54 protein-coding genes (2 of these 54 running past the window's edge) are annotated in these 57,671 nt (G+C 42.2%); 20 read left to right on the top strand and 34 right to left on the bottom strand.

Going from position 1 to position 57,671, the window contains the following annotated elements; genetic code table 11:
* The 6 genes from IYN84_RS13790 to glmU form a co-directional block, all read right to left on the bottom strand.
* Positions 1–452: the start of a lysophospholipid acyltransferase family protein gene (locus IYN84_RS13790; protein ID WP_196139822.1), read on the bottom strand. The gene continues 454 nt to the left of window position 1, outside the view; 452 of the gene's 906 nt are visible here — the first part of the coding sequence; it begins with the start codon at positions 450–452; its stop codon lies beyond the left edge, outside the window.
* A 22-nt stretch (positions 453–474) separates the two neighbouring features.
* On the bottom strand, positions 475–1,302 hold the full coding sequence (locus tag IYN84_RS13785) for an ion transporter (RefSeq protein ID WP_196139821.1): 828 nt from the start codon (positions 1,300–1,302) through the stop codon (positions 475–477).
* Positions 1,303–1,421: 119 nt separating this feature from the next.
* Positions 1,422–2,213 (bottom strand): DUF2884 family protein, encoded by a 792-nt coding sequence (locus IYN84_RS13780; protein WP_196139820.1) that lies wholly within the window; start codon positions 2,211–2,213, stop codon positions 1,422–1,424.
* A 248-nt stretch (positions 2,214–2,461) separates the two neighbouring features.
* Positions 2,462–3,076: a thiol:disulfide interchange protein DsbA/DsbL gene (locus IYN84_RS13775; protein WP_196139819.1), complete on the bottom strand. Its 615-nt coding sequence runs from the start codon at positions 3,074–3,076 to the stop codon at positions 2,462–2,464.
* A gap of 30 nt (positions 3,077–3,106) precedes the next feature.
* Positions 3,107–4,939: a glutamine--fructose-6-phosphate transaminase (isomerizing) gene (glmS, locus tag IYN84_RS13770; RefSeq protein ID WP_196139818.1), complete on the bottom strand. Its 1,833-nt coding sequence runs from the start codon at positions 4,937–4,939 to the stop codon at positions 3,107–3,109.
* A 20-nt stretch (positions 4,940–4,959) separates the two neighbouring features.
* Entirely contained in the window at positions 4,960–6,336 is a 1,377-nt protein-coding gene (gene glmU / locus IYN84_RS13765; protein WP_196139817.1) for a bifunctional UDP-N-acetylglucosamine diphosphorylase/glucosamine-1-phosphate N-acetyltransferase GlmU, read from the bottom strand.
* Positions 6,337–6,541: 205 nt separating this feature from the next.
* On the opposite strand from glmU, the gene IYN84_RS13760 reads away from it, so the two are divergent.
* Together IYN84_RS13760 and IYN84_RS13755 are read left to right on the top strand one after the other, a co-directional pair.
* A complete protein-coding gene (locus IYN84_RS13760) occupies positions 6,542–7,636 on the top strand; it encodes a sensor histidine kinase (RefSeq protein WP_196139816.1) in 1,095 nt (364 codons plus the stop codon).
* Positions 7,633–8,421: a LytTR family DNA-binding domain-containing protein gene (locus IYN84_RS13755; protein ID WP_196139815.1), complete on the top strand. Its 789-nt coding sequence runs from the start codon at positions 7,633–7,635 to the stop codon at positions 8,419–8,421. Before IYN84_RS13760 ends, IYN84_RS13755 begins: the two co-directional genes overlap by 4 nt.
* Before the next feature lie 42 nt (positions 8,422–8,463).
* Here the strand turns inward: IYN84_RS13755 and IYN84_RS13750 are convergent, their stop codons facing one another.
* The 24 genes from IYN84_RS13750 to rpmH all read right to left on the bottom strand — a co-directional run bounded on the left by IYN84_RS13750 (position 8,464) and on the right by rpmH (position 30,431).
* Positions 8,464–10,920: a TonB-dependent siderophore receptor gene (locus IYN84_RS13750; RefSeq protein WP_196139814.1), complete on the bottom strand. Its 2,457-nt coding sequence runs from the start codon at positions 10,918–10,920 to the stop codon at positions 8,464–8,466.
* 174 nt (positions 10,921–11,094) lie between these two features.
* Positions 11,095–11,430 carry a winged helix-turn-helix domain-containing protein gene (locus IYN84_RS13745; RefSeq protein ID WP_196139813.1) on the bottom strand — a complete coding sequence of 112 codons (336 nt, stop codon included), beginning with the start codon at positions 11,428–11,430 and terminating at the stop codon, positions 11,095–11,097.
* 216 nt (positions 11,431–11,646) lie between these two features.
* Complete coding sequence (locus tag IYN84_RS13740; RefSeq protein WP_196139812.1) at positions 11,647–12,069, bottom strand: F0F1 ATP synthase subunit epsilon; 423 nt, start codon at positions 12,067–12,069, stop codon at positions 11,647–11,649.
* Positions 12,070–12,110: 41 nt separating this feature from the next.
* Positions 12,111–13,487 (bottom strand): F0F1 ATP synthase subunit beta, encoded by a 1,377-nt coding sequence (atpD, locus tag IYN84_RS13735; protein ID WP_196139811.1) that lies wholly within the window; start codon positions 13,485–13,487, stop codon positions 12,111–12,113.
* Positions 13,488–13,552: 65 nt separating this feature from the next.
* On the bottom strand, positions 13,553–14,413 hold the full coding sequence (atpG, locus tag IYN84_RS13730) for a F0F1 ATP synthase subunit gamma (protein ID WP_196139810.1): 861 nt from the start codon (positions 14,411–14,413) through the stop codon (positions 13,553–13,555).
* Between the two features lie 100 nt (positions 14,414–14,513).
* Entirely contained in the window at positions 14,514–16,055 is a 1,542-nt protein-coding gene (gene atpA, locus IYN84_RS13725) for a F0F1 ATP synthase subunit alpha (protein WP_196140139.1), read from the bottom strand.
* 34 nt (positions 16,056–16,089) lie between these two features.
* Entirely contained in the window at positions 16,090–16,626 is a 537-nt protein-coding gene (locus tag IYN84_RS13720; RefSeq protein WP_196139809.1) for a F0F1 ATP synthase subunit delta, read from the bottom strand.
* A 20-nt stretch (positions 16,627–16,646) separates the two neighbouring features.
* Positions 16,647–17,117 carry a F0F1 ATP synthase subunit B gene (locus IYN84_RS13715; protein ID WP_196139808.1) on the bottom strand — a complete coding sequence of 157 codons (471 nt, stop codon included), beginning with the start codon at positions 17,115–17,117 and terminating at the stop codon, positions 16,647–16,649.
* Positions 17,118–17,163: 46 nt separating this feature from the next.
* A complete protein-coding gene (gene atpE, locus IYN84_RS13710; RefSeq protein WP_196139807.1) occupies positions 17,164–17,430 on the bottom strand; it encodes a F0F1 ATP synthase subunit C in 267 nt (88 codons plus the stop codon).
* Between the two features lie 53 nt (positions 17,431–17,483).
* Positions 17,484–18,302, bottom strand: coding sequence for a F0F1 ATP synthase subunit A (gene atpB / locus IYN84_RS13705; protein ID WP_196139806.1), 819 nt, complete (start codon positions 18,300–18,302; stop codon positions 17,484–17,486).
* A gap of 19 nt (positions 18,303–18,321) precedes the next feature.
* Positions 18,322–18,702, bottom strand: coding sequence for an ATP synthase subunit I (locus IYN84_RS13700; RefSeq protein WP_196139805.1), 381 nt, complete (start codon positions 18,700–18,702; stop codon positions 18,322–18,324).
* Positions 18,703–19,145: 443 nt separating this feature from the next.
* Positions 19,146–19,847, bottom strand: a complete 702-nt coding sequence (locus IYN84_RS13695; protein WP_210330502.1) for a DNA alkylation repair protein — start codon at positions 19,845–19,847, stop codon at positions 19,146–19,148.
* Between the two features lie 38 nt (positions 19,848–19,885).
* Positions 19,886–20,992 (bottom strand): hybrid-cluster NAD(P)-dependent oxidoreductase, encoded by a 1,107-nt coding sequence (locus tag IYN84_RS13690; protein WP_196139804.1) that lies wholly within the window; start codon positions 20,990–20,992, stop codon positions 19,886–19,888.
* An 8-nt stretch (positions 20,993–21,000) separates the two neighbouring features.
* Positions 21,001–21,222 carry a helix-turn-helix transcriptional regulator gene (locus IYN84_RS13685; RefSeq protein WP_196139803.1) on the bottom strand — a complete coding sequence of 74 codons (222 nt, stop codon included), beginning with the start codon at positions 21,220–21,222 and terminating at the stop codon, positions 21,001–21,003.
* A complete protein-coding gene (locus tag IYN84_RS13680) occupies positions 21,215–21,673 on the bottom strand; it encodes a hypothetical protein (RefSeq protein ID WP_196139802.1) in 459 nt (152 codons plus the stop codon). Before IYN84_RS13680 ends, IYN84_RS13685 begins: the two co-directional genes overlap by 8 nt.
* A 185-nt stretch (positions 21,674–21,858) precedes the next feature.
* The gene (locus IYN84_RS13675; RefSeq protein ID WP_196139801.1) at positions 21,859–22,734 is read right to left on the bottom strand and encodes a ParB/RepB/Spo0J family partition protein; all 876 of its coding nucleotides are present in this window, start codon (positions 22,732–22,734) and stop codon (positions 21,859–21,861) included.
* Positions 22,735–22,794: 60 nt separating this feature from the next.
* Positions 22,795–23,580: a ParA family protein gene (locus IYN84_RS13670; RefSeq protein WP_196139800.1), complete on the bottom strand. Its 786-nt coding sequence runs from the start codon at positions 23,578–23,580 to the stop codon at positions 22,795–22,797.
* Between the two features lie 187 nt (positions 23,581–23,767).
* Entirely contained in the window at positions 23,768–24,388 is a 621-nt protein-coding gene (gene rsmG / locus IYN84_RS13665) for a 16S rRNA (guanine(527)-N(7))-methyltransferase RsmG (protein ID WP_196139799.1), read from the bottom strand.
* A 7-nt stretch (positions 24,389–24,395) separates the two neighbouring features.
* Positions 24,396–26,288 carry a tRNA uridine-5-carboxymethylaminomethyl(34) synthesis enzyme MnmG gene (gene mnmG / locus IYN84_RS13660; protein WP_196139798.1) on the bottom strand — a complete coding sequence of 631 codons (1,893 nt, stop codon included), beginning with the start codon at positions 26,286–26,288 and terminating at the stop codon, positions 24,396–24,398.
* Positions 26,289–26,442: 154 nt separating this feature from the next.
* Complete coding sequence (mnmE, locus tag IYN84_RS13655; RefSeq protein WP_196139797.1) at positions 26,443–27,807, bottom strand: tRNA uridine-5-carboxymethylaminomethyl(34) synthesis GTPase MnmE; 1,365 nt, start codon at positions 27,805–27,807, stop codon at positions 26,443–26,445.
* Between the two features lie 74 nt (positions 27,808–27,881).
* On the bottom strand, positions 27,882–29,609 hold the full coding sequence (gene yidC, locus IYN84_RS13650) for a membrane protein insertase YidC (protein WP_196139796.1): 1,728 nt from the start codon (positions 29,607–29,609) through the stop codon (positions 27,882–27,884).
* A gap of 21 nt (positions 29,610–29,630) precedes the next feature.
* Positions 29,631–29,870 carry a membrane protein insertion efficiency factor YidD gene (yidD, locus tag IYN84_RS13645; protein ID WP_196139795.1) on the bottom strand — a complete coding sequence of 80 codons (240 nt, stop codon included), beginning with the start codon at positions 29,868–29,870 and terminating at the stop codon, positions 29,631–29,633.
* Entirely contained in the window at positions 29,855–30,220 is a 366-nt protein-coding gene (rnpA, locus tag IYN84_RS13640) for a ribonuclease P protein component (RefSeq protein ID WP_196139794.1), read from the bottom strand. Before rnpA ends, yidD begins: the two co-directional genes overlap by 16 nt.
* A gap of 76 nt (positions 30,221–30,296) precedes the next feature.
* The gene (rpmH, locus tag IYN84_RS13635) at positions 30,297–30,431 is read right to left on the bottom strand and encodes a 50S ribosomal protein L34 (RefSeq protein WP_196139793.1); all 135 of its coding nucleotides are present in this window, start codon (positions 30,429–30,431) and stop codon (positions 30,297–30,299) included.
* Positions 30,432–31,257: 826 nt separating this feature from the next.
* Between rpmH and dnaA the strand changes: the two genes are divergently transcribed.
* The 4 genes from dnaA to gyrB all read left to right on the top strand — a co-directional run bounded on the left by dnaA (position 31,258) and on the right by gyrB (position 37,393).
* Positions 31,258–32,634, top strand: coding sequence for a chromosomal replication initiator protein DnaA (dnaA, locus tag IYN84_RS13630; RefSeq protein WP_196139792.1), 1,377 nt, complete (start codon positions 31,258–31,260; stop codon positions 32,632–32,634).
* Between the two features lie 20 nt (positions 32,635–32,654).
* Positions 32,655–33,761 carry a DNA polymerase III subunit beta gene (gene dnaN, locus IYN84_RS13625; protein ID WP_196139791.1) on the top strand — a complete coding sequence of 369 codons (1,107 nt, stop codon included), beginning with the start codon at positions 32,655–32,657 and terminating at the stop codon, positions 33,759–33,761.
* A gap of 26 nt (positions 33,762–33,787) precedes the next feature.
* Positions 33,788–34,891: a DNA replication/repair protein RecF gene (gene recF / locus IYN84_RS13620; protein ID WP_196139790.1), complete on the top strand. Its 1,104-nt coding sequence runs from the start codon at positions 33,788–33,790 to the stop codon at positions 34,889–34,891.
* Positions 34,892–34,969: 78 nt separating this feature from the next.
* Entirely contained in the window at positions 34,970–37,393 is a 2,424-nt protein-coding gene (gene gyrB / locus IYN84_RS13615; RefSeq protein ID WP_196139789.1) for a DNA topoisomerase (ATP-hydrolyzing) subunit B, read from the top strand.
* 189 nt (positions 37,394–37,582) lie between these two features.
* Here gyrB and IYN84_RS13610 read toward each other — a convergent pair whose 3' ends face one another.
* Positions 37,583–38,668, bottom strand: a complete 1,086-nt coding sequence (locus tag IYN84_RS13610; RefSeq protein WP_196139788.1) for a PepSY domain-containing protein — start codon at positions 38,666–38,668, stop codon at positions 37,583–37,585.
* A 174-nt stretch (positions 38,669–38,842) separates the two neighbouring features.
* Between IYN84_RS13610 and IYN84_RS13605 the strand changes: the two genes are divergently transcribed.
* The 7 genes from IYN84_RS13605 (at position 38,843) to IYN84_RS13575 (ending at position 49,194) form a co-directional block, all read left to right on the top strand.
* Complete coding sequence (locus IYN84_RS13605) at positions 38,843–39,613, top strand: aldolase/citrate lyase family protein (protein ID WP_210330499.1); 771 nt, start codon at positions 38,843–38,845, stop codon at positions 39,611–39,613.
* A 24-nt stretch (positions 39,614–39,637) separates the two neighbouring features.
* Positions 39,638–41,803, top strand: a complete 2,166-nt coding sequence (locus IYN84_RS13600; RefSeq protein ID WP_196139787.1) for a TonB-dependent siderophore receptor — start codon at positions 39,638–39,640, stop codon at positions 41,801–41,803.
* A gap of 100 nt (positions 41,804–41,903) precedes the next feature.
* Positions 41,904–43,118 carry an ATP-grasp domain-containing protein gene (locus IYN84_RS13595; protein ID WP_196139786.1) on the top strand — a complete coding sequence of 405 codons (1,215 nt, stop codon included), beginning with the start codon at positions 41,904–41,906 and terminating at the stop codon, positions 43,116–43,118.
* Positions 43,115–44,977 carry an IucA/IucC family protein gene (locus tag IYN84_RS13590; protein WP_196139785.1) on the top strand — a complete coding sequence of 621 codons (1,863 nt, stop codon included), beginning with the start codon at positions 43,115–43,117 and terminating at the stop codon, positions 44,975–44,977. The genes IYN84_RS13595 and IYN84_RS13590 overlap by 4 nt, the downstream gene beginning before the upstream one ends.
* 10 nt (positions 44,978–44,987) lie before the next feature.
* Positions 44,988–46,193, top strand: coding sequence for an MFS transporter (locus IYN84_RS13585; RefSeq protein WP_196139784.1), 1,206 nt, complete (start codon positions 44,988–44,990; stop codon positions 46,191–46,193).
* Entirely contained in the window at positions 46,190–48,004 is a 1,815-nt protein-coding gene (locus IYN84_RS13580; protein WP_196139783.1) for an IucA/IucC family siderophore biosynthesis protein, read from the top strand. The genes IYN84_RS13585 and IYN84_RS13580 overlap by 4 nt, the downstream gene beginning before the upstream one ends.
* The gene (locus IYN84_RS13575; protein ID WP_196139782.1) at positions 48,004–49,194 is read left to right on the top strand and encodes a type III PLP-dependent enzyme; all 1,191 of its coding nucleotides are present in this window, start codon (positions 48,004–48,006) and stop codon (positions 49,192–49,194) included. The genes IYN84_RS13580 and IYN84_RS13575 overlap by 1 nt, the downstream gene beginning before the upstream one ends.
* A 134-nt stretch (positions 49,195–49,328) precedes the next feature.
* Here the strand turns inward: IYN84_RS13575 and nhaA are convergent, their stop codons facing one another.
* The gene (gene nhaA, locus IYN84_RS13570) at positions 49,329–50,564 is read right to left on the bottom strand and encodes a Na+/H+ antiporter NhaA (RefSeq protein WP_371734885.1); all 1,236 of its coding nucleotides are present in this window, start codon (positions 50,562–50,564) and stop codon (positions 49,329–49,331) included.
* 85 nt (positions 50,565–50,649) lie between these two features.
* Positions 50,650–51,108, bottom strand: a complete 459-nt coding sequence (locus IYN84_RS13565) for a Rap1a/Tai family immunity protein (protein WP_196139780.1) — start codon at positions 51,106–51,108, stop codon at positions 50,650–50,652.
* A gap of 174 nt (positions 51,109–51,282) precedes the next feature.
* Between IYN84_RS13565 and IYN84_RS13560 the strand changes: the two genes are divergently transcribed.
* The 7 genes from IYN84_RS13560 (at position 51,283) to IYN84_RS13530 (ending at position 56,500) form a co-directional block, all read left to right on the top strand.
* A complete protein-coding gene (locus IYN84_RS13560) occupies positions 51,283–52,245 on the top strand; it encodes a LysR family transcriptional regulator (protein ID WP_196139779.1) in 963 nt (320 codons plus the stop codon).
* 127 nt (positions 52,246–52,372) lie between these two features.
* On the top strand, positions 52,373–52,579 hold the full coding sequence (locus IYN84_RS13555; RefSeq protein WP_196139778.1) for a hypothetical protein: 207 nt from the start codon (positions 52,373–52,375) through the stop codon (positions 52,577–52,579).
* A gap of 28 nt (positions 52,580–52,607) precedes the next feature.
* Entirely contained in the window at positions 52,608–53,543 is a 936-nt protein-coding gene (locus tag IYN84_RS13550; protein ID WP_196139777.1) for a sodium-dependent bicarbonate transport family permease, read from the top strand.
* A gap of 17 nt (positions 53,544–53,560) precedes the next feature.
* Positions 53,561–54,046 carry a 5-(carboxyamino)imidazole ribonucleotide mutase gene (gene purE, locus IYN84_RS13545; protein WP_196139776.1) on the top strand — a complete coding sequence of 162 codons (486 nt, stop codon included), beginning with the start codon at positions 53,561–53,563 and terminating at the stop codon, positions 54,044–54,046.
* The gene (locus IYN84_RS13540; protein WP_196139775.1) at positions 54,043–55,179 is read left to right on the top strand and encodes a 5-(carboxyamino)imidazole ribonucleotide synthase; all 1,137 of its coding nucleotides are present in this window, start codon (positions 54,043–54,045) and stop codon (positions 55,177–55,179) included. The genes purE and IYN84_RS13540 overlap by 4 nt, the downstream gene beginning before the upstream one ends.
* A 96-nt stretch (positions 55,180–55,275) precedes the next feature.
* Positions 55,276–56,088: an MBL fold metallo-hydrolase gene (locus IYN84_RS13535; RefSeq protein ID WP_196139774.1), complete on the top strand. Its 813-nt coding sequence runs from the start codon at positions 55,276–55,278 to the stop codon at positions 56,086–56,088.
* 103 nt (positions 56,089–56,191) lie between these two features.
* Positions 56,192–56,500 (top strand): cytochrome c, encoded by a 309-nt coding sequence (locus IYN84_RS13530; RefSeq protein ID WP_196139773.1) that lies wholly within the window; start codon positions 56,192–56,194, stop codon positions 56,498–56,500.
* 72 nt (positions 56,501–56,572) lie between these two features.
* Here the strand turns inward: IYN84_RS13530 and IYN84_RS13525 are convergent, their stop codons facing one another.
* Positions 56,573–57,671 carry the 3' portion of an NAD(P)-dependent alcohol dehydrogenase gene (locus IYN84_RS13525; protein WP_210330497.1) on the bottom strand. The gene runs 20 nt beyond the window's last position, so only the last 1,099 of its 1,119 coding nucleotides appear in the window; its start codon lies off the right edge, out of view; the stop codon is at positions 56,573–56,575.

Raw genomic sequence — 57,671 nt, 5'->3', positions numbered from 1 at the left:
TCTGCCGGGCTATACATACCTACGGCGGAATAATTGAATTGCAACCACTGCCAGAAATACTCCCAGTTCCCAAGGTGGGGAACCGCGATAATAACCGGCTTTTTATTCGTGGCAGGTTGCTCCAAAATATTTCGGCCATTCACGCCGATAATTTTCTTCTCTATTGAAGCTCTGTTTCCCAGCCAGGCATGCGCAAACTCTTTAACCAACAGCGAATTTTCTTCCAAGCTCCTTTCTGCCAGACTTGCAACCTGTTCATCAGCTAGCTCAGGAAAGCATAGCTCAAGATTTCTTTGAACAACTCGCGCGTTTCTTCGACTCTTGCGTAGTCCCTGGATTGCCAGAAAGCGTGAAATGCTATTAACCAAAAATCCGGGAAGCCAATGAAGCACATAAATCAGTCCTACCGCCAAACGCCCCTTACTACTGCTTTTTTTAATATTTTCAGTCAATGTTACTTCTCATATTGAAAGCTCAACCCGCATTTTTAACAAGCATAGCTTTGATTTCTGCTAACTCTGTTTGTAGTGCTTCGATTTGAGCTCGACTGGCAGGCTCTCCTCCTTCAGCAGTTTCTCCATGCTGCTCAGCTCTGTGTCTTTCGTGCTCTTCACTCATCACTTCCAGAATAGTTCCTACCATCATATTAAGGAATATGAAAGCAGTCAGAAAGATGAAAGAAATATAGAAAAGCCAACTCAGTGGAAAAACCGTCATGGTTTCATACATTACGTCGGTCCAGTCTTCGAAAGTAGCCACTCGAAACAAGGTTAGCATAGAGATAGAGACATCTCCCCACAATGTCTCATTGATATTATGGAACAAGATACTTCCAACGGCGCCATAAATATAGAAAATGACAAACATCAACAGCGCAATATACCCCATTCTGGGGATAGCTTTAAGCAGAGCATTTATCAAAACCCTGAGTTCAGGAATAATTGATACAAGCCGTAACACTCTGAAAACCCTTAATAAACGAGCCAACAAGACCCCCGAACCGCCTTGTGGAATAAGGCTACCAATAACAATTAAGGTGTCAAAGATATTCCAGCCACTGGTAAAAAACTTCTTAAAGCTATTCGTTGCGAGAAAGCGAATCATGATTTCCAACGCAAAAAATATAGTTATCAGATTGTCACCTATTTCTAGAATATTATTTACTTCGGAGGGCAATTGATGGGTTTTCGCGCCTATAGATAGAGCCGAAGCAATAATCACAATGATAACTAATGTTTGAAAAACTTTGCTTTCGTTAACTTTTTCGAGTCGAGCTAAAAATTGATCCCAGAAAATCTTCATGTTCTTGTCATTAGTGGTAATTACGCAGACGCGATAATAATAAAAATCTCTTAAATGAGCAAAAAAAAGGCAGCAACCGCTACCTTTTGTGAAGTCTGGAGAATGAATAAACTGCGGGTTTATTTATGGTTCCACGTCAAGCTATTAACATTCACTCCATCACCATCAGTATTAATAAGTCCACCTTCAGGGTAACCTGAAACTCCTTCCAATAGGTTGTCAAACTTATCTAGAGAAGCCATTTCTCCACAAAGAGACTCTGCCTGCACTTCAAGCTCAGCTGCGTTTTCTTCGACGTATTTCTCTACTTCGTGTTCTAATGTTTCCATGCGAAACTCGAAATCAGCAAGCTCTTCTTCATCACCCGAAAATATAGCCGAAATAACATTACCAACAATTTTCCCTGAGTATTTGGTGGCAGCTTGCTCTATTAGCTGTTCAAACTCATCATCAAATGCATCTTCCAATACTTTTTCAAGCTCTGCGGTATTGATGTGGGTTTCATTGATATTGGTCTGAATTTTCTGGCTGATAGCTTCTATTGGTTTGATCAAATCCTGTTGTATTTGCTCATCATCACCGAATAAGCTAGTCAAAACCATTGTTGAAGCCTTAATGCCCAGCTCAGCACCTTCCACTGCAATCCTGGCAATCTTGGGAACCATTTTTCTGGTGTTTTGTTGCAATTGTCTACTGGCTTCAGACTGCGCTTCAGTCAAAGCTACTTTATCTCCATTAATAAACAGAGCGTTTTCGACAAATCGAAAGCGGTCGCCATCGGGTTTTGAAAATACGATTTCTTCCTCATTAATATCGACATTGTAATCTGTCGAAAAATGACACGCTTCGGTATGTGCCTGTACAAGGCTACTTGCACTCCATATTGCCAAGGCGACTAGGGTATTTTTCATTGCTTTCCTCCTAAATAAGAACCGGCCCTCGAAATAATCCGTAAAACCTTGCACAGTTGCTTAAGTTCAGGCTCTACGGTTCAAGGCACTATTATCAATAGTCGTTCGACTCGACAAAATAGTTGGGTAATACATCAAAGGTGTATGTAACAGTTTGTTTCAGAATTGCCTGGTCGCAATAAGCTCTCCAGACACTACTTACAAAAAAACCCGGCCTTGCCGGGTTTTTAACATAATTATGAATAGAATCAGTTAGAACCAGCTCCGGTTGACAGCTCTACCATGGAGTCTTCTAACTGCTGTGTACTCATTTCAGTACGATTAATTTTATACCGTTTGTTAACGACAAACGAAGGTGTACTCGAAACCTTGGCTTTAAAGGAATACTGTTTCGCTTGGCGCATTTGAGTTTTAACCCAGTAGGAATCTGCAACTTTGTCATAATCAGCTTCTGTGACTCCCAGCTCTATGAAAAAAGCTTTCATATCGTCTTCATCTTTAAAGTACTTTTTATCGACGTGGATACGATCAAATAGCTTGCTGTGACTTTTGTCGAGAACACCTAACTTTTCACCAATAAAATAGGCTTTAACATAAATTTTCCAAGCTGGCCTCAATTCGACAGGAACGTACTTGAATTTAATGTTTGGGTGTTTTTCTTTGAATTCCTGACTAAATTTCTCAATGGCAAAGCAAGCACCACAAGCATAATTAAAGAACTCTTCTACAACAGGTTCAGTTTTTACCTGAGGTGCAATAACGTCATAATGAGTTCCTTGTTCAAACTGACTTGCAGCAAACGTAAACGGAGAGAGCGCTATTGCAGCACTTATCATCAATGACTTTAGTTTTATTTGTTTCATTCTAACCTCTGAAAAATTTATTAACCGGCGCTACTCTACTGTTACCGATTTAGCCAGGTTTCTGGGTTGGTCTACATCGGTACCTCGGATAACCGCCACATGATAGGATAAGAGTTGAAGCGGGATAGTAAAAATAATAGGGGCAACATACTGACCCTTGGCTGAACAATGAATAATTTTCAGTCCGCTATTTTCACTAATCTCACTCGCTTCATCAGCAAACACATATAACTGACCGCCGCGAGCCCGAACTTCTTCCATATTGGACTTCAATTTTTCGATGAGTTCATTATTTGGTGCCACCACTACCACTGGCATATCCTGATCGATTAAGGCCAGAGGACCATGTTTTAGCTCACCCGCAGCATATGCCTCAGCATGGATATAGGATATTTCCTTAAGCTTTAAAGCTCCTTCCATCGCAATAGGATACTGTTCACCACGTCCCAAAAACAGGCAGTGTTCTTTTTCGTTGAACTCCTCGGCTACCTGCTCGATAGTTTTATCCATAACCAAAGCGTCATTAATATCTGCAGGTAGTGCTCTTAATTCATCAACAATCTTACTAATTTCTTCAGCGGAAAGAGTTTGCTTCACTTGTGCAAGCGCAGTTGCCAGCATCAATAAACCTGTGAGCTGCGTGGTAAACGCCTTAGTTGAAGCAACACCAATTTCGGCACCCGCTCGAGTCATAAATGCCATATCGGACTCTCTTACCAGAGAGGACCCAGGGACATTACAAATGGTTAAGCTAGCCATAAACCCTTGCTCTTTAGCGATTCGTAGCGCGGCTAAAGTATCAGCTGTTTCACCGGACTGGGAAATACTGATGAATAAGGAGTTAGGAACAACAACAGTTTTTCTGTAACGATATTCACTCGCAATTTCAACCTGGCAAGGAATTCCCACCATGGACTCGATCCAGTATTTAGCAACCATAGCGGCATGGTAGCTTGTACCACAAGCGATAATTTGAACCGATTCAGCTTTAGCCAATAACTCTGGTGCTTTGTTGCCAAATGACTCGACGATAACCGAGTCAGCAGCCAGACGTCCCTCTAGCGTGCTGGTAATTGAAGAAGGCTGCTCATGTATCTCTTTCATCATATAATGACGATACTGCCCCTTATCTCCAGCATCGTGTTGAACTGAAGTTTCTTCAAAGTCACGCTCAACAGGTGTACCCTCAGGGCTAAGTATTTTTACTTCGCGGCGAGTAACCTCAGCAACTTCACCTTCTTCTAAGAACATAAAACGACGTGTTACAGGCAATAACGCCAACTGATCTGATGCAATAAACATTTCACCGATACCCTGGCCAAGAACTAGCGGACTGCCAGATCGAGCAACAACCAGAGTCTCAGGGCTATCAACTTCCATAACTACGGTGCCGTAAGCACCATGTAGCAATTTTGTAGCTTTGAGAACTGCGTTTAAAAGGCTGTCTGAAGTTTTACGCTCTCTCTCAATCAGATGAGCCATGACTTCGGTGTCTGTTTCAGAAGTGAATACATAGCCCTGCGACTTAAGCTCTTCTCTTAACTCTTCGTAGTTTTCAATAATGCCATTATGAACAATAGCAATTTTGTCGTTAGAAAAGTGAGGATGAGCGTTGGACTCTGTAGGCTCGCCATGAGTCGCCCAACGGGTATGAGCAATACCAATTGAGCCATCAACGGGATTAGACTCTAAAGCCTTGCTGAGTTCAGCAACCTTTCCAACTCGCCGTACTCGATTAATTTGATTATTTGAAATCACTGCTAAACCAGCCGAGTCATAACCTCGATATTCTAGTCTTCTTAAACCTTCAACAAGGATTTCTGCAATATCCCTTTGCGCAACTGCGCCTACAATGCCACACATGGAATGTATCTCCGTATCAATTATTTATTCTTGGTTGGCCGTTGCCAGCCACTGATTTGCTTCTGCTTAACCCGACTAATCACCAGGGCATCATCATCAACATCACTTGTTACCGTAGTGCCAGCACCAACCGTCACATTTTTACCTACCTTAACAGGCGCGACCAATTGCGTATCTGATCCAATAAAAGCACCGTCATCAATAATGGTTTTGTGTTTATTCGCTCCATCATAATTGCAGGTTATAGTGCCAGCTCCAATATTCACTTTTTCCCCTATCTCAGCATCACCGATATAGGAGAGGTGTCCAGCTTTTGAACCATTACCAATAGTCGACTTTTTGATCTCAACAAAATTGCCTATATGAGCATCTTCTTTCAGTTCGGTGCCTGGGCGTAAACGAGCAAAAGGACCTGCGCTAGACCTGGCTCCCACAATAGCTCCTTCAATCACACTATTGGCCTTGATAACAGCATCTTTACCAATGGTACAGTCTTTTAGATAAACATTCGGACCTATCTGTGCACCCTCATGTAATACCACGCGCCCTTCAATAACACAGTTAACGTCAATAACAACATCAGAATCGCAAGATAGTTGTCCGCGTAGATCAAATCGAGTCGGATCGATTAGGGTCACACCGCCATCCATTAGCTGCCCGGCCATCTCCAATTGCCAAACTCGCTCCAACTCTGCTAACTGGCGCAAAGTGTTGATACCTTCTACTTCATACAGGTGAGTCGGCTGGGCCGTAGTAATATGATTACCCTCATTAACACACATCGCAATTATATCAGTGAGGTAATACTCACCCTGAGCGTTATCATTATTTAGCTGGTTAACCCATTGAATTAGCTGGGTTGAATTACAGCATAAAATACCGGTATTAACTTCGTTAATTAGTCTTTGCTCATCACTTGCGTCTTTATGCTCTACAATTCCAGTTACAGAGCCCGACTCAGAACGGGTAATTCGACCATAGCCGGTAGGGTCATCCAAAATGCAGGTCATTAATGCGATACCTTTTGGATCAGCCAAATGTACATCTACAAGCTGCGACAAGGTATCATGGTGGGTAAGAGGTACATCACCGTAAAGAATCAGTGTAGGTGTATCGGGTTTCAACCCATCGATCGCCATTTTTACAGCATGCCCGGTACCTAACTGCTCAGTCTGCTCTACAAACGAAAGTTCAACAGCTTCACCGCTAACTCCCGATTTAACCATCTCTGCGCCATGGCCAACAACTAAGTGACAGTGCTTGGCGCCCATTGACTGACAGTTATCAATAACATGCTGAACCAAGGCCTTTCCAGACAACTTGTGTAAAACCTTGGGCAATTTTGACTTCATCCTGCTACCTTTCCCTGCAGCAAGAATAATAACCTGAGTATCCATCCTGTTTTCTTTCCGTCTATTTAACGCGAAGCTGCTATTTTACGCAGTTCAAAGCGCAATGAAAACCTTTTGTACCTTGCTATATAGGGTATTTTCCCCGATTTTAGCAAGAAGTTGTTCAAATGCCGCTTTGCTGTGATAAGGCATATTTTTTCTTGCGCAACTATTGGGTATGCTAGAGTAATCGTCACTATCAATTATCTGTATGAAACCTGACTCATTTTACTTACGTGCGCTATTTGCCAACTTCGCTATATGGACAGCTTTTATTAGCATCAGTATTCTAGCCTCGATATTAGACTCAAGCCGAGCAGGCAGGGAAGTCAATATAGCATTAAGGATAGCAAGCTATTTCACCAGTTTTGGCCCCTGGATGTTAATAACACCAGTTTTTTTCTGGTTGGTGGAAAGAGCAAAAAAAAATGACCAGTCATTATTAGTGATCTCTTTGTGCTTCGTAGTAATTTGGCTACCCATAGCAATGGCATTTGACACCCTTAGCTCTATTGTTGGCAGACCCCAGTCGGAGAAATCTTTTATACAACAGTATCTGGAGCTTCCAGCCTGGTACTGGACTTATCAACTGCTGCTATTTGGCGTAGTATTTGGAAGTTGCGTGTCTATTATTTTTTATCGTCGTTCCCAAACTAATAAGCTCGAAGCTATCTCTGCTAAGCAGGACAACATCCAGCTTGAACTTCAGTTGAAAGAGCTGCAAATGAAATCATTGCAAACTCAGCTGGAACCACACTTCCTATTCAATGCGCTGAATTCAATCGCCGGTCTGATTCGCATTGAAGAGTCGGGAAATGCATTAAAAGCCATTCGCCAACTAAGTGATCTGTTAAGATATGCAGTCAGCGCCAGTGATCACCTTTTCGTGACACTGGATGACGAACTTTCTTTTGTACGTGATTACGTGGCACTACAAAGGCTTCGCTTTGAAGACAAGCTCCAGGTAACTATAAAGGATGAAAGAAAAAACCAAAATCACGAATGTCCACCTTTTTTACTGCAGATTTTTGTAGAAAATGCAATTCGACATGGCCTTGAAGAATCAGGTAAAACGATGGAGCTCACTATCAAGATTTCGGATCGACATAAACAGCTTAACCTGTTTATCCAAAATACACACGATAAAATCAGTAAAAACAAAGGTACGCTAGGTATAGGGCTAAAAAATTTAAAAGATCGTTTAAATATTCTCTACCAGTCTCCAGTTGTAATGAATATTTTAGAATCAACACAACACTATACCGTTGAGCTGACTATTCCCATAGAAGGCAAAGATAACAAATGATGAGTTCATTAAACAGTCAAACAAACAAAATAAAAGCAATAATAGTCGATGATGAATCTCTAGCCAGAAAAACTATTCGCTTTAGTCTAAAGCAATATGCTAACTGGGAAGTATGTGATGAATATAGCCAAGGAGAACAAGCGCTCGAGGGAATAACTGTTTATCAACCAGACGTTGTATTTCTCGATATAAAAATGCCAGGAATCGATGGTATAACCCTGTGTAACAAGCTACAAAAATTTAACAAAGTACCACTAATAATTTTTGTTACTGCTTTTGATAATCACGCTATTGAAGCATTCGAACTCTGTGCGCTTGACTATCTACTAAAACCATTTGATGACGAAAGGTTTGCAAAAGCAATTAAGAAAGCAGAGGAACTTCTTGCGATTACTAATCCACAAACAAATCAATTAAATCAGCTAGAGCAAGTAACAAAAAATGAGAACGCCAAGCTGGATAAGCTAATCGTGAGGTCAGTAGGAAAGATACAGTTAATTGATGTTGAAAAGATAAACTGGATCTCAACAGCCGGTAATTATGTCGAGTTACATCTTGACGATCAAAATATATTACACCGTGTTAGTTTAAGCTTTTTACAAAAGCATCTAAGCGCTGACATATTTCTTAGAGTACATCGAACTGCCTTGGTTCGAGTTTCACTTGTTTCTGAATTTCTTACATTGGCGGAAGGTAACTATGCCATTGTTCTTATAAATGGCGACAAAGTAAACGTCAGTCAGACTTATAAAGATATATTAATGAAAAAATTGGGAATAGAGTAGGAGAAAACCCACCGTATGTTAAACATACGGTGGGGAACGCTTTTAGAACTGGTATTTCCAATTCAATGAGTAGGTACGTCCTAGCGGAGAGTACATTCTTTGCTCATAGAAAGGCCAGAAATTATCTTCGAGTAACGGCGGTTTTTCGTCTGAAATATTAGCCACGTTGAAGATAAACTGATGCTTATCAATCGAATAAGTCATCTGGTAGTCGAACCTGGTATAACTGTCAGTTTCGACTGTATCACTACCATGCTCTCCAGTAGTCGACGAAGAAAGTAAATGACGGAAATTATCTGTCTCCCAAAGTAGGCGTGTATTTAAGCGCGTTTTTGGAAATAGATACTCGCCATCTAAGTTAATTGGTTCAACTTGATCATCATTAAACTGATCGAGTTTTAAAAGGTGCGCCACATTAATTTCCAAACTCCAGTTCTCACTAAAGGTTAGACGTGAAGACAAATCAAAGCCCTGTGCTTCTTGACGATTAAGATTGACATAAGGGTTTAAAACGTAGGATAAATTTCCATTATCCATCACGATTAAGTCTTGGTAGATCAAGTTGTCGTTTTCATCCGTAGCGGTCAAAATTCGACTTACACCTAGATCAGTAATCATGTCATCGACTTCAATTTGCCAAAGGTCTATAGAAGTCATAAATCGTTCCTGGATATCAAACACAAAACCGATATTGAAACTTGTAGATGTTTCTGCTTCTAACTCTTCATTAGCAATACTGATAAATGGAATATTACCGACACTACCATGTACCTGTCCATTCAACTCAAACAGGTTAGGAGCTCTAAATCCCTGTCCATAAGATGCCCTGAAAAGGAACAACTCGCTAGGACGATAGCTAGCAGAAAGCTTAGGATTTAGACTAGAACCAAAATCAGAGTAGTCGTCATATCTTAGTGCCAGGTTGACTTCTACTTCCTCAGCGGCAGGTAAAATAAATTCAGCAAATAATGCAGTAACATCTCTGTCACCTTCAGCAAAAGAAAGTCCAAGCCCAAAAACCTGGCTATCTAGAATAGCTTGATCTGAAGTGTCTTTTAAATGCTCTTTTCTAAATTCTACACCAGATGCGAAATAGACGGTTCCGGTTTCCCACTCAGCAATTTCTCCCGAGATCATACCTGCCAGCTCAGTTTGATAACTCTTGCCGTAATGACCGAAAGACTCGGTATAGTTTGACAGTTGAGCATTAGTGAGTTGAGCAAAGGGGTTCAAAGCGCCACTACTAAAATCGTTATAAAGAGAAATATAGCTATCAATAGTCATCCATCCTTGTGAATAGATCTCGTCTACCTTGGTTTCACTATGACTTAGGCTAACATCGTAATCGTAATCAAGAAGGAAGCCTTCAAAACCAACATTTAATCGTGTATTGGTTACTTCAGTATCAATTTTTTGCAGACCTGTTTCACTAATTGCACGACTAAAAAATGCGATATCTTGACCTAGTGGATTGTTCGGATCTGATGCAGGGATATTTGCAATATCGAATCTAGTGATCCCGAAAGGAACATCTGATTCAGTTTCAATCTTATTCAATGACAAATTTGCATAAAAAGTGCTATCACCGACATACTGATTGTATTTAGCTGAGAGAGAGACGCGATCGTTGGCAGGCATTAACTGGCGTTTACTCGCCCAGTCATTAACACAAAGCTCACCACGCATATTAAATTGAGACGCATCCTCGACACGTTCACAACCTTCAGCAGCAATGGCTAGCAAAGTTGCGCCGCCATCATTAACAAAATAAGTGCCCGGAAAACTATATTCATCTAGTTGATTAACTCCTAGCTGGTCGGCGAAATCAGTGTCACCTCCCATCAAAGAGTCGTAGTTAATAATTTCAGCGACAAGCCCCAAATCACCTTGTGCGAAATTGAAACCACCAACATAGGTTACACTAGAGCCCGAATAATCTGAATCTGCCTGAGTTGTTGAAACTTCTACCTGGTGATTGTTGAAAGTTCTATGAGTGATAACGTTAACAACACCTGCAATTGCATCAGATCCATAAACAGCAGAAGCACCATCCTTTAGAATTTCTACACTTTCTACTTCCGCTAGTGGGATAGTATTGAGGTCAACGAAAGCTTCATTACCATTTTGTCCAAATGGGTAAGCCGCCAATCGCTTTCCATCAACCAGAACAAGCGTTCTGTCAGCTCTTAGACCGCGCAAATTGTAACTTGCCGCGCCAGGAGTAAACCCTCCGGTTTGTTGGTTGTTAAGCGCTCCACCATTTGCAAGTACCGTCGAAGCCAGTAACTCTGACAGGGTTCTGGCACCAGAGTTTTGAATATCGATAGGTGTAAGTATTCTAAGAGGCGATGAAGCCTCATTATCTAGCCGCTTAACGTGTGAACCGGTAATGACAATTTTGTTTTTGTCTTTGTCTGATGCCTGATCTGCCAGACAGGTAACAGGGATAGTAGCCAAAACCGCTGAAACTGCGGCTACAACTTTGGATATCCTTTGCATAATAACTCCTAATAATAACGAGACTGGAAGTGAGGGGGGCAGTCTAATTAATGTACAAAGAATGTCAATCTTTAACGCGTTGTAAATAATACCTGTGTTGTAAAATTTGATTAATCTCAAGGTTTTAGCCAAAAAATCGGCAGATTATTAACCTTTATAACAAAAAATTGACGGTTAACAGACCTTAAGGATGTAACCTCGTTTGGGTAATGTTTTTATCTCAATATCATCAGCACCCAGGTTTTGAAAAGCTTTTCTAAGTTCGCAAACCGAATGAGTGACTGCTTTAGTACCTGTGTAGATATTGCCGTTCCATACTTTTTCAATAAGTTCGTGTCGAGAAACTGGCTTGGACTGGTTTATTACCATCAGGTAAAGCACGTCATTTAACTTTTGTCTTAAATAAAGCGTACCCTGATCACAAGATAACGACTGGGTCATTGCGTCGAACTCTACATTTCCAACTTTGAACTTGCTTTTTTCACTAATCATCAGATTTACATTAAACATTTATAGAACCCCGGCTTTTCTGTCTGGTTTTAAGTTAGACCGTCTTTGGTAAGTAAAAATGACATAAAAAGGTTCAAGCTGGCAAAGAGGTTGGTACGAAGGAAGGGGTAGACAGTGTGAAAGCTTGATATAAAGTGATAAAAACAAGACAAAAAAAAGCGGCTATAGAGCCGCTTTTGCTTATTGGCGCCTCTAGAGGCAGCACTTTAAGCCTGATTACTTGCCTGCTTTCTTGCGAATTGCCTGGATCGTTCTTAATTGAGCCACCGCTTCAGCAAGTTCAGCTGCTGCTGCAGAGTACTCAATTTCAGAGTTTTGATCCGCCATTGCCGCTTCAGCCGCTTCTTTAGCAGCAATTGCAGCTGCTTCGTCGACGTCATCAGCTCGCGCCGCAGTATCGGCAAGAATGGTAGTCACATGAGGCTGTACCTCAAGCATTCCACCAGAAACGTAGTAATGTTCTACATTTCCATCGTGATCGGTGACTTTCACTGTACCAGGCTTTAGCTTGGTCAATAAAGGCGCATGACCAGGCACAATACCCAGTTCACCGAGTTCACCGGTGGCGACCAGAGAGTCGACAGTGCCAGAGAAGATAGACTTCTCGGCACTTACTATATCTAAATGAAATGTATACATTTTCAATTTCCTATGCCCGAGAGCTAAAAGTTACATTCAAATTACATTGATTTTGCTTTTTCTACCGCTTCTTCGATAGAGCCAACCATGTAGAATGCCTGCTCTGGCAAGTGGTCGTATTCACCAGCAAGAATGCCTTTGAATCCAGAGATAGTATCTTTCAGAGATACATATTTACCTGGTGAACCAGTGAATACTTCAGCAACGAAGAATGGCTGAGATAGGAAACGCTGGATCTTACGAGCACGAGCAACAGTTAACTTATCTTCTTCGGATAACTCATCCATACCCAAAATCGCGATGATGTCTTTCAACTCTTTGTAACGCTGAAGTACACCTTGAACGCCACGAGCAGTATCGTAGTGTTCTTGACCAATCACAAGCGGGTCAAGCTGACGAGAAGTCGAATCCAATGGATCAACCGCAGGGTAGATACCAAGCTCAGCAATTTGACGAGAAAGTACAACAGTCGCGTCCAAGTGAGCAAAGGTTGTAGCTGGAGACGGGTCAGTCAAGTCATCCGCAGGTACGTATACCGCCTGAACAGATGTGATAGAGCCAGTCTTGGTTGAAGTAATACGCTCCTGAAGTACACCCATTTCTTCAGCAAGAGTAGGCTGGTAACCTACCGCAGAAGGCATACGACCAAGAAGTGCTGATACCTCAGTACCTGCTAGTGTGTAACGATAGATGTTGTCGATGAATAGTAGTACGTCACGACCTTCGTCACGGAATTTTTCCGCCATAGTCAAACCAGTCAAAGCAACACGTAGTCGGTTTCCTGGAGGCTCATTCATCTGACCGTAAACCAGAGATACCTTATCGATTACGTTTGAATCAGTCATCTCGTGGTAGAAGTCATTACCTTCACGAGTACGCTCACCAACACCAGCGAATACAGAGAAACCACTGTGCTCTGTAGCGATGTTACGGATAAGTTCCATCATGTTTACAGTTTTACCAACACCCGCACCACCGAACAGACCAACTTTACCACCCTTAGCGAATGGGCAAACCAGGTCAATAACTTTGATACCTGTTTCTAATAATTCGTTAGCCGCCGCCTGGTCTTCATAAGAAGGTGCTTTACGGTGGATAGACATTCTTTCTTTCTCGCCGATAGGACCTTTTTCATCAATTGGGTTACCCAATACGTCCATAATACGACCAAGAGTTTCTTGTCCAACTGGTACAGAGATAGGCGCGCCAGTGTTGGTCACTTTCATACCGCGGCTCATCCCTTCAGAGGAACCCATCGCGATACAACGGACAATACCGTCACCTAATTGTTGCTGAACTTCCAGTACTAATTCACTGCCTTCAATATCAAGTGCGTCATACACCTTAGGGACATCGTTACGCGGAAATTCCACGTCGATGACGGCGCCAATGATCTCAACAATGCTACCGTTACTCATTGTTTGTTCCTCTATGTAATTTAATCTTTAAAATTCGTTAACTTAAAATCTCTAGTGCTTAACGGTTATACAGCCGCCGCGCCACCAATAATTTCAGAGATTTCCTGGGTAATTGCTGCCTGACGCGCTTTGTTGTAAATCAACTGTAAGTCATCAATAATATCGCCGGCATTATCTGTTGCAGCTTTCATCGCAACCATTCGTGAGGCCTGTTCACAAGCGATATTGTCAACTACACCTTGATAAACCTGAGATTCAATATAGCGAACCAATAGAACATCTAACAGTTCTTTTGCATCAGGCTCATAGATATAATCCCAGTGGTGTTTCAACTCGTCTTCTTCCTGTTTTTCTACCGGAAGCAATTGATGAACTCTTGGCTCTTGAGTCATAGTATTAACAAACTCATTGTGAACCAGATACAAGCGGTCTATTCGACCTTCATCAAAAGAGTCCAACATCACTTTCACAGTACCGATGAGATCGGCAACAGTAGGCTGGTCACCAAGGTTAGTCGTTTTGGCTACAACATTGCCGCCAAATCGATTAAAGAATGCGCCTGCTTTCGATCCAATCAAACACAAATCGATTTCGACTTCTTTATCTTGCCAATCTTTCATTGACTGCAGAGCATTTTTGAAAAGGTTAGTATTTAGACCACCACACAAACCGCGATCGGTAGAGACCACGATAAATCCAACGCGCTTAACTTCACGTTCGATAATATAAGGGTGCCTATACTCAGTATTACCCATTGCTAGATGACCAATTACGCTGCGAATTTTCTCAGCATAAGGCTTGGTTGCTTCCATACGATCTTGTGCTTTACGCATTTTACTCGCTGCAACCATTTCCATCGCACTGGTGATTTTCTGAGTATTTTTAATACTTCCAATCTTGGTACGAATTTCTTTTCCGACCGCCATAGACTGTTCCAGTTAGTTCAATTTGAAATTTATAAGTTAACTTAATAAAACTGCTTGGTAGAAGAGGGGAGTTTGATTAATCAAAATCCCCGCCCAATGATTACCAAGTAGCAGTTTCTTTAAACTTGCTAATAGCAGCTTCCAACTCAGCTTCAATATCTTTGTTGTAATCGCCGCTTTCGTTGATTTTATCCATCAACGCTTTTTCGTTACTGCCCATGTGGTCTTGTAATGCCGCTTCAAAATCAAGGATTTTGTTTAACTCAACGTCTTTCAAGTGACCTTTTTCAGCTGCGTATAATGAAACCGCCATTTGAGCTACTGACATTGGCTCGTATTGGTTTTGTTTCATTAATTCAGTAACGCGTTGACCGTGCTCTAACTGCTCTCGAGTCGCATCGTCAAGATCAGAAGCGAACTGTGCGAAAGCCGCTAATTCACGATATTGAGCAAGTGCTAAACGAACACCACCACCCAATTTTTTAACGATCTTGGTCTGTGCAGCACCACCTACACGAGATACCGAAAGACCAGCGTTAACCGCTGGGCGGATACCCGCGTTGAACAAGTCAGTTTCAAGGAAGATCTGACCGTCAGTGATAGAGATAACGTTAGTTGGTACGAACGCAGATACGTCACCAGCTTGCGTTTCGATGATAGGCAGAGCAGTCAAAGAACCTGTTTTACCTTTAACTCGACCTTCTGTAATTTTTTCTACATGATCAGCGTTGATTCGCGCAGCACGCTCAAGTAAACGTGAGTGTAGGTAGAATACGTCACCAGGGTATGCTTCACGACCCGGTGGACGACGAAGCAACAATGAAATTTGACGATAAGCCCAAGCTTGCTTGGTCAAGTCATCATATACGATTAATGCATCTTCACCGTTGTCTCGGAAATATTCACCCATGGTACAACCTGCGAAAGGAGCAATGAACTGAAGCGCAGCAGAGTCAGACGCTGATGCAGCAACAACGATAGTGTTGGCCATTGCACCATGCTCTTCCAGTTTGCGTACGATGTTCGCGATAGTAGAAGCTTTTTGACCAATCGCAACGTATACACAACGAATACCTGTGTCTTTCTGGTTGATGATTGCGTCAATCGCTAATGCTGTTTTACCAGTTTGACGGTCACCGATGATCAACTCTCGCTGACCACGACCAACAGGAATCATCGCGTCTACTGATTTGTAACCAGTTTGAACCGGCTGGTCAACTGATTGACGAGAGATTACACCAGGAGCAACTTTTTCTACTGGAGAGTAGGTTGCACCTTCAATTGGTCCTTTACCGTCGATCGGATTACCTAAAGCGTCAACAACGCGGCCCAACATGCAGTCGCCGGTTGGAACTTCAAGAATACGGCCAGTACATTTTGCTTTTTGACCCTCAACGATGTCTGAGTAGTCACCCAGCACAACCGCACCAACTGAATCGCGCTCAAGGTTAAGTGCCAAACCGTACTTACCGCCTGGTAATTCGATCATCTCACCTTGCATTACTTCCGCAAGGCCGTGAATTTTCAAGATACCGTCAGATACGCTGACAATAGTACCTTCGTTTCGAGCTTCAGACACAACTTCAAAGTCGTTGATACGCTGTCTGATTAACTCGCTAATTTCTGATGGATTCAGTTGCATGCTCATGCTCTGCTTTCCTTTATTAATAGTAGTCTTATACGTTTAAAGTATCCGATAGCTTGGCTAGCTTACCGCGAACCGAACCATCGATGACTAAATCTTCTGCTTGAATAATCAAACCACCCAAAAGGTCTGCGTTAACATCAACGCTTACTTCCACTTGTCGGCCCAACTTAGCCGCCAACTTTTCTTTAAGTTGAGTGATCTGCTGCTCATTTAACTCTGTTGCCGAAGTGATTTGCGCTTCGATTGTTTTTTCAAACTCACTACGCAAATAATTAAATAACACTTCAATTTCAGGCAAAGCCAAAAGTCGACCATTACGCGCAAGCAGCTTGATAAAGTTAGTGCCTTTATCATCAAGCTTGTCTTCACAAACTTTCAACATTGCGTTTTGTTGGTCTTCTTTAGAAAAATGAGGGCTTGTTAATAGCTGTTGCATCGCCTCATCGCTAACTACGCCAGCAGCGAAAGCCAGCATATCAGACCATTCGGCCAACTGCTTTGCTTCCAGTGCATGCTCAAACGCAGCTTTCGCGTAAGGTCTTGCTAGTGTTGTTAATTCAGCCATGGGCCACCTTCATTTTTTGATTAAAGTTCAGCAACTAAGCTATCAAGAATATCTGCTTGCGCAGATGCATCGATATTGCGTTGAAGAATCTTTTCAGCGCCAGCAACAGCCAATACAGAAACCTGCTTGCGAAGTTCTTCGCGAGCGCGGTGAACTTCTTGTTCGATTTCTGCGTTAGCACCAGCGATGATTTTTTCGGCTTCAGCGCGTGCGTCGTCTTTAGCTGAATCAACAATCTCAGCATGACGCTTTTTCGCTTGCTCAAGTAGCTCTGCAGCTTTTTCTTTTGCTTCGCGCATGGTTTCTGCAGCTTTCTTTTGAGCCAGCTCTAAATCGTGCTGGCTTCTATCCGCTGCAGCTAACCCTTCGGCAATTTTCTCTTGACGCTCAGTAATCGCAGCATCAAGCAATGGCCAGATATATTTCATTGTGAACCAAACGAAAACAATCATCGCTATCGTTTGGCCAATCAGGGTTGCATTAAAATCCACGGCAATCTCCTCTTAATGTCGGTTAATTAAAAGACCCAGAGATTGATTAGTTTGCTACCGCTGCTAATTGCTCAACGAATGGGTTTGCGAAAGTGAAGAATAATGCGATACCAACACCGATCATCGCAACCGCGTCAAGAAGACCAACAACGATGAACATTTTAACTTGAAGCATTGGCGCTAATTCTGGTTGACGAGCAGCGCTCTCAAGGAATTTACCACCTAAAAGACCCATACCGATACCAACGCCTAGTGCGCCCAGACCGATAAGGATAGCTACTGCGATTGCGGTAAAACCGATTACTGTTTCCATTTTGTTCTCCTAATGAGGAATAGTTAAGTTTAAAGTTAAAAAGTAAAGTTTAATTAGTGATCTTCATGCGCCAGACTGAGGTAAACCACAGTCAACATCATAAAGATGAAAGCTTGTAAGAAAATAACCAATAAGTGCAATAACGCCCAGCCAAAGTGAAGCGGTAACTGCATATAACCCATCAAAGCAATCAGGATAAAGATCAACTCTCCGGCATACATGTTACCGAAAAGTCGAAGCGACAATGAAATTGGCTTAGCAAGTAATGCCGCTCCTTCCAGAACCAGGTTGAGCGGAATCGCTGCCCAGTGATTGAAAGGGTTAAGGGTTAATTCTTTAGTAAAACCAGTGATACCTTTAACCTTGATGCTATAGAAAAGAATCAGGATAAAGACAGAAATCGACATAGCAAAAGTGATATTAACATCGGTACTAGGTACGATTTTCAGGTAAGGCACACCCATCAGGTGCGCTAATCCAGGGATCCAGTCCACCGGAATCAAATCCATCAGGTTCATTAAATAAACCCAGGCAAAAATGGTCAGGCCAAGTGGCGCAATTAATTTGTTTTTGCCATGGAAGGTATCTTTAACATTGGTATCGACAAAGTCGATAACTAACTCAATAAAGCATTGGAACTTACCAGGAACACCGGTAGTCGCTTTTTTCGCAGCACGGCGGAAAATCCACAAGAAAATGGCACCCAGAACAATCGAGAAGCCCATGGTATCGACATTGATTGCATCTAATCGCGAGCCAGAGCAAAGGGTAGGATTCTCAACGCTATTAAACGCCCAACCATCTTCGGTTGAACAAGCTTGAAGGTTTTGCAGATGGTGCTTGATATAGCCCGTACTGTTTTCTGCACTCATAAACTCATTATTCCTGTTGTTAATGGGTTTTGATGATAATCGGCGCCAACCATTGACTCAAAAGCGCCACGACATATCCAGCTAAGGCGAAAACCTCAAAACCGGGTAGCTGCCAAAAAGCAAGGCTAATAAAGCCAACTGCCAAACCGATTTTCAAAGTTTCCCCAATGTAAAATGCGTTAACCACCTGTTTATTGGCACTGGCCCCAGATTTGGAAAACGCTTTATAGACGAAAAACCAGTTAGCCAAACAAACTGCTAATCCGCCTGATAGCAATGCAATTGCTACCTTTAATTCTTTTATCAAGCCTAAACTAGCCACCAGAGCGACAATAAGCGTCTGAATAACTAATAGCTTTTTGGCTTGTTGATATCCGTTTTTGATTAAGGCCTGGCTCATTTTCTCTATTTCCCAACAAGTCGAACCTTACTCTCTTCGGACCTTTTAAGATTGGCCCTTGCCAGCCATTTGGCGTGCGCAAAAAACAACCACATAAATGCGGCGCAAATTATAGAGATCATGGCGATCATTAGCAAGTGATCTGGCAAGTTAATTGGCAGTAAATTTTGCTTGAAAATCAGCAGTTTTTTTGAATTTTACGGTACAAATTTAGACTGTTTTCAAGCGCGAAATCTCATGACAGCCATAAGCTACTGTTATATAAGGAAATGTAGATAATTCCTATTTCGATTTGCTATTAATAACTGTTTACTAACCACCAAATTGTTTTTTAGTTTTTAAATAACCTCTCGCGCAAATTGGACCAGATTTAATCAGATTGAATTGATAAATAAGCCTTCTGATGCAAAGCATCAATTGTTTGTATAAAAATGTTCAGGCTACTAATTATTCAAACGGCTTTTCTGCTCTACCGGCAACTTTTCTATTGCGGTTCGAAGTAATACTCTGGGTAATTCTATTTCTTTCGCTTGAAGATAATGACAAAGCAACGACTGATCTCGTTTGCCAACCTCCTTAAGCATCCAACCAGTCGCTTTCTGAATGAGGTCTTCTTTATCCAAAAGTAGAATGTCAGCTACTTGTAGAGTCGGTTTAAAGATACCACGCCTAATAAATGCGTAGGTGGATACAATGGCTATACGACGTTCCCACATATTGCTCGAAGCAGCCAATCGGAGTATGGGAGTGTAATCCTTATTCTGTAGATATTCACCGAGTATATGATAGGACGAACAGTCCACCAGATCCCAGTTGTTGACATAGCAAGTATTAGCTAAATACAGTTCAACGATTGTGTCTTTCAATTCACTTTTTTTGGGTTTGAATAAAGCAACCATCATCACCAGCGCGAAAAAGCGTATTTCATGCCACTTACTCTTGAGCAGCAACTGACAATCTTGAACAGAAATCGGTTTAAGCTCCTTAACCAGATTTCTTATTTGAGGGTTAGATAAGCCGAGAAACTGATCACCAGCAGCATATTCGCCATCGCCGGTTTTAAAGAAGCGTTGCATACTTGCTGCCCTTTCGGGACTAGCCATTGCAATGATTGTCGATTCAATTTCTCGGCTTTTTAACGACATCGTCTGAGAATCAGTCCTTTTCGAAGACTGGAGCTTAATTAAAGCTCCAAAGTCACATCAGACTCTAAATGAGTCGTACAAGTCAGGATATATCCCTGTTCCTTCCTCTCACCAAAAAGTCCTGCTTCATTGGCTGTAATGGTTTTTCCAGACAATTTTTTAACCTGACAGGCGCCACAGTTTCCGGCACGGCAAGCAGATTCTATAGCAATACCTTCTTTTTCTATACGTTCAAGCAGCACTTCTTCTTTTTCAACAACAACTGTTTTACCTGTTTTGTTGAAGGTCAGATTGAATGGTCCAATTGCGGCTTTATTTGTAGCAAGCTCTTCTTCCAGTTGCTCTTTTTCTGAAGCAATCTTTGCTTTCTTTTTCCCGCCGGGATCAAACGATTCGTCGTGATAATTGGCCATGTCAAACTCAAGTGCCTGCAAACAACCTTTCACCTGCTCCATAAATCCTTCAGGACCGCAGCAAAATACCGTCCTTTCTTTTAGGTCAGGTACCATATCAGCCAAGCTAGTAGTATTTATCCGACCACGTCGACCTAGCCAGTTTTCAGATAACCCGGGCATAGTACAGATAACTTCCAGATCAAAGTTATGGTGGTTGTGATCCATCAGCGCCAACTCTCGCCTAAAAATAATATCCTGTACGCCACGAGCCCAGTTTAGAAAACGAATATTTTTATCACTTGATTGATCGCACCAGAATCGGGCCATCGACATCATCGGCGTGATCCCTGAACCAGCTGAAATTAATAGAACCTTGTCAGACTCTATATCCAGGCAATTAAATCTCCCGGCAGGTCCCCGTACCTCAAGTTGGCTTCCCTTAACAATATTTTTGTGAAGCCAGGGAGAAACGGTACCTTTCGTATCTTTCTTTATGGTCAGTTCGAGCAGATGAGGGCGAGTAGGCGAAGACGCTATCGTATAGGATCGATTATGCTTTTCACCATCAATTTCCAATTGAATGCCAATAAATTGACCAGGCTTAAAATGAAAAAGCTGTGGCTCAATCGCTTTGAACTGAAAAGTCTTAACGTCTGGGGTTTCCTGAATCACATTTACACAAACCACGGAAGTCTTGCGGCTAATCCAACTCTGAATGTTTTGAATTTCTTCTAAGCATTTTAACGACATAAATTAAATTAACTTTCCAAATTATCGGGTTCGTTCAGCGAAAACAATTCTTCTACTGAGGTTTCAAAAAACAGGGCCAGTTTTAATGCAATAGTAACAGAAGGAGTAAACCTTCCTGTTTCGACAGTACTTATCGTTTTCCGGGAAACACCTATAGCATTAGCTAGATCTTGTTGTGATATTTTTAGAAGTGACCGGAAAACAGCTATTTTATTGGTCACGTCACTCATCGGCTAATTGCTCTAATTGATTATCTTTGTAAGTTTTCCAGGTTACTTTGGCACCATAAAAAATGAAAGCTAATGATAAATTAAACTGGGCTACATCTGATAGCTCTAAATTCAGCTCTATCAGATCTAAAACTCCTATTTGGATTCCCAAAGCGAGCAACATAGCAAGATAAGCCGATGATTTACCGGTTTTGTCTAACATTAAAGTGTATTCATCTGAGAACATTGCTTTGACAGGAGCTTGTTTGGCGTTATGAATCATCTTAATAACAATGGCAAGAAAAAAACCGACAACCGCTCCACTCATAACAATAGTGAAAAAACCTTTCCCAGATATGTTTTCCGTCATAGGAAAAAATAGCTCGGCCAATAAGGCAAATCCTATCATTAATGTCAGTCGCGCTTGCTCCACCATAAAGCGCGACTGCGCTTCAGCATTGAATAAATTCATAACTATAGCTCCCTAATGTCGCTAATAAATCATAAAGAAATTGATACCCCAAGGTTACAAATGATACCTTTAGGTATCACAAAGTCAAGTTTTTGTTACCTTTAGGTATCAAAAATAGTGATAGCTTTTTTAGGCAGGCAAAAAAAACGGGACAAATGTCCCGTTTTTAGTTTACTTTTAATAAACTAAAGCTGTTCAATTCCCATATGTCGGAGCACGCCGTCCAATTCGTCAAGGCTATTGTACTGAATAGTAATTTTTCCTTTCCCTTTATTCCCATGTTCAATCTTTGTCGGTGCACCTATCTTATCGGAAATGCTTCTTTGTAGCTGCTCAATATGAGGGTCGACTTCTTGCTTGGCGTTAGCTTTAACCGGAGAAAGCTGCTTACGTACCAGCTTTTCTGTTTCTCTCACCGTCAACCCTTTTGATACGACGGTTCTCGCTACCAGGGTTTGTTCATCACCGGGAAGTGAAAGTAGAGCACGAGCATGGCCCATTTCCAGATCGCCTCTTTCCAGCATAACCCGGCACGGCTCAGTTAAAGTTAACAAGCGCAAAAGGTTTGTAACTGTAGTACGGCTTTTACCTACTGCATCCGCAGTTTGTTGGTGGGTCAGGCTGAATTCTTCCATTAGACGCTGTAATGCGACAGCTTCTTCCATAGCATTAAGATCTTCTCGTTGAATATTTTCAATCAACGCCATAGCTATGGCAGCTTCATCCGGAATATCCTTGACTAAGCAAGGAATTTCAGCGAGCTGGGCAATTTGCGAAGCGCGCCAACGACGTTCACCCGCAATAATTTCATACTTGTCCCTACTAACCGCTCTGACCACAACCGGTTGGATCACACCTTGCGCCTTGATTGAACTAGCCAGCTCTTCAAGTGCCTCATCTGTCATTATCTTGCGAGGCTGATATTGGCCCGGCTGTAACAACTCTACCGGTAGCTTCTGCAACTCTCCCTTGGGAAGACTTGATTCAGTTTCCTTTCCGGCTCCAGTTTTTGGCTTAGTTAAAAAGGCATCAAGTGGGGAGCGACCAAGTTTCTTTTTCATTCAAAATCTCTAAAGACAGGGTTTAATTCTGATTTTTTTTATTACAGTATGCGCTGAAAGTTAAGCGACAGATTCAACCATAGTTTCCTGGCGGCGGATCATTTCTCCAGCCAGAGCCAGATAAGCTTTAGCTCCACGTGAAAGACGATCATATAGCAGGGCAGGTAATCCGTAGCTAGGCGCCTCGGCAAGTCGAACATTTCTAGGAATAACAGTGCGATAAACCTTATCACCAAAATGTTCATGCAACTGGCTCGATACTTCAACTGCCAGACGATTACGTGGATCGTACATGGTTCTTAATATCCCTTCGATCTCCAGCTCAGGGTTAACAGCTTCAGTAATTTGCTGGATGGTTTGAAGCAGTGCACTTAAACCTTCCAAAGCATAATATTCACACTGCATTGGGATCATAACGCTATTAGCGGCAACCAATGCATTCACGGTCAAAATACTTAAACTGGGAGGACAATCGATAAAAACATAATCAAACTGATCAGCTACAGAATCTAGCGCGTTTTTCAGTTTAGCTTCTTTATTATCCATGCTGAGTAAGTGTGCTTCTGCAGCGGCTAAGTCAGAGTTTGCAGGAATGATATAAATACCAGCCTGTTCAGCATTGATCATGCAATCTTGTGCGCTTTTATCACCTGTAAGTACATCGAGAATATGATATTCAAGTTCATCTTTATCTATACCACATCCGCTGCTGGCATTTCCCTGCGGATCAAGATCGATCAAGAGTACCTTGCGTTTTGTAGCGGCAAGTGACGCAGCAATATTGATACTGCTGGTAGTTTTACCAACACCGCCTTTTTGGTTTGTCACTGCAATGATTTTTCCCACAAGATACCTCTGATAATCTCTCTGAAATCCTAATCGTCCAATTTCTTAATTCAGCCTAACTAGTTGGTGATAAGATAATTCCTTGATTTAATTAATTTTTCTATATCTGTCTGACACTTAAGCCAATCAGATGGCCCCACGAAGCTTAAAGGATGGGCGATCCATTATAGAGTGATCGACGCTGGGATCAATCATTTGTTCGGCCCAATTTGATTAAACATCGATCAGCGTCAAGCCGCGGGATTGTTAACTCAAAAACGTCTTCAAATACTGCCTGTTGCGGAATCGCATCAACTTCGGACTGATCAAAAACACCTTTCATCGCCATCCATTTACAACCTGGGGTTAGTAAGTGCTTAGTCCAATTAACCATATCACTCAGAGAAGCAAAAGCTCTTGATACCACACAGTCGTAACCATCTGCCTGATGCTGTTCCACTCGGCTATGATGGGCGGTGACATTGGTCAACCCAAGATGATGAATTTGCTGGCGGATAAAACGAATTTTCTTGCTGTTACTATCCAACAAATGAAATTCCTGATCCGGCAACGCGATCGCAAGCGGTAACCCGGGAAATCCGGCCCCGGTACCAACATCGAGGGTCCTGCTAAAACTCCAGTGAGGCACAATGGCAAGACTATCGAGCAGATGCAACTTAACCGCCTCGTCTTCATCTTTAATTGCCGTTAAATTAAAAGCCTGATTCCATTTAAGCAACTGTTCCAACAACTCGTTAAGTTTTTCCTGCTGTTGGGGTTGTAAATCCAGGCCAAGCGATTCGATACCGCCAAGTAAGCGCTTATTCATATCTGACTCAGGCCTGCCTGGAAAGTTTGTAACTACGCTTTTTGATAGTAATCAAGAGCATAGAGATAGCCGCAGGAGTAACCCCGGAGATGCGACTAGCCTGGCCGATTGTCTCGGGTCGAACACTTTCAAGTTTTTGAATAATTTCAGAAGAAAGCCCGCCAATTTTGGCGTAATCGATATCTTCCGGAATTTTTTGATCCTGCTGCTTTTTATGCCTTTCGATCTCATCAAGTTGACGGTCGATATATCCCTGGTACTTTGCCTGAATTTCAACCTGTTCTTTCACAGATGGATCCAGACCTTCCCCCATGCCTTCAATACAATCTTCAAGCAGCGCATAATTAAGTTGCGGTCTTTTGATCAGATCAAGCTGGCTGTATTCTCTCGCCATCGGCTTATCCAGATGCTGGTTAATCTTCTCAGCGATAGCTGAGTCTGCCTGGATCCAGTCTTTCTTGAGTCGCTGAAGCTCTAATTCAATCGCCTCTCGTTTATCGGCAACTTTTTGCCAGAGCTCATCTTTTAGCAAGCCAAGCTCATGGGCTTTTTCTGATAAACGCAAGTCGGCATTGTCTTCGCGCAAAATTAACCGATATTCGGCACGCGATGTAAACATGCGATAAGGTTCCTGCGTACCACGAGTGATCAAATCATCGATCATCACACCAATATAGGATTCCTCACGACTCGGTGACCAGGCCTCTTTTTCCTGAGTTTTCAGCGCGGCGTTTAATCCGGCAACTAAACCCTGAGCGGCAGCTTCTTCATAACCAGTAGTACCATTAATCTGGCCGGCAAAGAAAAGTCCGTCAATATGCTTGGTTTCCAGCGAAGCTTTCAGCTCACGAGGATCGAAATAGTCATACTCGATAGCATAACCTGGTCGAGTAATATGGGCATTTTCAAACCCTTTTATTGAGCGAACAAAGTTTAACTGCACATCAAACGGCAAGCTGGTGGAAATTCCGTTAGGATACACTTCGTAAGTGTCCAAACCTTCTGGCTCGATAAAAATCTGATGCGAGTTGCGCTCGGCAAAGCGGGTCACTTTATCTTCGATAGACGGGCAGTAACGTGGTCCAACCCCTTCGATCACTCCACTAAACATCGGCGACCGGTCGAGACCACCATTGATAATTTCGTGGGTGCGCTCATTGGTATGCGTTATATAACAGGGGATCTGGCGAGGATGTTGATCTGCCGATCCAAAAATAGAGAACACCGGTACCGGTGTATCTCCGTGCTGTGCTTCCAGACCTTCAAAGTTAATACTTCTAGAGTCGATACGCGGTGGCGTACCAGTTTTAAGTCGCTCAATTCGAAAAGGTAGTTCTCTCAATCTTTGCGCCAGACTAATTGATGGTGGATCACCAGCACGACCGCCGGAGTAATTACTTAAACCAATATGGATCTGTCCACCCAGGAAAGTGCCGGCAGTTAAAACGACCGTTTTCGCGTTAAACCTTAAACCCATCTGGGTAACAACGCCGGCAACGCGATCGTTTTCGACAATAATGTCATCGACCGCCTGTTGAAATATCTGCAAATTTTCCTGTGTTTCCAATGCCTTACGGATAAAATTTCGATAAAGCGTACGATCTGCCTGTGCGCGGGTAGCGCGGACCGCAGGGCCTTTGCTGGCATTGAGTTTACGAAAGTGGATCCCCGCGTGATCGATAGCAGTCGCCATTACACCACCCATAGCATCGACTTCTTTTACCAGGTGGCCTTTACCAATCCCGCCAATTGCAGGATTGCAGCTCATCTGTCCCAAAGTTTCGATGTTGTGAGTTACCAATAATGTAGATGCACCGGTACGCGCCGAAGCCAGCGCAGCTTCAGTCCCGGCATGGCCTCCACCGACAACGATCACATCAAAACTTTGGTCAAAAATCATATAAAAATTCCAAGTTATTCCAGCATTAAAAAGGACTAGAAAAAGGGGCAGGGATCTTACCTAAAAATGGCTAATAATTGAACAATAATTAAAGTAAAATTGCTCAATTATTAGATTCTAACATGAGGATTTTAGTTACCAGACCCAAAATAGACTATTTACCAATACAAAAACTACTAAAAATCTGTCCAAGAAGGTCGTCAGCGGTAAATTCACCAGTAATTTCGTTCAAGCAGTCCTGAGTAAGTTTTAATTCTTCGGCAAGGATTTCACCGGCCATCATCTGGGTCAGTTGCTCAAAACCTGTATCAAGATGCTCCTGCGCCCGTTTAAGCGCATCAATATGGCGGCGTCTGGCCATAAAAGTACCGGATTCAGTCGCTTCGAAACCTACGATGCTCTTCAAATGCTCCTTGAGAAGCTCGATCCCGAGTTTTTCTTTGGCGGACAGGGTGATCACTCTTTCATCATGCAATTTTTCAATATTGGGCGACTCGTCGGCCAGGTCACATTTGTTTCGCACCAGAGTAACAGGGGGTAGCTCAATCGCCGGATCGATAAATTGCCGGATCTCTTCTCGCGCCAGATGATCTTCGCCGTCACTGGAATCGACAACCAGCAAAACCCGATCAGCCTGTTCGATCTCTTTAGAAGCACGTTCGATCCCGATTTGCTCCACTTTATCCTTGGCATGGCGCAATCCGGCGGTATCGATAATATGTAGCGGCAAACCATCAATATGGATCTGTTCAGAAAGAACGTCTCTGGTTGTCCCCGCAATATCTGTGACTATCGCCGTCTCTCTGCCGGATAAGGCATTGAGCAGACTGGACTTTCCTGCATTAGGTTTACCGGCTATCACTACTTTCATGCCTTCGCGCAGTAGGCTGCCTTGCTGAGCGGAAGCGAGTAGGGCGGCAAGATCCTGAATAATCTCTTTAAGCTGCAATTTAACTTTATCGTCGGCAAGAAAATCTATTTCTTCATCCGGGAAATCGATCGCAGCTTCCACATACATGCGCAGATGGATCACTTTTTCTACCAAGGCATGAATTTTTGCAGAAAATTCTCCGGTCAAAGAGCGAAGAGCTGATTTGGCTGCTTGTTTTGAGCCGCTGTCGATCAGATCGGCAATCGCTTCCGCCTGCGCCAGATCCAGTTTATCGTTGTAAAAAGCTCTTTCGGAAAATTCGCCAGGTTTAGCCATTACCGCACCACATGCCAGAACCGCCTCGATCAAGAGATCCATCACTACCGGTCCGCCATGTCCTTGAAACTCAAGTACATCTTCACCAGTAAAGGAATGCGGATTTTCAAAATAGAGGGCTATCCCCTGATCGAGCTGCTGACCGTCAATGTCCAGAAAAGGAAGATAATTGGCGATTCTCGGCTGAAGTTTTTTGCCGAGCAGTTTTTCTGCGATAGTCTGGCAGAGCGGGCCAGATACCCGAATAATAGAAACGCCACCTTTTCCAGGCGGCGTTGCCAATGCGACGATTGTAGATTGTTTAGCGGTCATATCACTTTTTGTTAAATTCTATCCGAACCAACTGCGCCGAAAGCGGCGTGAAAATGATTCAACGCCGAAAACAATTATTTTTTAGTTTTCGCTTCTTGTTCTTTATTAAACTGATTAGTGATGTACAGCTGCTGCGCAATCGAAATCAAGTTGTTCATTAACCAGTATAGAACCAGCCCTGCAGGGAAGAACACAAAGAAGACGGTCATAAAAACCGGCATCATCTGCAGCATCTTTTGCTGCATAGGATCCATGGTCGGTGAAGCCGGCTGCATTTTTTGCATCAGGTACATGCTTGCACCCATCAATAGCGGCAGTACAAAGTAAGGATCTTTAACGGCCAAGTCATCGATCCACAGCATGAATGGTGCATGACGCAACTCGACGCTTTCCATCAAAACCCAGTAAAGTGCGATAAATACCGGCATCTGGATCAAAAGAGGGAAGCAACCGCCTAAAGGGTTTACTTTTTCCTTTTTATAGAGTTCCATCATTTTCATGGAAAATTGCTGGCGATCATCACCATAGCGCTCCTTCATTGCAGTCAATTTTGGTTGCAATAAACGCATTTTGGCAAAAGAGCGATATTGAGCACGAGCCAGTGGATAAAGCAGCATTTTGATCGCGATGGTTACACAAATGATAGCCAAGCCCCAATTAATGACAAACCCCTGCAAGAAAGTCAGCAGTGCAAAGATAGGTTGACCGATCCACCAAAGGAAGCCGTAATCGACTGTCAGTTCCAATCCTTCGGCGATTTGTTCCAGATCATCCTGAATTTTAGGCCCGACATAGAGTTTGGCACTAAAAGTAGCGCTTTGATCAGGATCGATCCATTGCCAATCCTGAGTAATTCGAATTTGTGCCAGTCCAGATTTTCCAAGGTTTTTGTCAGCGGTATCAATTAAATTTTCCGCGGTCTCTTCGGTTTCTGGAACCCAGGCAGTCACGAAATAATGTTGTAGAATCGCGACCCAACCACCTTTAGTCTTAATATTTAAAGGCTCTTCACTTAAATCTTCAAAACTATATTTTTCATATTTTGACTGGTCGGTAGAATAGGCAGGACCGACAAATGACTGCATTCCAAAACCAGAAGTCTCTTGATTAGCTACCGGAAGAGTATCTCTTTTTAGCGCAGTAAACATTCGATTAGCGATGCGTTCACTACCTTTATTAGACACAATGTATTTAGTTTCAATCAGATATTGACCACGGTAAAAAGTTAGTTGCTTGGTATATTCAACACCTTGATCATTGGTCCAGCGTAAGTTGACTGTGACCTGATCCTCGCCATCTTCTAGCTGATAATGGCTTTTCTCAGATTGATAGCTGACTACCTTACCATCCTGATCCGGGGCTCCGGTACCATAGAGACCAGACAAAGCCAGGAAAACGCGTCCATCTCTATTTTCTAGAATATTCAATGGCTTGGCATCTTTTTCTAACGAATCTTTGAAATTCAAAAGTTCGGCTGACACTAGATTACCGCCAGCAGGTGAAATCAGAACCTTTAAAGTATCAGTAACAACCTCAACAGGCTGAGTTTTCAATACAGCTTCACTCTGTACTTTTGCTTGAGACTCTGGTGTTTGTGAAGCAATATCATCCATCGTCGTCGAGCTTACTGGCAAGTTAGATGCTGGGTCGGCAGGCGGGTTTTGAGCTTCTAGAGCCCCCAAAGACGACTCGATCGGAGCTTGGTTGGTTTTCGCTGGCGCATGCTGTTCGGTCCAGGCGTTATAAAGCAGAAAAGTCAAAAACGCGAGCAAAATGAGTAGAAAGGTACGGGCTGATTCCATTGAATAAATTCTCTTATTTTCTCAATGCTTGTGCTGGCATTGATGATTCACTGGTGGAACCTTATCAATTCCACCGGGATTTAAAGGATGACAGCGACTTATTCGCCTAATCATCAACCAACTGCCCTTTAAACTACCATGTTGTTCTATGGCTTCTATTGAATATTGAGAGCAAGTTGGATAAAAACGACAATCTCCGCCAATCAATAAACTTAGCGTTTTCTGATAGAAACGTATTAATGCAATTAGAATTTTCTGCATTTTTTGCGGAATCTGTCGAAAAGTTCGTCTCGAAGACGGATTATATCTGTTTTAGGTAATACAGCAATATCTCGGCGTGTGAGAATAACGATATCGTAACTTCCAAGTTGGTGCTGGCCCAAACGGAAACCTTCACGGAGTATGCGCTTAGTATAGTTACGTTGAAAGGCAAACTTCAGGTTTTTCTTGGCAATAACCAACCCGAGTCTAGGATGATCTAGCTTGTTTTTTCTGGCTAGCAAAGTAAAGGCTCGGTTATGAACCTTGAAAGCTTTGTCGAATACTCGACTATAATCACTCGACTTTAAAAGACGAAGCTCTCGCTGAAAACTAAAGGAAGTTGGTTCCATCCTGATCTCTAAGTTAGAGTGCTTTCAACAAGAGCTGCTGTAATCTTGCTAAAGAAGATTAATCACAATCAAGCGATTAAGCGCTTAGTCTTTTACGACCTTTCGCTCGACGTCGATTAATAACTAAACGACCATTTTTTGTTGCCATGCGAGCACGGAAACCGTGACGGCGTTTACGCTTTAAGTTGCTAGGCTGAAATGTACGTTTCATCAGACTATCCGTTAATTATCAAAGTTGTTTAATCAAGGTTTCCACAAAGGGAGACCTGCATCAAAGGGGCGCAAATTCTATTGCATAGACCCAGGAGTGTCAATGACTTTTCTGGTTACTTTTTATCCTTCAGTTAGATTGGGTAATAATACGATCAAATTTTGATCGTTTTTAACTACCATATATTGGGAAATGATCTAATTTTGATCACTAAATATGCGATCACTAGCCAAAATCTATACAGTTTTGTGGATAAAAAAAAAGATCAGTTTTTTAGCAAATTATTGATTTTTGATCGCAATTTTACATTTTCAAGATATAGGGACGAAAAGATTAACTCTTTCAGGCTAGAAGCGATCAAAAGCTTATCCACCGCTTATAATAATTAATAAAAGAAAAAGATCTTATTAAGATCTATTATTAGATCAGCGATTATTTGTGGATAACCACTTTTTACTATTGTAAAACAATAGGATATAGTAATGATAACTTTGTGATCTACAACCCAATAACAAGTGATCTAACTATGATCAAAATTGTAAAAAAAGATCATTTTTTCGAATATTGAAGTAACTAACAAACTTTTGTACAAATAATTCACAATTGTAGGCTTAATTAGGGTAATAAGATGTAAAATTTGAACAATAATTCTACGATCATCACCAAGATCCAAATTGATCAAAATTAAAATTCTTTAATAAAATCTGTGGATCATTTTTAATAATCGATCTAAACTTCATAACTCTATTCACAATCGATCATTTTCTGATCGAAAAGTTAATAAAACTAATAAATCCACCTTCAGCTTAAGGGACGCTACTCGCTCATGTGGAGTAAATGTCAAAGATATCTACAAGATGAACTCCCGCCAACTGAGTTTAGTACTTGGATCCGCCCGTTAAAAGTAACTGAGGCACCTAACAAGCTGTTTCTGCAAGCGCCGAATCGATTCGTACTTGACTGGGTAAGGGAAAAATATTTACCAAGAATCAGGGAAATACTGGAACATAGTGAAGATGATCCGGTAGAGATCAAGTTTGATATTGTTTCTAGTAATGGACTATATGAGCAAAAAAGCGCGCTCAGCTCAATACGCCCTCAGAGAAAAGATATATCGAAACCAAACAAGCCAGTAGAAGACGCCCGAAGGATGTCTACTCCGAAGAAGCAAGAGGAAAACAGACGTGGTAATTTAAACGCGAATTTTACCTTTGAGAGCTTCGTTCAAGGTAAAAGTAATCAACTGGCAATGGCGGCTGCAAAGCAGGTTTCGCAAAATCCTGGTAATGCCTATAATCCTCTGTTTATTTATGGTGGAGTGGGTTTAGGTAAGACACACCTTATGCAAGCCGTCGGAAACGAAATTCTAAAGAATAAGCCTGATGGACGGGTTATTTACCTCCATTCAGAAAGGTTTGTAGCTGATATGGTTAAAGCATTACAAACCAATACGATTGAAAAGTTTAAGAAGTTTTATCGTTCAGTCGATGCGTTGTTTATAGATGATATTCAGTTTTTTGCCAATAAAGAGCGATCGCAAGAAGAGTTTTTTCATACATTCAACGCATTACTTGAGGGAAATCAACAGGTTATATTAACTTGTGATCGCTATCCTCGAGAAATAGACGGTGTAGAAGAGCGATTGAAGTCTCGTTTTGGTTGGGGCTTGACCGTATCGATAGATCCGCCAGAACTCGAAACCAGAGTGGCGATATTGATATCAAAGGCCGAAGAATCAAACATTAATTTGCCACATGAAGTCGCATTTTTCATAGCGAAAAGAATTCGGTCAAACGTTAGAGAGTTAGAAGGGGCACTAAAGAGAGTTATAGCGAATGCTCAGTTTACCGGCAAAGAGATTACCGTAGATTTTGTAAAGGATGCATTACGCGATTTAATTGCTGCCCAGGACAAGCAAGTCAGTATCGAAAACATTCAGAAGACTGTCGCTGAATACTATAAGATCAAAGTTTCTGATTTATTGTCTAAAAGAAGAAATCGTTCAATCGCAAGGCCTAGACAATTAGCAATGTCGTTAGCTAAAGAGCTAACTAACCATAGTTTGCCTGAGATAGGAGAGGCATTTGGTGGAAAGGATCATACTACAGTACTTCATGCTTGTAGGAAGGTTAAATCACTCAAAGAAGAATCTCAGGATATAAAAGAAGATTACACAAATTTAATGAGAACCCTTTCCAGTTAGTGGAGAAAAAGGAGTTAATAATGCGATTTTCTGTAGGAAAAGAAGATCTGTTGGTCCCTCTACAATTAGTTTCGGGAGCCGTCGAGAAGCGCCAGACGTTGCCGGTTTTAGCCAATGTACTAATTAAAATAGAAGAGGGTTTGTTGTCTATTACGGCAACTGATCTAGAAATTGAAATGAGTGCAAAGATTAAGCTTGAAGGTGAATACGTTGAAGGCGACATTACCGTACCTGCCAGAAAGTTATTGGAAATATGCAAATCTTTGTCAGATAACGAGCTGATTAATTTTGCGCAGGATGAGGGCAAGATAAAGCTGTCTTCAGGAAAAAGTCGATTTTCATTATCAACAATATCGGCGCAAGAATTTCCGAATATAGAAGAAGCGGTGTTTAACCAAAAATTCGAAATCGAAGCCGGACAGCTAAAGTCATTATTTGATAAGACTCAGTTTGCCATGGCCCATCAAGATGTACGCTATTACCTGAATGGTATGTTGCTAGAGGTTAATGGAGACAAACTAGTTTCAGTTGCTACAGACGGCCACCGCTTAGCGTTGTCTAAAGTTCAATTAAATCAATCGGTTACTGAAGAGCTCGTGCAAGCAATTATTCCTAGAAAGGGTATATTGGAAGCTGGTAAGCTATTATCTGCGCCAGATCAAGTTTGTATCGTGGAGTTAAGTAGCAACCATATTAAAATCACTCAGGGTGATTTTGTTTTTATCTCAAAGCTAATAGATGGGCGCTTTCCGGACTATGACAAAGTACTACCAAGAAATGCCCAAAGATTAATGGTAGCTGAAAAATCGAATTTAAAAGAAGCTTTCACCAGAGCATCTATTTTGTGTAATGAAAAGTTCAGAGGTGTAAGGCTTAATTTGTCGCAAAATCTACTGGCAATACATGCGAACAATCCGGAACAAGAAGAAGCTGAGATCGAGCTAGATGTTGATTATACGGATGAAGAGTTGGAAATTGGGTTCAATGTTGGTTACTTGTTGGATGCAATAAATGCGATTAAGTCCGATAACGTACGATTTAATCTTGGTGATTCAAACAGTAGCGTGTTAATTGAAAATGCAGAATCAAGCGACAGTTTATATGTCGTCATGCCGATGCGATTATAGAAAGCTGCTAATAAAGACTTTAATCGATGTATCTTCAAGCCATAGAAGGGAAGGGGGTTCGTAATCTTGCGGACTTCTCTATTGAGTTTGATCAAAGGCTGAATATTATTTATGGAAAAAATGGCGCTGGAAAATCAAGTTTACTAGAGGCCATTAGTTTGATTACTTCTGGACGTTCTTTTAGGACTAGTAAGCTCAATATTGTTACCGGTAATGAGCTGAATAAATTCATTCTTTTTGCCAAAACTAGTACTAATGTAAAACTAGGTCTGCAGCACGAAAACAGTGAAAAAAAGAACAGGATTCGAATTAACGGCGAAAATATCACTAGTTTGTCTAAATTGGCCAGTATTTATCCTACCCAAGTAATCTGTCCTGAATCCTACCATTTAATAGATTCTGGTCCGTCAGAAAGAAGAAAGTTTATAGACTGGATATTGTTCCACGTGGAACATAGCTATTTAAACGCCTGGAAGAAGTACACACAGATACTCAAACAAAGAAACGCGTTGCTGCGTAGCTGTCAGGGCAAAGTTACAACGGAGCTATTATCCTGGGATACCCAGTTTTTAGAGGCTGCTAATGAGGTCAATAGTCAAAGAGCTAAGATGTGCTCTATGCTAGTTGAGTCGCTCGAAAGCGTATTGAATAAACTGGAGGTAAATATTTTTGATGATATCAAAATCAGCTACTATGCAGGATTTACCGATACCATAGAAGACAAGATTGTTGCTACTAGAGAGTCCGATGCGTTTAAGGGATTCACTCAATATGGTCCACACAAAGCAGATATAAAAATAAAATTGGGTTCGCTACTGGCAAAAGATAAGCTATCAAGGGGGCAGAAGAAGCTACTTATTAACGCGCTATTTCTTGCTCAAACTCAGCTGCTTAAGGAAAAGACGAATAAAGAAAGCTTGTTCCTTATCGATGACTTTACGTCAGAGCTGGATAGTGACAATCAGCGGGTACTATTGCAAGCATTAATGGCACAAGAAAACACACAAATTATACTCACTAGCTTGCAACTAGATTCGCTCAAGTGGCTAGAAAAAGGGTATAATAGGCCGCATATGTTTCACGTGGAACATGGTGATATCAAGCAGATAAATGAATTGAGCTTTAGTTAACACCATTGATTTCAGCGTTGGATAAGATGCTAGAAATAAGATAATAGAAAAGATAACAGAATAAAGGTAAAACACTGCATGTCTGAGAATTATGATTCATCGAGTATCAAAGTACTAAAGGGATTGGACGCTGTTCGTAAGAGACCGGGGATGTATATCGGTGATACTGATGACGGTACAGGTCTACATCATATGGTTTTTGAGGTAGTGGATAACTCTATCGACGAAGCTCTAGCTGGCCATTGTTCCGATATTTTCGTAACTATTCACCCTGATAATTCTGTATCTGTCGCGGATGACGGACGCGGAATTCCCGTGGGTATTCATCCTGAAGAAGGGGTGTCAGCAGCGCAAGTAATTATGACTGTTCTTCATGCTGGAGGTAAATTTGATGATAATTCATATAAAGTCTCTGGCGGTCTCCATGGTGTTGGTATTTCTGTCGTAAATGCGCTTTCAGATGAGCTTCAACTAACGATCAGAAGAGAAGGGAAAGTGCATGAACAGAATTATCGATTAGGAGAGCCTGTTGCTCCTCTAGCGGTAATTGGAGACACTGAAAGAACTGGAACGGAGCTACGTTTTCATCCTAGTGAAGAAATTTTTAGCGATATCAATTTTCATTACGACATTCTTGCTAAAAGATTAAGGGAGCTCTCTTTTCTCAATTCAGGAGTGAGTATCCGACTTAAAGATGAACGAAGCGGAAAGGAAGATCACTTCATGTATGAAGGTGGTATTCAGGCATTCGTTGGATACTTGAACCAGAACAAAGCACCGATTAATGAAAAGATGTTTCACTTCACAGGGTTTCGTGAAGAGGATGGTATTACGGTAGAAATTGCAATGCAGTGGAACGATAGCTTCCAGGAAAATATTTTTTGTTTCACCAATAACATTCCACAAAGGGATGGGGGAACTCACTTAGCTGGTTTTCGCAGTGCATTGACACGTACCCTAAATACTTATATCGAAAAAGAAATTGCTGCGAATAACAAGAATAAAGTCTCAACTACAGGTGACGATGCCAGAGAAGGTTTAACCGCGGTTATCTCTGTCAAAGTGCCTGATCCAAAGTTTTCTTCACAAACAAAAGACAAGCTCGTTTCATCAGAAGTTAAAGGTGCAGTTGAGCAGGCCATGAGTCAGAAGCTTTCAGAGTTTTTATTGGAAAATCCTCAGGAAGCAAAAACTATTGTCACCAAAATGATGGATGCGGCTAGAGCGAGAGAAGCAGCACGTAAAGCAAGAGATATGACCCGCCGTAAAGGGGTACTGGATATTGCTGGACTACCAGGTAAGCTAGCTGATTGCCAGGAAAAAGATCCTGCGGTTTCTGAACTCTACATAGTGGAGGGTGATTCTGCGGGAGGTTCTGCAAAGCAAGGTCGTAACCGAAAAAATCAGGCTATTTTACCTTTGAAAGGTAAAATTCTAAATGTTGAAAAAGCTCGCTTTGATAAGATGCTTTCTTCGGCTGAGGTTGGCACTTTAATTACTGCGCTAGGTTGTGGAATAGGGCGTGATGAATTTGATGTAGAAAAGGCTCGCTATCACCGTATTATAATAATGACCGATGCGGATGTTGATGGTGCACACATTCGAACCTTATTACTTACATTCTTTTATAGACAAATGTTACCACTGATTGAGCGAGGCTTTATTTATATTGCACAGCCGCCTCTTTATAAGATCAAAAAAGGTAAGCAGGAAACTTACATTAAAGATGATGCTAGTTTGGAAGAGTATCTAACCAGTATGGCTTTAGATGAAGCTTCTCTACATGTGAATCCTAATGCGCCTGCATTAGCTGGAGACTCTCTGGAGAAGCTGGTTAACGACTATCGCACAGTTCAGGCGGATATTCGTAGACTCGCGCAATTATATGATATGCGAATTTTAGACAAGCTAATTTATATGCCAGAGCTAAAAGCTGAAAGCCTGGAGGATAAAGGTGCTGTTGAAGCTTGGGTTGCGCAGCTCGAAGAAGCTATGAAAGGCGATGGTAAAGCAGGTGCCACTCGTTTTGAAGTGACTATTCATAAGGATGAGGAAAGAAATCGCTACTTGCCTGAAGTTAAAGTCATTCACCATGGTCTTTCTAATTCTTATACATTGGACAAGTCTTTCTTCTCTTCAGGTGAATACCGTAAAATTATTGCCCTTGCAGGTACGCTTGATGGACTGTTGGAAGAGGGAGCTTACATCCAACGTGGTGCTCGCCAACAAGAGGTTTCCAGTTTCGCTGAAGCTCTTGACTGGCTGATGCAACAATCGCGTCGCGGGCTTGCTATCCAGCGATACAAAGGTCTTGGAGAGATGAACCCTGAGCAGTTATGGGAAACAACTATGGATCCTGAAGTTCGTCGCATGTTGCAAGTTACCATTGAAGACGCGGTCGCAGCGGATCAACTGTTTACGACACTGATGGGCGATCAGGTAGAGCCTAGACGTGAATTTATTGAGTCCAACGCATTAGCCGTGGCCAACCTCGACGTGTAGATATTTATAGCTCCCCGCTTAACAGGCGGGGAGTTTTTTATTTCATATATCCTGCTCAAACACTTCCTTTCTATTTTAAACGTCACTTAAACCAAGCCAATTTTTTCACTCCTACTGTTTTCCGTTCTACAGCTATTGTCTAGCTGATTTTTAGTTGGTGAGTATTTACTATACAATTGGTGGATAAATCTAAGTCATTTGATTTATTAAATGGTTCTCTCCTGGAACCCGCTTTGACTTATTTCTAAGTCGAAAACCATAAAGATATATCCCGCTTAACCATAAAATTATTGGAGTTACTCCTACCAGAGTTAATAGCCATTTATATCCCTCGCCACCAATTGCTGCGCTATGTATTGGATAGAGCCTTTGCGCGAGTGACCGGCCTGCTCCGGACCTTCTAGCATCGTCGATAACAAGCTTTTGACCTTTACCAGAAACTACTGTTATAAACGAGCGTCCGTTTGGGTGCCATTCCTGTTCGAATCTGCCTCTTAGTCGCCAGCCAATTTGATTATTCCCGGGGAGATAGATTGCAGTCCATTGAATGTCTGACCAAATACCAGACACATCTTTGAAGATTGCTTCCAGGTCACTTGGAATTTCGTAATTAATAGAATGTGTCTCCTGTTCTTTATCAAACCACCTGGAGAGCAGCTGTTGAGTTTGTGGGTAATAAATTAGCGCGATACCGCTTGTTATCATCAGCAAAAACACCGGCATAGCTAAAACTCCAGCAGATCGATGAATTTGATAGTAAAGCAACCTCTTGCTGGTTGTTTTTTTGATAGATAAATTTCTGAAAAGGTTGTTGCGTGGCCACCAGATAGCCAAGCCGGTTATTAATAGACATAGTGAAACAAACTGGACCCAGGCATTCATATTTTTACCTCTGTCACCTAAAAGGAGGTTTTGGTGCAGGTCTAACAGCCAGGCAAAAACATTCGACTTGCTGTCAATCGAAAGCAAGAAGTCTCCCTGTAAAGAATAGTAGGATTTACGAGTTTTGTTATACGCCAGAGTATAAAACGGCCAATCCTGCTTTGGCAAAACAACAGCCAGCGGTTTTTCTGTTTGAGTTGATATCAGTCGCTTGACTGTGGAAATATCGAGTTTTACTTGTGTTTGTTTGCTAACTATCCCGACCTCCAAATCTGGATAAATCAAAGGGAACAGGCTGGACTTGTGTAGCAACAAACTACCGGAAAGGCAGACCAGGCTAAATACCAGACCAACTGTCAAACCTAGCCAGCGGTGTAACGAACGACTATTCATTTTGTTAGCTGTTTTGTGAAATCATTAAAAAAGAAGTATGAGATTAAACAGGATTATAACTAAATAAGAATTGTAATGCGAATCATTATCATTTAGGATCCGGCGAAGTTATTCGATGGATAAGCTTTTCTTAGCAGAAGAGAGATATCCATAGCAACGCATAGAGAGCGATTCGTGTTAAAGAAAAATGTAATAAAGAAAAAGCTGCTAAACAAAGAAGTGGTGTTTGGCATGCTTAACTCTACGCCGTTACCCTTGATCGTCGAAATGACTGGGTACGCGGGATACGATTTTATAATTCTCGATCAAGAGCACCTTTTACGTGATGCAGTTGAACTAGAACACTCAATTCGAGCAGCAGAATGTGCCGGTATCACTCCTTTTGTCAGAGTTCCAGCTGCAACCCCATTTTTTATTCAACGAGCTTTAGACGCCGGTGCCCAAGGCATTGTTATTCCAAGAGTCGAAAATGCAGCGCAGACAGAGCTTGCATGCAAAGCCTGTCGTTATGCTCCTCATGGAACCCGAGGTATTACCGGTGGAAGAAACACCGGTTTTGGTTATTTGTCGTTGAACGAATATACACGATCAGCTGACCAGGAAATCATGCTGGTTTTAATGATCGAGTCAAAGGTTGGCGTTGAAAATCTTGATGAGATTTTATCAGTAGCGGGGATCGACATGATTCTTGAAGGAGCCATGGATCTTTCGTTTTCACTAGGGCACCAATCGCAGATACAGCATCCGCAGGTTCAGCAGGCTATTAAAAGCATTGCTGAAAAATGTTCTAGATATGAAATTCCTTTTTGCGCTATTCCCCGAACAGAAGGACAACTTACTTACTGGCGCCAGCAACAGGTTAATGCATTTGTTGCCGGTGAAGATCGAGGGATATTGTTTAGAGCCCTGAAAAGCCACCTATACCAAATGAAAAATGAACTTTAATCAATTCTATAACAGGTCTATTAAGTGAATATTAGAAAAGTACTACCCAGGTTATCTTCTTTCCTCTTTGCTTTGTTGATGATGACAACAAAAGTCTATGGACAAGAGAAATTAAACTATAGCGATCCGACTCCGCCGATCCAAAAAAAATCGACAGATTTGAAAGAAGAAAGTGCGGCTGAAAAGGCAACTTCAATAAATGAGGATGACACTCAGCAAGATTCAAACGTTATTCGAGTTTATGGGGAATGGCTGGGTAGCTCGGAACAAAATGAAGTTTTAACCTATCCAGGTGGCCGAAATATTATTAGTGCAGGTAAACTGCAAAAAGGCGGGGTCAGAAGCCTGGAAGACGCATTTCGCAGTGTACCCGGTTTTAAGGTTCAGGATGAAACCGGTACCGGCATTCTGCCCAATATTTCTATCCGGGGCTTGAATCCGGGGCGCAGCGGTCAGGTTCAGATCTTGTTCGACGGGATCCCTTATAGTTTGGCGCCTTATGGCCATCTTGGCCTGTCGTTATTTCCTTTTACCATGGAGTCTGTCGAAAGGATCGATGTAGTTCGCGGCGGTGCCTCAGTTCATTATGGTCCCAACAACGTTGGCGGAGTCATCAACTTTATACCCAAAGAAATTTCCGGTGAGTTTTCTACCCAGATCCGAAATCGCTTTACCGATTACCAACAAGGTCGGAGTCTTAATGACTTCTATTTAAAAACAGGTGGAGCGGTTAGCGACAAATTCGCTATTCAGTTGCAGGCGAATAGTATTCGCGGAGAATCATTTCGTGAGCATTCCGATACCAAAGTCGATAACGTCATTATCAATTCAAAAATCATTCTGGAGCAGGACAGTTATCTAAAGTTACTGGCACAGGACTATCAAGTTGAGTCTGAATTGCCCGGTGCCTTACCGCTAGAAGATTATGAGCAGGATCCTGCTCAGTCTAAACGACCTTACGACTATTTTGACGCCGATACCCAACGCCTTTCTGCCACTTACAATAAAGGCTTTGATAGCACTGCCGAATTTAACTGGCACAATTTCTACCAGCAAAGTAGTCGCCGCTTTGATTTCGGCTATCCGTTTGATGCGCGCGAAAATGCGGCAGAATTGCGTTCTTCACCGAGATCATTTGAGGTTTTTGGTAGCGAACCAAGAGTAAGTTTTTATATAGACGGTAAAGATATGTCCCAGCAAGTTACTTTGGGCGCGCGCTATGTTGAGGAAGAGATCGACTATGCGGTAACCAATCAGCTTTTTGTCGACGACACATTCAATACACTAAGAGACTGGCGCTTTAAAACCAACGCCTATGCTCTATATGCAAGCTATACCCTTTCTCTAGATGATGACCGTTTGGCGATCACTCCGGGCCTGCGTTATGAAAATGTCGCCATGAATTACGTTGATGGTATCAACGGAACCGAGCGTGACAATGATATTTCTGAAGTGTTGCCAGGACTGACTATTGGCTACGAGCTAAATGAGCAATGGTTTTTATTTGCAAATAGCCAGCGTTCTTTGCGCCCGCCACAAGTTACCCAGATCACCCGTGAAGGAGAAGTTCAGTCAGAGCTTGCGACTAACTTTGAAGCTGGCCTGCGGTATACCCCGCAAAAGGGTCTAACCCTAACCGCTAACCTGTACCGTATCGATTTTGAGGATCAAATTCAGTTTGATCGACCCAGCCTGACTTTCAAAAACCTTGGTGAAACCCGGCATCTGGGAGTTGAACTCGAAGCTACCTGGGAGCCGCAAGAAATTCCCGGCTTGTTTTTCCATGCAGGTTACACCTTTCTCGACGCGGAACAGCGTAGCGGGGAATATCAGGGTAACGACCTGCCGTTTGCTTCTGATGAGCAATGGATATTTGAAGCGCGTTATCAGCACACTAAAACCGACTATGCATTATCGGCGGTTCATTACAGCGAGGCCTTTAGTGATGCGGCCAATACGCTAATTGAAGATGAGCTGGGCTCACAAGGATTACTTCCTGCTTATTGGTTGCTCAATGCGCAAGTTCAACACCAGCTCCTTAGCCGCAATGACCAGACCTTATCTGTCGGATTGATTATCAATAACCTGTTGGACGAAGAATATTATTTCCGTGGTGTTGACGTCAGCCCCTGGGGACGCCAACCGGCGCCGAGCCGTTCGGTCTCGATTCAACTGGACTATCAATTCTGATGATCCAGTGTTAGTAAGCCAGTTTTATATCGGTCCTAAACAATACTTCCCGACCTGATGGTCGGGAGCACATCAAATTTGCGAATAAGAGGATTTAGTCGTGAAAAATAGTAAACCTATCGTGATCCTGACTCATGTGGTCAATAGTGCTGCATTACAGGGCTTTCTTCCTGCGGCAGTTGAACTTGGATATTCAGTTTTGTTACTGACAGATTATCCGCTGGAACATCAGCGTTATTTTACTCGTGAAGGTTTACCCGGATATCCGGTTGAAATTCTCAGTTGCGACGTATTTAACAGCCAGGCAATCATCGAGCTTCTGCAACAATGGCCGCAGTCACCTGCAGCTATTTTTACGAATAGTGATCACTTACAAACTTCATGTGCCCAGGCTGCAGAATTCTTTAATCTTCCAGCCAAAGACTGGCAGGTTTGCTATCGAGCAAAAAATAAATCGGCAATGCGAGAATATCTACAGGCCAACGAAATCCCAACCGCCTGGTTCCAGGCTATTACAAATATTGCTGAGCTAGTGAATGAAGATATCCCGTTTCCCTGCGTAGTTAAACCGCAACAAGGAGTTGCTAGTCTGGATGTGCAACGTTGTGATGACAGAGAGCAACTTATTGCTTTCTGCAAAAAATTCTGGCGACAACAGCCGAATCGCTCGTTGATCATTGAAGAGTTTCTCGTTGGTTCTTTATTTACGTTGGAAACTCTGGGAGATGGAAAGCGATTGTTCGCTCTTGGAGGGTTTGATGTGACTCTGTCGGCGCCACCATATTTTATTGAAACCGAAGCTTGTTGGCAGTCGGATATTGATAGCGAACATTGTAAGCAAGCTCTGGAGCAGCTCAAACAGTTCGGGATTAATTTCGGGGTTTGTCATAGTGAGTTTGTTTTGACCGAGCAGGGACCAAGACTGATTGAGATTAACTACCGAAGCATTGGTGATAATAGAGAATTTTTGCTTAATCGGTTGGCTTCCTTTGACTGGTTTAAACAGATCATGCGCTTACACCTCGGCGAACCCTTGGATAATATCGAGCCAATTAAAGGTCAAGCCGTCATTCGTTACTTTTGTGCCGAACAAGACGGCAAATTGATTTCCCTTCCGGATGAGTTCGAACAAACATCTCCTTATTCGATCAAACTAGAGCATATTAGAAGTATCGGCGATCAAATTCGTCTAAGCCGTTCCAACAAAGATTACTTAAGTATATTAACCGCCGTTACCAAGGATCCAGCTCCTGACAAGCTGATGCAGGCTCTCGACAATCTCGACACCAGGTTTCGTTGGGAGATAAGCGCATGAATGACAGATTCTGGCAAGAAGTCAGTCAGCAGGAGGAATACATTACTCGAAGAGTAATGGATGCATTTTTACGTGAAGATATCCGAACTATCGTGAGTCATAGTGAGGTGATTCAAAAGGAAGCTCTTGAAAGTAAACGGCTAAAACGATACTGGCCACTGGAAATGCCTGATTGCTGGCTTAAAGTGGCGCATTTAGGAAAGTTTAATCTGTTTGTTCCCTTGCGTCCCTGTAACTATATGCAGGATTGGAAAGTTCAAACAGCGGCATGGTTATTTGAACTTGAAGGAGAGTTTTACGGTTGTAATCATTTTAGTCGCTGGCTGGAGCAGTTTGCGACAGGGCTGAATGATGAACAATTTGAATATTTTTGTCGCTTTGATGACGAGTGCCATTGTGCGGTCGAGCAAAAAATACTGGCACAAGTGGTGTTTCAGAAACAACGAGATAAGCTGGGTCGAAATATTTTTCGACTTGCTAATGGCTGGCAGAAAATGTTGTTGATAGAACAGCTGGCAGCGCATTGCGATCATCCTCTTTATCCAACCGCACGTGCAAAGTTTGGTCTTTCCGCTGACGCTATCGAAAAATATTGCCCTGAAGCTATGCCGGAATTCGAACTCAACTGGTTGGCGGTACCCAGAGCGCTGTATCACAGCTGTGTATCGGAAATGCCGGACATCTGGCCGAGTTTTGAACAGGTGGGGCTCGCCAAAGAGTTGGCTGACGATTATCGACTGGTACCCGTCCATCCATTAACTTTTGACCAATACCTGAAGAAAAGCCTAAGTGACTGGGAACATCATAAGAGTGTCCGCTATGCACCGACAACCTATCTAAAAGTAAGGCCGACACTCTCGGTGAGAACTTTGGCGCTGGTTGATAAGCCTGAGTGTCATATCAAATTGCCTTTACCTATGAGAACTCTGGGTAACAAAAACATTCGAACGATCAAGCCCAGTACTATCAATGATGGGTTTGTTTTCCAGCAGCTACTGCAGTATCTGGCAGTAAATGACAAAAACCTGCAAGGTCGCTATTTACATTGTGATGAGGAAAGCGGTGGACATATTGATCAGCGATCCGATCTGGCCTGGTTAGTTAGGCGTTATCCTGCGAAAACAGGTGAAAGTACACCGGTTTGTGTTGCTGCATTAATGGCTGAAACTGCGGACGGTTCATTGGTCATCGAGCAATTGGCTGCAGAATATTATCAAGGTGAGCTAGATGCATTGCTTGATGATTACTTTTCTCTTTTACTTAAAGTGCATTTGCGACTCTGTCTGGTTTACGGGATCGCCCTGGAATCCAACCAACAAAATACCATGTTGCTTTTTAGTCACACGCAACCATTGCAATTACTCTTTCGTGATAACGACGCCGGCAGGATCAATCCTCACCAACTAACTCAGGGATTGGAAAAATTGCTTAGTCAACACGTCGATCCGCATGATAGCGGTTCGGTTGTGGCTTGTTTGGCTGATGACTGGCTCGTACGTTTTGTCGATCAGCGAATCATGGTTGAAGGTCAGTTGCCACTGCTACAAATGTTTACCACCATCAATCTGCAGTTGAATATAGGTTGCATCATTGCAGGGTTGGCTGAACGTGGATTGGTTGATAGCCGGCAACGGTATGCTTGCCTGTTTGAGAAGTTTAATGCCGAATTGACGAAGCTTGAATCACAAGCTTTTGATACTTCACTATTCAAGTCAGTGGTACTGGATGCGCCCCACCATTATGCCAAATACCTGTTAACTGCTGCCAGTCTACTGAGCAAGCAACAAAGTCAGGCAGCCGACATTAACAAGTTTTATGGTTTGAGTGCACCAAATCCTTTACAGCGAAAAGCAGGGTAGGGATCAGATTATGAAACCGGAAAATTCCCTGGTCTTTACTGTTCTATTTTGCCATTTTCTAGCTTCCTTTACTGCATTGGGAATGCCTTTGTTTTTGCCGAAAGTGATGCAGGATTTAATCGGCCCAAACATGAATATTTTGATTGGCTGGTATTACATTTTACCGACTGTTTGTACTGCTTTGGTCGCAGCCTGGTGGGGACGCTTTGCCGATAAATATGGAAAGCGTCTGTCTCTACTTAGAGCACAGCTGGGTCTCGCCGCGGGATTTATGATCGCTGGATTGGCCAACGATCTTATGACTTTTACTTTGGGGCTTTTAATTCAAGGTATCTGTGGAGGTACTTATGCTGCGTCTAACGCCTACTTGGCAACACAGGTAGATAATAAGGCGTTGCCTAAAGTTCTAAACTGGACTCAATTTTCCGCTCGTCTTTCACTGCTTCTAGCACCAATAATCTTTGGATTGCTTATTAGCAGTGACAACCCGAGAGAGCTTTATTGCTATCTCGCTATTTTACCGGTAATGGCTGCAATCCTGGTTGGTCGTTTACCCATTGATGGCAACGAGAAAGTTATCAAACAAGTGAATGCTCAAGCTGTTGAAGATGCGCCGCTTAGTTTTAATCAAATATTGTGTATTCAATTCCTTTTCAGTTTTTCAATGGTTGTCAGCTTTCCCTACTTTTTGCCATTTGCCGAGAGTTTGGGGATAGAAGGTAGCGGTGTGATTGCCTGGTATTTCAGTATGCCTCATCTTGTTTATCTATTGATTACTTGCGCAGATACTCGTTGGCAACAAAGGTTGGATGCAAATCATTGGAGTTCTATTGGCCTATTTCTACTAGTTGTTTCTGCTTTGCTACATCAACAAATAGATGGCGAAAAGTGGCTCTGGTTGGCCAGAATTTTTATGGGGGTCGGCATAACTCTGACATATGTTGGGATCCACCATTGTTTTTCAGCACTTAAAACCAGGCATAGAAGCGGATTAATTTTTGGACGCTTTGACAGCGCTGGAAAATGGGCGGGTGTATTTGCGGGTGTTTCTTCCGGGCTTATTGTTGAATGGCAAGGATTAAAGGCACCATTTTCATTGAGCGCCGGGACTGCCTTATTGGCGCTATTTGTTATTTACTTTCCGAAAATTCGAAACTTTGTTCGATGTCTGCCTGGACTTCGAAACGGCTACCAAATCAAAGAGGAAGATCTATGATCGCCAGTTCAACTTCACTTTATTACCAACATTCACTAAATCAGGAAAAAGCTGCACAGCGAAGTATTAATGGATTGCTTAACTGCTATTGCCGAGAATTTGCCGGCCCCAGAGGCGAAATTCAGATCGACCCCGCTTTTGGTCAAAATGACTGGCCTCAGGCTATCAAATATGGGTTCCGTGCTGATGATGCCCAGTTAATGTTGATCACTCTGAAGCAAAGTAATGCCTGGTTGATGGTGCAAATCAGTGAACTAAAACAGTTGGGTCAGTGCCGCTATATCGGTGCACCCTATCTAAAAAGAAAAGGGGAAGGCTGGACCCGAATGGATCACCTTTCACTGGCAAAAGTATTGCTACAACATCTGGCTCAAGTACTAGAACAGCCTTTTAACCATGAGCTTTTGAATCAAATAGAAAACAGTGTCGAGAATAATCGCCTTTTTCTCGCCAACCCAGCCTCCTCATCTAGCGAACGACTGTTGCATGATGGATTTCTTCGCTCAGAGCAATCTTTGATATGGGGGCATACCTGGCATCCGACGCCAAAAAGCCGTGAGGGTATTGATGAAAAACAACTTCTGGCTATCTCACCGGAAACCGGAGCTGGCTTTCACTTACCTTTGCTGGCAGTAGATCAATCCCTGTTCAAAGTTCGCGCCTGTTCGCATTTCGATCCACGAGTCCAGCTAAGCGGTTTAACTTCAAAGGTACTCCCTGAAGGATTCGAGTTGCTACCCTGTCACCCTTATCAGTTTAACCGTTTTAAATCTGAACCCATGTTTATGGAAGCAGTGGCTAATGGCAAAATTTTACTGCTCGGCGAAAGTGACTCTAAGTGGTATCCGACATCTTCGGTACGAACTCTTTACCAACCTCAAAGTAATTATTTTTTGAAGTTTTCACTGCACGTACGTTTGACCAACTGTGTTCGTAAAAACGCCTGGTATGAATTGGAAAGCGCTATCTTTATGACTGAATTGTTAAAAGAGTTTGGGGGAAAAGTTCGATCACTTTTTCCCATGTTTGAACTTATGGATGAACCTGCTTCGCTAACCTTGGATTTGACAGGAGTACAACACGATATTGAAGTCGAACAGGTACAACTTCTAAGCGAAGCATTTGGTGTGCTTTTCAGGAATGCATACAAAGCAGGTGAAGTTAACCTGTTCCAGCCAAGAGTCGCTGCAGCACTTTTTGCAGATGACGAAAATTTTAAAAGTGTGGTGAACAGCTATGTTGGTGCATTAGCCAGGCATCGAGGGCTGACTCATACTGATGCCGTCTTACTCTGGTTCCAGCATTATATTCATCTGTTAGTAGGGCCGGTATTTTATTACTTCTTTAAGTTAGGGGTTATCTTTGAACCACACCTGCAAAATACTGTTGTCGGTTTTAGCGAACATCTACCATCTCGTTTGCAATTACGTGATCTTGAAGGAACCAAGCTAGTTGATGGTGCGTGGTCTGACAGTCAACTTAGCCGGATGAGCGAACGTGCACGTCAATCGGTAATTTATAGTAGAGAACAAGGCTTTAAAAGAGTTGCCTACTGTACTTTAATCAACAATATCAGCGAAGCCATTCATCATTTGAGCGGTAGTAATATCGATATGGAAGAACAACTTTGGCAGATGGTCAGGACTGAAGTTATCGACTTTCAGAAAAAATTTGGGAGTGAACCTGAGCTTGAAGCCCTGTTGCAGGGAGCGGATATTCCGTGTAAATGTAATTTCATGACTCGACTGCTTAAACAGGCTGATCGTCTGGCCGACTACGTTTATCTGAAAAATCCTTTGGGAGGTAAGTAATGCTTCCTGAAAAGATTAAACAAGTTTTTCAAAATCTTGGTGAGGAACAGGGTGATCTAAAATGTGCCTATTTGTATGACTTGAGTGAGTTAGTCAGCCATGCCAGCAAGATGCGCGAGGCACTACCGGAAAACTGTGAGCTTTTTTATGCGGCGAAAGCAAATCCTGAAGCAGAAATTTTGCAAGCATTGGAACCTATAGTCGATGGCTTTGAAGCTGCGTCAGGTGGCGAGCTAAAATGGCTACGTCAACAGCTTCCCGAGCAGCGTCTGATTTTTGGTGGACCCGGTAAATTGGACTGTGAACTGGAGGCTGCAATTGATCTGAATATCGAGTTACTGCATGTTGAAAGTCTGTATGAACTACGTCGATTACAAAGTATTGCGCAAAGAAAAAATGCTAAGGTATCTATATTGTTGCGAATGAATATTCCAATAGGTGACATCAATCAGACCAGGCTCTGTATGGGCGGTAAGCCAACACCATTTGGACTTGAAGAAGCTCTACTGACCGATGCGCTAAGTGTTATAGGTGAGAGTACCAATATAGAACTTAAAGGCTTTCATTTTCATTTGATGTCCCATCAACTAGATCTTGATAACCATATTAAACTTATGGCCCTGTATTTTGAAACCTTTAAACGCTGGCGAGAAAGCTATGCTCAGAATGTTACTCACTTGAATGTCGGCGGAGGGATTGGTATCAACTATTCGGATCCTGATAATTGGTTTGACTGGCCCAGGTTTTGTGATCGGCTGAGTAGGCTCATAAATGATTCTCAAATGCAGGATGTAACGATACGTTTTGAATGTGGTCGTTTCGTTAGTGCGCAGTGTGGTTATTACGGCATGCAAGTTCTCGATATTAAACCAAGTTATGGAGAGATTTTTGTGGTAGCTCGTGGAGGTACTCATCATTTTAGAACACCGGCAGCACAAAATCACAGTCATCCATTTAAGATTGTTCATTCCAGACTAACGAAGGAAGCTGTGCCTCGAATAAGTCAATCGAGGGTAACTATTGTAGGACAGCTATGTACTCCCAAGGATGTTTTGGCTAAGCAAGAGTTTGTTGAAAGCTTGTCTGTCGGTGATTGGATCGTGTTTACATATGCCGGTGCTTATGCCTGGAATATCTCCCACCAGAACTTTTTGATGCATGAAAAGCCGAGGGTGATTTTTTTGGATTAACTATATGGACCTTTTAAGTTTTTGAGTATTTTTATTTGTTAACTTCTTGTTAGCGGAATATTTCAACTAAGGGCTGTAACAACAGCCCCGGGTTTTATAGTTTTTTAAATTTTTTCGTTTGTCTATTCTTGCCATCATCTTAATTCTGGTTCAACTGCGATAAGTCTTTCCGTTTCCATATTTCTTTTGAAGGTGTTCGTTGAGCGATATTTTGCTTCTTCGCGCGCTATTATGATAGCCCCTAATACAGCTGAAAGCAGCGAGCCCATAAGTACACCTATTTTAACATTGTTTTGATACTCTATACCGTAGGTTTCGAAAGCTAATGTACCGATAAATAAGCTCATGGTAAATCCGACTCCACAGAGAATGGAAACTCCGTAAAGTTGGGACCAGTTTGTGCTTTCTGGAAGTTTAGCTAAACCTAGTTTTATTGCCACCCAGCAGGCACCAAATATGCCAACCTGCTTTCCGATAAATAAGCCCATAGCGATACCTAATGTTATAGAGTTGGTAATTGCGCTCACATCTGCAGTAATCAAATTAACGCCTGCATTAGCAAAAGCGAAAAGCGGCAGAATAAAAAATGCTGTCCAGGGGTGAAGTGCATGCTCGATGCTCTCGAGCATCGACTGTTTTTCCGACTTTGGTTTATTCGTTGGAATAAACCAGGCAATAGCAAAACCAGAGAGAGTCGCGTGAACACCTGACTTAAGAACTGCTGCCCATACGATAATACCAACCAGGAAGTAGGCTGCTCGTTTTTGCACATTGAGCTGATTTAAAACAAATAGAAATGCGATTCCTATGGTTGCTACGATTATTGACAACATCGATAAATCTTGCGAATAAAACAGGGCGATAATAACAACAGCAGCAATGTCATCAAAAATAGCAACTGATAGTAAAAACAGTTTCAAAGTCAGTGGTAAGTGTTTACCAAAAATAACAAAAATACCCAGAGCGAAAGCAATATCTGTCGCCGACGGAATTGCCCATCCTTTGACTGCAACAGGATCATTCCCGTTTAACCATAAGTAGATTATTGCTGGAACAGCTATACCTGCGATAGCAGCAATTAGTGGCAGGATAATACTTTTTGAATCTGACAGGTTTCCACAAAGTACTTCTCTTTTGATTTCCAGTCCAACCAGAAAGAAAAATATGGCCATCAAACCATCATTCACCCAGAGTAACAAAGGTTTGTTAATAATGAAGCTTCCCAGTTGAACAATTACAGGGACTTCCAAAAAAGAGTTATAGAGGTGGTTGGCAGGCGAGTTCGCAATGATCAACGCGAGTACAGCTGCAAGAACCAGCAATACTCCACCAGAAGCTTCACTTCGAAACAAATATTTAACTTTATCCACCACCTGGGTTCTCCTTGTATAAATTGGGCACTAATAAATAGCTAAAATTCTCGCCACGAGCATTTCTCTAAAAAATTGACTTTACTCAGCAAGGATAATTCTCTACAAGCGCCTGATAGACTGCGGTGAGTGCAGTAGTTTGGTCGTGATCCTGTTTTTGTATTTCACCAGCTACTTCATGCACGATTTCTTTTAAAGATGGTGCCCGAGTTAAACAAACCTGTTCATCTGGGTTTGCTCTGCTGTATTCAATCCGGTTTCCTATTCGAGTTTTAATGGCTCTTTCCATAAAACTGCTTCTTTCGCTGCTTTCCTGCTGAGACTCGATAGAGACACGTTTAGTTGCCAGTAACCCGTCGATAAAACCTTTGATATAGCGGACGCATTGGGCACTTTGTGGATCAGAAAGCTTTGGCTTTGAGTTTTTGCAAAGTTCAGATAGTTCTTCTGAACTTAATGGAGTTAAACCTTTTGCACTAAAACTGAGACTAAAAGCTAAAGCTGAAGTTAACAACAAAATACAGAACTTGCTTAAAATATTCATAACCCTTCCTCCTGGAGATAATAGAGTCTATAAACAACCTCTATTGATAGCTTTAAAACTATAGAGTTTACCTACTATTTAAAATGACATACCTTATGTATTTATTAAAATATATTTGATTTAACGTTAGCTTTTATTATTATAAATGTAATATTCAAGCATAAGGGTTAGCTGATGCCGTATCCAGGATCCAGACTTCACGCGCGAATTGGCACATTTCGCCAGTTGGAGATCTTTATAAAGTTTGCAGAAACAGGAAGTATTAGCCAAACAGCACAGGAGCTCCATCTGGCACAGCCTTCTGTATCTATTCAGTTGAAAAAGCTGTCCGAAAACCTCGAAGTGCCTCTGGTAGAGCAGGTAGGGCGCAAGCTTTACCTGACAGATGTTGGCAAAGAGCTTTACAAAAGCTCTCTTGAAATTTTCGATACTCTCGGACGCCTGGAAAGTCGGTTGGCCAGTTTATCTGGTTTGCAAGCCGGTCATTTAAAGCTTTCAGTAGTTACCACTTCAAAATACTTTTTCCCCCATTTGCTGGGGCCATTTTGCCAGAGATATCCGAATATTGAGGTTTCATTCAATATTGGTAACCGAGGCGCCATGATCAATCGTCTTCGAGAAAACAAAGATGATTTTTATGTGTTTAGTCATCCACCGGAAGATATTGAAATAGAGACTATGGAATTTGTCAGCAATCCTCTGGTTGTTGTCGCGCCAACCGAACATCCCCTGGCGGATAAAAAGTCGATTGAGTTTTCCAAATTAAAGGATGATCCCTTTATCATGAGAGAAGCAGGTTCAGGTACCCGATATGCTGTTGAAAAGTACCTGATGGAAACCGGTAATACGGTGAATGAAAAACTAACCATTGAGAGTAATGAAGCCATTAAGCACTCAGTAATGTCAAACCTCGGCATTTCGATACTATCGGTTCATACTCTCGCCCAAACCAGCAGTTCAAGCTTTAAGATTTTAGATGTTATTGGGTTTCCGTTGAAACTTCAGTGGTATGTTGTTTATCTAAAAAACAAGCAGTTATCAGATGTAGCCCGCACCTTTTTAGAATTCTTGCAACAAGAAGGGGGAGAAATCGCCGGTCAGCTTCTGTGTAATTCAGTAGCTAAAGGCTACGTATGAGCCGTTTGAATTTATTATATAGGTTATTATAAAACATAAATCTAAATAATATATATTATTATCTATAAGAAAAAGCTGTCACAATTTTATCAATTGAAACCAACCAGTCATTTTAGAGGAGGTTTAGTTGAAAAATAACAGACAGCTTATTTTTTGTCTTATCTCGGCGTTAGTCCTTGTACTCACCGGTAACGCTACTTCAGAAAGTAACCCTCAATACTGGGTGCTTTATGTTGTCGCTGGACTCCTAACATTTTTATCACTCTCTGCTTACAAAGAATCGATCATAAAAGTTTGGCGTAGTGAGCAGCAAGTTAATGCAAACCAGTCTTAGTTATAAGCTGATCAAGTAGAGAGCGGATATGCAACTGGATATCATCGTACTTTTTTTTGTTTTGGGATTTATCGCCCGAATAATTGGTTCTGATCTGAAAATACCGAAAGGCTTTCATCATGGAATTAGTATATTCCTGATGCTGGCTATTGGGTTAAAAGGAGGAACCGCTTTAGCTGAAAATATTTCAACAAGCCTATTCTTGCAAGCTTCTTTGTTTATAGTGCTGGGGCTGCTTTTGCCATTTATTGTTTTTCCGATCTTCAAGTGGGTTGGTAATTTCAAGACGACTGATGCTGCTACTATTGCAGCGCATTACGGCTCGGTCAGTATAGGGACCTATGCAGTTGCAGTTGCTCTACTAGAGTCTCAACAAATTGCCTATGAAAGCTACTTTCCCCTGTTTGTCGTACTCCTGGAGTTTCCAGCGATGTTTGTAGCTGTTTTTCTCGCAAACAAAGGCAATGGCAATGTGAACTTCAAACACTGGGTTCAACATATTCTTAAAAACGAGAGCATTGTTTTACTGTTTGGTGGATTGCTTATTGGACTCGTTGCTCAAGAGCAAATGGTCAAACTAACTCCGTTATTTAAAGAACTGTTCACTGGAGTGCTCGCATTATTCCTGCTTTGTATGGGAATGGATGCAGCTTCTAAAGTTAATGCTTTGAAGCAGGACAGCGCATTTTTGCTTGCTGTGGGCACTGTTGCACCACTCATTAACGGTTTTATCGGAGGAATATTTGCTACTGCTATGGGGCTTAGTACTGGCGGAATTTTCTTAACAATAGTACTTGGCGCAAGCGCATCTTACATAGCTGTTCCAATTGCGATGCGCAGCCTGATTCCTGAAGCTAACCACTCCTACGGTATGACCACGTCTTTAGGAATAACTTTCCCATTTAATATTTTGGCCGGCATGCCTGTTTACTGGGTGCTCGCCATCTGGTTCAGTAACTTTTAAAACTGAGGAGAATTCAGATGAACAGAAACCCGCTAGTCAGCATTATTATGGGGTCACAGTCAGACTGGAAAACCATGAAGAATGCAACCCTGATATTGAATAAATTGGAGATCCCATTTGAAACCAGAGTGGTTTCCGCTCATCGCACGCCGCATCGTCTGGTTTCTTTTGCACAAAGTGCGGAGGAGCGAGGGATTAAAGTGATAATAGCCGGAGCTGGCGGCGCAGCTCATCTGCCCGGAATGGTCGCTTCTTTGACTCATCTGCCTGTGGTTGCTGTGCCGGTAGAAAGCAAATCTTTGAAAGGCCTGGATAGTCTTCTTTCAATTGTTCAAATGCCGAAGGGCGTCTGTGTTTCTACCCAAGCAATTGGTGAGCCCGGAGCATTTAATGCCGGACTGATGTCGGCTCAAATTCTTGCGCTCGGTGATACGGATATTCACAACAAGCTTGTTGAGTGGAGACGAGTTCAGTCAGATAGTGTGCCAGAGGAGGTTGAATGATGCATGTCGCAATTCTAGGCTGTGGACAGCTTGCTCGCCTAATGGCAGAAGCGGGAGAAAAACTGGATATTCGATTTACTTTTGTCTCTATCGAAAATGAGTCATCTGACTGTGTTAATCATCTGGGCAAAGTTGTTCATTGGCATAAAGGAATGTCAGGTGAGGCCCTTTTACAGGTGATTGGTAACCCGGATGTTATTACTGTTGAGCGGGAGAGTATTGATACCAGACTATTATTTGAACTTTCCATGAGTTGTCCTGTTTCACCGAGTCCGGAAGTTATTGCAACCTGCCAGCACAGACTTAAAGAAAAGCAGGGGTTGACGAAACTAAATATACCGGTGACTCCATGGCAACTTGTTTCAGACAGAGAAAGTTTGTTTGAAGCAGTTGAAAAATTTGGTTTTCCACTAATTATTAAAGCCTGTGAAAATGGATACGATGGCAAAAATCAGTGGCACCTGAAAAACGCTCAACATCTGGATTTACTTATCAAAGAACATGAACCAAAAGACTGGATTGCGGAGCCATATATCAACTTCATCAAAGAGGCTTCCTTGATAGGAGTCAGATCTGCTTGTGGTGAAGTTCAATTTTATCCGGTAACTGAAAATTTTCATGAGTCTGGAATATTAAAACATTCGATCGCGCCACTGGAAGAAGTTCCTGAGCGACAGATTCTGGCGATGCAAAAATCTCTCAATAAACTGATGAGTGCCTGGCAATACGTTGGCGTGATGACAATGGAAATGTTTCTAACCGATGAAGGATTCATGGTTAATGAACTTGCGCCAAGAGTACATAATAGTGGGCACTGGACTAAGGATAGTGATGTTACCTGCCAGTTTGAAAATCATTTGAGGGCTATTCTTGGCAAACCTCTTGGAAAAACCGAATCACCCAGTTACAAAGGGATGATCAACCTGCTTGGAAAAGGCGATGAATTTCCAAATATCAGTTTGCCTGATGGTAGCCTTTATTTATACGGTAAAAAGCCGCGAGCAGGAAGAAAGCTGGGCCACATTAATATGGTTGATTCCAACAGACAAAGCTTGATCAGGAGAATGTCGCAACTCGAGCGGATCATTGATTCGGCTAGCAGTGTTGGACATTCGAGTGTCGATAATCGGTAATATACTTTAGTCAGTTATATTGACCCTGCTCAATTAACCTCAAAAGTAATAGGGCTATTATCCTGCCTGTTTCTACCACTTTAGAGGTATTTTTTCATGTTGAGAAGGGCAACTATTCTGTATCAGGACGATAATCACCAATGCCTGGCTTTTGGTGATCTTGTTAAGGGAGAAGGAATTCAGTCTAATCAATTTTTAATTGTCGATAATCATCGTGCTGCTTTGATTGATCCTGGAGGGGATTTAACTTTTGCCCCTTTAACTGTTGAAATAAATAAACATAGTTCACTGGAAAGTATCGACTATATTTTTGCGTCACACCAGGATCCGGATATTATCGCCAGCCTGCCTAAGTGGCTAATGAAGTCTTCTGCTCGTGTCATTACTTCTCGTCTTTGGTCGCGGTTTCTACCCCACCTTGTTCCCGGTTATATGAACCAGCAATCAGGAATGGATCTAAAGCAGAGAGTTATAGGAGTTGATGATAAAGGTGGAAGTTTTAGACTTGGCGACAATGAAATACATATTATTCCTGCTCACTTCTTGCATTCAGTGGGTAACTTCCACTTCTTTGATCCGGTGAGTCGAATACTATTTTCTGGTGATATGGGGGCATCGCTGATTGATGATGGTGATATTGGTAAGCCAGTAACTGACTTTAAAGCTCATATTCCAAGTATGAAAGGTTTTCACCAGCGTTATATGACCTCTGGAAAAGCTTGTCGATTATGGGCCAGCATGGTCAGGTCGTTAAATGTGAGTATGATAGTTCCACAACATGGTAGAGCTTTTCAGGGAGAGTCTATCAATCAGTTTTTAAACTGGATTTCTGAACTGCCCTGTGGCGTAGATCTGATTGATGACACTTATTATTTTCCAAAGATTGAAAAAGCGGCTGGGTTTTATTGATTTGTTTAAAAATATTAACTTAGATCATGTTCATTGGGTGATTAGCTCTCTAAAATAGGTGCTTTCGAATCCTAAATTAGAAATAGCGCTCGAAGGAGTCAATATGAAATTGAAAGTCATTGTAGCGGCAGCGGTAGTTGCCATGTCTAGCTCTGCAGTGTTTGCTGCAGATGTTGCTGCCGGCAAAGCGAAAGCAGCAGTATGCGCCGGTTGCCATGGGCCTGACGGGATAAGCTTTGTTCCCAACTATCCAAATTTGGCAGGTCAAAAAGCGGCTTATACAGAGAAGCAATTAAAAGCTTTTAAAGATAAGACTCGAGTCGATCCTGTTATGAACGGACAGGCAGCAGCGTTGAATGATGCAGATATCAAAAATCTGGCTGCCTTTTATGAAAGTTTAGGTAAGAAGTAACTACTCACTACAGACTAAAAAAGGGGTTTTAAGACCCCTTTTTTAATATCAGTAAATGTAAATAATGAAAAACTACTGCTGTTGTTCGACCTGAATTAATACCTTTCCGCGTGCTCTTCTTGTAGCCAGATAGTCAATCGCTTTTCCGATATCTCTTAACTGATATTCTCTATCAATTTGTGAGTTCATTTTGTTTTCGTATACCTGATTGATTAAAAATTCCAAATCTTTCTGCTTAACTTCGGAGACAAAGGAGATGACGGCTTGATCGACAAAGGGGGCTACTATCATTGATGCTATCGGGCGCTTAAGTGGTGCTATCCAGTCACCCTTATCTCCACCGACACTGACCAGACGGCCGTTTGGCGTCAGAACATCCAGGTTAGATAAAATGCTATGATTGCCAACCATATCGACAATAAGATCGTAGCGATTATTTAGAAGAGTATAGTTTGATTGTTTGTAATCGATAACTCGATCCGCACCCAGTGATTTAACCATTTCAAGGTTTCGCGTGCTACAAACCCCTGTCACTTCGGCGCCAAAAGACTTGGCCAGCTGTACCGCCATAGTTCCGACTCCGCCGGATGCACCGTTGATTAATACTTTCTGCCCAGGTTTGATAAGTCCCTGATCCCTGACAGCCTGTAGTGCAGTCAAACCGGCGACCGGAATAGCGGCAGCCGTGTCAAAACTGATCCTTTGTGGTAAATGGGCGATACCACGGTCTTCATCAACGGTGACGTATTCTGCAAATGCACCGGTTCTTGCACCAAAAACTCTGTCGCCGGGTTTAAATTTAGAGACGTCTTTGCCGACTTGCTCGACAACGCCCGCGTAATCTACTCCGGTTCTGAATTCTTCTGGCGCGCCAATACCTTTCATAAAACGCATGATATAAGGAGAGCCTTTCATAAAATGCCAATCAAGCGGGTTAATAGCGGCAGTGTGAACCTTAACTAAAACTTCGTTTGCTTTGGGTACTGGCTTGTCGATCTGTGCTAGCTTTAAAACCTCGGTAGAGCCATAACATTCTTGAACAATTGCCAGCATTTTATTTGCATTATTATTTGAGTTTGTCTTGGTCGAGTTTGGGCAATCTGAGGTGTAGCTGATTGAAAACGCGGTCGTTATTAGAGTAAGAGCGATGAGGCTAAAGAAAGTGCCGCCG

It is taken from the genome of Aliikangiella sp. G2MR2-5 (assembly GCF_015687155.1).
Taxonomy (GTDB): Bacteria; Pseudomonadota; Gammaproteobacteria; order Enterobacterales; family Kangiellaceae; genus Aliikangiella.
This window is presented reverse-complemented; position numbering and strand designations above follow the sequence as displayed.

What these genes read in the sequence shown, in the direction of transcription:
- IYN84_RS13785 (WP_196139821.1), bottom strand. Translation starts at nt 1,302, where the DNA reads ATGAAGATTTTCTGGGATCAATTTTTAGCTCGACTCGAAAAAGTTAAC.
- IYN84_RS13780 (WP_196139820.1), bottom strand. Translation starts at nt 2,213, where the DNA reads ATGAAAAATACCCTAGTCGCCTTGGCAATATGGAGTGCAAGTAGCCTT.
- IYN84_RS13775 (WP_196139819.1), bottom strand. Translation starts at nt 3,076, where the DNA reads ATGAAACAAATAAAACTAAAGTCATTGATGATAAGTGCTGCAATAGCG.
- glmS (WP_196139818.1), bottom strand. Translation starts at nt 4,939, where the DNA reads ATGTGTGGCATTGTAGGCGCAGTTGCGCAAAGGGATATTGCAGAAATC.
- glmU (WP_196139817.1), bottom strand. Translation starts at nt 6,336, where the DNA reads ATGGATACTCAGGTTATTATTCTTGCTGCAGGGAAAGGTAGCAGGATG.
- IYN84_RS13760 (WP_196139816.1), top strand. Translation starts at nt 6,542, where the DNA reads ATGAAACCTGACTCATTTTACTTACGTGCGCTATTTGCCAACTTCGCT.
- IYN84_RS13755 (WP_196139815.1), top strand. Translation starts at nt 7,633, where the DNA reads ATGATGAGTTCATTAAACAGTCAAACAAACAAAATAAAAGCAATAATA.
- IYN84_RS13750 (WP_196139814.1), bottom strand. Translation starts at nt 10,920, where the DNA reads ATGCAAAGGATATCCAAAGTTGTAGCCGCAGTTTCAGCGGTTTTGGCT.
- IYN84_RS13745 (WP_196139813.1), bottom strand. Translation starts at nt 11,430, where the DNA reads ATGTTTAATGTAAATCTGATGATTAGTGAAAAAAGCAAGTTCAAAGTT.
- IYN84_RS13740 (WP_196139812.1), bottom strand. Translation starts at nt 12,069, where the DNA reads ATGTATACATTTCATTTAGATATAGTAAGTGCCGAGAAGTCTATCTTC.
- atpD (WP_196139811.1), bottom strand. Translation starts at nt 13,487, where the DNA reads ATGAGTAACGGTAGCATTGTTGAGATCATTGGCGCCGTCATCGACGTG.
- atpG (WP_196139810.1), bottom strand. Translation starts at nt 14,413, where the DNA reads ATGGCGGTCGGAAAAGAAATTCGTACCAAGATTGGAAGTATTAAAAAT.
- atpA (WP_196140139.1), bottom strand. Translation starts at nt 16,055, where the DNA reads ATGCAACTGAATCCATCAGAAATTAGCGAGTTAATCAGACAGCGTATC.
- IYN84_RS13720 (WP_196139809.1), bottom strand. Translation starts at nt 16,626, where the DNA reads ATGGCTGAATTAACAACACTAGCAAGACCTTACGCGAAAGCTGCGTTT.
- atpE (WP_196139807.1), bottom strand. Translation starts at nt 17,430, where the DNA reads ATGGAAACAGTAATCGGTTTTACCGCAATCGCAGTAGCTATCCTTATC.
- atpB (WP_196139806.1), bottom strand. Translation starts at nt 18,302, where the DNA reads ATGAGTGCAGAAAACAGTACGGGCTATATCAAGCACCATCTGCAAAAC.
- IYN84_RS13700 (WP_196139805.1), bottom strand. Translation starts at nt 18,702, where the DNA reads ATGAGCCAGGCCTTAATCAAAAACGGATATCAACAAGCCAAAAAGCTA.
- IYN84_RS13695 (WP_210330502.1), bottom strand. Translation starts at nt 19,847, where the DNA reads ATGTCGTTAAAAAGCCGAGAAATTGAATCGACAATCATTGCAATGGCT.
- IYN84_RS13690 (WP_196139804.1), bottom strand. Translation starts at nt 20,992, where the DNA reads ATGTCGTTAAAATGCTTAGAAGAAATTCAAAACATTCAGAGTTGGATT.
- IYN84_RS13685 (WP_196139803.1), bottom strand. Translation starts at nt 21,222, where the DNA reads ATGAGTGACGTGACCAATAAAATAGCTGTTTTCCGGTCACTTCTAAAA.
- IYN84_RS13680 (WP_196139802.1), bottom strand. Translation starts at nt 21,673, where the DNA reads ATGAATTTATTCAATGCTGAAGCGCAGTCGCGCTTTATGGTGGAGCAA.
- IYN84_RS13675 (WP_196139801.1), bottom strand. Translation starts at nt 22,734, where the DNA reads ATGAAAAAGAAACTTGGTCGCTCCCCACTTGATGCCTTTTTAACTAAG.
- rsmG (WP_196139799.1), bottom strand. Translation starts at nt 24,388, where the DNA reads ATGAATAAGCGCTTACTTGGCGGTATCGAATCGCTTGGCCTGGATTTA.
- mnmG (WP_196139798.1), bottom strand. Translation starts at nt 26,288, where the DNA reads ATGATTTTTGACCAAAGTTTTGATGTGATCGTTGTCGGTGGAGGCCAT.
- mnmE (WP_196139797.1), bottom strand. Translation starts at nt 27,807, where the DNA reads ATGACCGCTAAACAATCTACAATCGTCGCATTGGCAACGCCGCCTGGA.
- yidC (WP_196139796.1), bottom strand. Translation starts at nt 29,609, where the DNA reads ATGGAATCAGCCCGTACCTTTCTACTCATTTTGCTCGCGTTTTTGACT.
- yidD (WP_196139795.1), bottom strand. Translation starts at nt 29,870, where the DNA reads ATGCAGAAAATTCTAATTGCATTAATACGTTTCTATCAGAAAACGCTA.
- rnpA (WP_196139794.1), bottom strand. Translation starts at nt 30,220, where the DNA reads ATGGAACCAACTTCCTTTAGTTTTCAGCGAGAGCTTCGTCTTTTAAAG.
- rpmH (WP_196139793.1), bottom strand. Translation starts at nt 30,431, where the DNA reads ATGAAACGTACATTTCAGCCTAGCAACTTAAAGCGTAAACGCCGTCAC.
- dnaA (WP_196139792.1), top strand. Translation starts at nt 31,258, where the DNA reads ATGTGGAGTAAATGTCAAAGATATCTACAAGATGAACTCCCGCCAACT.
- dnaN (WP_196139791.1), top strand. Translation starts at nt 32,655, where the DNA reads ATGCGATTTTCTGTAGGAAAAGAAGATCTGTTGGTCCCTCTACAATTA.
- recF (WP_196139790.1), top strand. Translation starts at nt 33,788, where the DNA reads ATGTATCTTCAAGCCATAGAAGGGAAGGGGGTTCGTAATCTTGCGGAC.
- gyrB (WP_196139789.1), top strand. Translation starts at nt 34,970, where the DNA reads ATGTCTGAGAATTATGATTCATCGAGTATCAAAGTACTAAAGGGATTG.
- IYN84_RS13610 (WP_196139788.1), bottom strand. Translation starts at nt 38,668, where the DNA reads ATGAATAGTCGTTCGTTACACCGCTGGCTAGGTTTGACAGTTGGTCTG.
- IYN84_RS13590 (WP_196139785.1), top strand. Translation starts at nt 43,115, where the DNA reads ATGAATGACAGATTCTGGCAAGAAGTCAGTCAGCAGGAGGAATACATT.
- IYN84_RS13585 (WP_196139784.1), top strand. Translation starts at nt 44,988, where the DNA reads ATGAAACCGGAAAATTCCCTGGTCTTTACTGTTCTATTTTGCCATTTT.
- IYN84_RS13580 (WP_196139783.1), top strand. Translation starts at nt 46,190, where the DNA reads ATGATCGCCAGTTCAACTTCACTTTATTACCAACATTCACTAAATCAG.
- IYN84_RS13575 (WP_196139782.1), top strand. Translation starts at nt 48,004, where the DNA reads ATGCTTCCTGAAAAGATTAAACAAGTTTTTCAAAATCTTGGTGAGGAA.
- IYN84_RS13565 (WP_196139780.1), bottom strand. Translation starts at nt 51,108, where the DNA reads ATGAATATTTTAAGCAAGTTCTGTATTTTGTTGTTAACTTCAGCTTTA.
- IYN84_RS13560 (WP_196139779.1), top strand. Translation starts at nt 51,283, where the DNA reads ATGCCGTATCCAGGATCCAGACTTCACGCGCGAATTGGCACATTTCGC.
- IYN84_RS13550 (WP_196139777.1), top strand. Translation starts at nt 52,608, where the DNA reads ATGCAACTGGATATCATCGTACTTTTTTTTGTTTTGGGATTTATCGCC.
- purE (WP_196139776.1), top strand. Translation starts at nt 53,561, where the DNA reads ATGAACAGAAACCCGCTAGTCAGCATTATTATGGGGTCACAGTCAGAC.
- IYN84_RS13540 (WP_196139775.1), top strand. Translation starts at nt 54,043, where the DNA reads ATGATGCATGTCGCAATTCTAGGCTGTGGACAGCTTGCTCGCCTAATG.
- IYN84_RS13535 (WP_196139774.1), top strand. Translation starts at nt 55,276, where the DNA reads ATGTTGAGAAGGGCAACTATTCTGTATCAGGACGATAATCACCAATGC.
- IYN84_RS13530 (WP_196139773.1), top strand. Translation starts at nt 56,192, where the DNA reads ATGAAATTGAAAGTCATTGTAGCGGCAGCGGTAGTTGCCATGTCTAGC.